Below are 56,490 nucleotides of genomic sequence, written 5' to 3' on the forward strand. Positions count from 1 at the left end.
ATATGCCAGATTTTTGCCATCTGAGGAGAGCAATGATGCCTGCGCAATTTTATCAACAACTTCGTCAGCAACTTGATGATGCACGTCAGGAAGGACTGTTTAAACAGGAGCGGATCATCACCTCTGCCCAGCAGACGGAGATCGCGGTTGGCGATAACCCGGCGGTGATTAACTTCTGTGCCAATAACTACTTAGGTTTAGCGAACCATCCGGCGCTGATTCAGGCGGCGAAAGAGGGGATGGATTCGCATGGTTTTGGTATGGCGTCGGTGCGCTTTATTTGCGGCACGCAGGATAGTCATAAGCAGCTGGAAAAGCGGCTGGCAGACTTTCTCGGCATGGAGGATGCCATTCTTTACTCCTCCTGTTTCGATGCCAATGGCGGTCTGTTTGAAACCCTGCTCGATGCGCAGGATGCCGTCATCTCTGATGCACTGAACCACGCTTCCATTATCGATGGCGTCCGGCTGTGCAAAGCGCAGCGTTACCGCTATGCCAATAACGATATGGCGCAGCTGCGCGCCTGCTTGCAGGAAGCGCGCGATAAAGGCGCGCGTCATATTCTGATCGCCACCGATGGGGTCTTCTCAATGGATGGGGTGATTGCGAATCTGCCCGCTATCTGCGATCTGGCCGACGAGTTCTCTGCGCTGGTGATGGTGGATGATTCCCATGCGGTGGGCTTTGTCGGGAACGCCGGACGCGGAACCCATGAATATTGCGACGTCATGGGCCGGGTCGACATCATTACCGGCACGCTGGGTAAAGCGCTGGGTGGCGCCTCCGGTGGCTACACCGCCGCAAAAGCAGAAGTGGTGGAGTGGCTGCGCCAGCGTTCCCGTCCCTATCTGTTCTCTAACTCGCTGGCCCCGGCCATTGTTGCCGCCTCGCTGCGGGTGCTGGATCTGCTCAGTGAAGGCGACGGGCTGCGTCAGCGTCTGTGGGACAACGCCCGTTACTTCCGGGAGCAGATGACGGCGGCGGGCTTTACGCTGGCGGGAGCCGATCACGCCATTATCCCGGTGATGCTGGGTGAAGCCAGCGTCGCCCAGGAGTTCGCCCGCCTGCTGCAACAGGAAGGCATCTACGTTACCGGCTTCTTCTATCCGGTGGTGCCAAAAGGTCAGGCACGCATTCGCACCCAAATCTCTGCGGCGCATAGCCAGCAACAGCTGGAACGTGCGGTGGCGGCCTTTACCCGTATCGGCAAACAACTGGGCGTTATCGCCTGAGGAGTCCGTCATGAAAGCACTCGCCAAACTGAAGAAGGAAACGGGCATCTGGATGGTGACCGATGCGCCGGTTCCGGAGCCGGGCCACAACGATTTGCTGATTAAGATTCGCAAAACCGCTATCTGCGGTACCGATGTCCATATCTACAACTGGGATGACTGGTCGCGCAAAACCATTCCGGTACCGATGATTGTCGGTCATGAATATGTGGGGGAAGTGGTTGCGATAGGACAGGAAGTGAAAGGCTTTACGATTGGCGATCGGGTCTCGGGCGAAGGGCATATCACCTGCGGACATTGCCGCAATTGCCGTGCCGGGCGAACCCATTTATGCCGTAACACAATGGGTGTAGGCGTTAACCGCCAGGGCTGCTTTGCGGAGTATCTGGTTATCCCGGCCTTCAATGCGTTCAAAATTCCCGACAACATTTCCGATGAGCTGGCGGCAATCTTTGATCCATTCGGCAACGCCGTGCATACCGCGCTATCGTTCGATCTGGTGGGTGAGGATGTGCTGATCTCCGGCGCGGGTCCTATCGGCATCATGGCCGCCGCGGTCTGTCGCCATGTCGGCGCACGCAACGTGGTGATCACGGACATCAATGAGTATCGTCTGGCACTGGCGCGCAAAATGGGCGTCACGCGCGCGGTCAATGTGGCGAATGAGGATCTGCGAGACGTGATGCACTCGCTGGGCATGACGGAGGGATTCGATGTCGGACTGGAGATGTCTGGTGCACCGCCTGCCTTCCGTTCATTGCTGGAGGTAATGAATCACGGAGGGCGGATTGCACTGCTGGGCATCCCGCCGGGTGAAATGGCGATCGACTGGAATCAGGTAATCTTCAAAGGGCTTTTTATCAAGGGCATTTATGGCCGGGAGATGTTTGAAACCTGGTATAAAATGGCGGCGCTGATCCAGTCCGGGCTTGATTTAACGCCGGTTATTACCCATCGCTATGGAATCGACGATTTCCAGCAGGGCTTTGATGAGATGCGTTCAGGACGATCGGGAAAGGTGATACTGAGCTGGGATTAAAACAACGGCCGCCAGGGCGGCCGCATGATTAGCTTTGTTTTTTCTCTTCATCGGTCAGGTAGCGCACTTTGCGCGTGTAGTCCTGGCCTTTAAAGTTCAGCGGCTGTTGCGGATCGGCGAGGTATTTTTGCCATTCCGACAGCGGAAAGCCGCCATGTGCGCCTACCACTTCAGGCGGGATCACCGCCGACTGACCGCCAATTTTCTTTGAGACCGGCCAGTTAGCCCATTCGCCCAGATTGACGGTTTTAATATCCAGCATGTCCAGCAACACCGCGAGCGGCAGCTGGTCAGTAGGCGGCTGGCTGTCGTTCATTAAATTCCAGGTATCATTAAACAGCGTCAGCCACAGCGGCGAAATGCGCTGCCAGACTTCACGGGTGGCAGCCAGGTAAGCCCCATTCACGTGATCCACCAGCCAGGGCCGGATACTGTGCGCGTAGTAGGCGGGAATCGCCTCTTCCGGCGCATCAGCCAGCTTGGCAATCATTTTCCCCTGACGAAAACTGGAATAGAGATGGCCGGGCTTCATCATGATCTCCGGCATCTTAAGCAGATTGAGGTCGGAATCGATCATCAGAATGCCGTCGCCTTTTGCCTGTAAGGGCGCCTGCAATTTAATCAAACGACTGCGATAGATCTGCTTGTAGCGATAGCTCTCTTCCCGATGCGGGACATCCAGCGTCGCCACGCGGGTTTTTACTGGCAGGCTGCCAAAGGCGTGAGCCGGCTGATCGCTGACAATTACGATCTCTTCAGCCTCTGTCGCAAAGCGCGCCGCAAAATCGGCACTGAGCAGGGCTTCTTCAATATAGTCCGCGCCGGTGCAGGGAATCACGACCGAGGTTACCGGTACAGTGCCCTGAACCTCTTTCTGCGAATAAGGCAGGTTATGGCTCGCTCTGATATGGCGATAACGGGGATTTAAAAAATTAAGCATGAGGTTTCTTTTTCACGACGCTTTGCAAAATATTCTCGACGCCGCTGATATAAGTTTCAATAGCGTACTGTTCACGTACGCGTTTCGCTGCCGCATTGATCAGGCGTTGACGTAAATCCGCATCCTGCCACAGTGCGGTCAGATGCTGGGTCAGTTGCACCACGTTGCCATAATCAAATAGCAGCCCGGTTTCGTCATGACTGATCAATTCGGCAGTGCCGACCACGCGGGATCCCACTACGGCGGTATTCACCAGCATCGCCTCCAGCACAACCCTTGGTAATCCCTCACTGCGTGAGGCAAGAATAAACGCATCAAAGGCGGTGAGGTAATCCAGCGCGTTGTTCTGAAAGCCCGTAAAGACCACATGCTGCTGGATGTTCTCTGCGGTAGCGAGTTGCAGCAGATGCTGAAGTTCCGGACCCGCTCCGACCACCACCATCTTCCAGTCGGCATCGGGATTAGCGCGTTTAAAACGGCCCAGCGCCTGCAGAATATGGTGATTAGATTTACGCAATATCAGCGAGCCGATCGTGCCAAACACAAAGGTCGAAGGGGAGAGTTTAAAGCGCTGGCGTACTTCAAGGCGGTCGGGCAGAGGCTGGTGGATGTCGATAGCGTTATTGACGGTAAAACAGCGTTCCGCGTCAACACCGTGGCTGCGCAGGGTGTTATTCACGCCCTGTGACACGGCAATGATCGCCTGGCAATCCTGATTGACCATGCTGACCAGCCGCGGTTCCAGTACCGGATCGATACGGCAGTGTTGCACTACCGCAACATCCAGGCTGCGCGCCGCCAGATAACCTTCCACATTGGTGCTGGGCTGGTTATTCATATAGAGCGTGTCAAACTTCCCCAGCTGCAGCAGTGAGTTGATTTTGCTGGCATTGGGCATAATGCGCCAGTGTGTATCAATCTGATCGATGGCGCGCTTCTTGAGCTTTTTATTAAAAAACAGCAGTGCCCGCGCGACTTCTTTAACAAACTTTGCCCAGCGTGGTTGCCTGATTTGCGGAATAAAAAAGACCGGGATAGCCAGCGCATTCAGCGTGGCCTCAATGGTTTCGTCGTTGCCACGGCTGTAGTTGTGATAGAAGCAGCAGGTGATATCAAACTTTTGACGATCAATACGCTTCAACAGCTCCAGCATACTGTTGGTGCCGCCGCCCCACTCTCTGCCGTTATCCAGCAGCAGGATTTTTTGTTTAATAATCGTCATCCCTATCACTGTTCCCGCACAGCACGTAATCGCCCGACCCAGGATTATAGTAATTTCTGCGTATAAATGAACGCTAAGCTGAACACTTAGCATTCATAGCAAATTCAGAACAGATTTTTTAGCGTGTTAAACAGCGGGCTGTTATTCACGCTTTCCGCTATTACCGCTAAGGCTCGGGTGGCAGGAACCGGCGCCAGCGGCTGTTTCGGTTTACACAGGTCTGCAGGCTGGAAGCGCGGTGTCACCGGTTTTGCCGGCGCCACAGGCGGCCGTGAGCCGCTGTGCAGTGATTCGTTCAGCAGCTGACTGGGACGAACCAGCGTAACGTCGGCTGGCAATGTGGGTAACATCTGCTGCAGCACCCGCACGGTGTTAGGGTGGGGATGACCAATGGCAATGGCGTAACCGTCGCGCTGCGCCAGTTTCACCGCCCGACTGAACTGCTGGCGGATGGCATTAATATCCTGGCTGTCATCCAGAAATACCCGGCGTTTTAATACCCTGACCTGGGTGCCCTGTGCGGCAGGAACAGCCTGACTGTTAGCGATGGTCATGCTATCCAGAAAGTAGAGATTGTAGTGGTTCAGCGCCTGCATCACTTTCTGCATGCCGGGCAGGCTGGAGGTCATCCTGCTGCCCATATGGTTGTTCAGACCTACGGCATAAGGCACGTTGTTAACCGCATTGCGCATGATGCGGGTAACTTCTTCGCTGCTCATCTCCGGCGTTAAGGTATCTTTTTCCAGCGGCTGCTTGCTCAGCGGCGCCATGGGCAGATGGATCAACACTTCGTGACCACTCTGGTGCGCTTTGGTGGCCATTTCACGGGCATGTGGCGCGTTGGGCAAAACCGCCACTGAAATGGCCTGCGGCATCTGCAGGACCTTGTTCTCTTCGGCAGGGCGATAGCCTACGTCATCGATGACAATGGCCAGTTTGCCCGCCTGCGCAGCGTAGCTGAACAGCAGGGCGCTCAACAGAACGGGGATTTTTCGAAGTTGCAGCAAAACCTATTTTCCTAACCACGGGAGTGGATTGACGGCCTGTCCCTGACGTCGGATTTCAAAATAGAGCGACGGGGTACCGCGGCCACCACTGGTGCCCACCAGTGCGATAGGCTGTCCTGCCTTCACCTGCGTACCCACGCTCACCAGCGCACTTTGGTTATAGCCATACAGGCTCATATCGCCTTTACCATGTTCCAGCACGACCACCAGGCCGTAGCCCTGTAACCAATCGGCCATCAGCACGCGGCCATCGGCGATAGCTTTCACCTCGGTACCTTCGCGCGCATCAATCACCAGTCCTTTCCAGCGCAGTTCACCCTGCAGCTGTTCACCAAAGCGATGTTCAATGCGTCCGCGTACCGGCCACAAGGCCTGCCCGCCCGCGCGACCGAGTCCACCGGTGCGCGCCACCAGTTCGCGTTCGCTCTGAGTCGGCTGATAGCTGGAGCCTTTGGCTTTCGCCTGCGCCTGACGCTGACGCACTTTTTCCGCCTCACGCGCTTCACGGGCGGCGCGCTCGCGCGCCTCGCGTTCCGCACGGGCGATCTTATCCTGCAGACGGCTTTCGTTCTGACGCATCTCGACCAGATCGGCCTGATCTTTTTCCAGCGCGCTTTCCAGTGTCGTCAGGGTTTTTTTCCGCGCTTCGCTCGCCTGTTGCAGCTTCTGCTGCTGGCCCTGCTGCTGCGCTAATAAGCCTTTCTGCTGCTGTTGCTTCTGCTCCAGCGTGGCGCGTTGCTGAGCCAAATCCTGACGCGTCTGTTGCAGCGATTCGATACTTTTCTGGCGCGCCGCATTCAGATAGCCGAAATAGGCCAGAATACGCTCGCTGCGCTGGCTTTCTTCACCGCCCATCAACAGCTGTACACCGTTGTGCTTACCCTGACGAAACGCCGCATCAAGCTGCTCTGAAAGCAGGTTTTCCTGTTGGGTTTGCTGTTTTTCAAGGCGGGCGATGGAGGTGGCAAGCTGTTTGATTTCGTCATTCAGGGCGTTGAGGCTATTGCGGGTGTCACGCAACTGACGGCTCGCCTGAGCGATGATTTTTTCCTGGCTCTGCAACTGATCCAGTAATTTGCTGCGCTGCAACTTTTGCGCTTTAACGCTTTTCTCTTTTTCAGCGATGTTTTGCTGAATAGATTGCAGCTGAGATTTGCTGTCTTCTGCACTAACGGCGGCGGCAGGCAATAACAGTGCCCCCGCACAAAGCAGGCTAAGGGAGAGGCTGGACAAGTGTGTGAACAACGGCAGGTTATCGCCGTTGGGACGGGTCCTTGTGTGCGAAACGGTTGTTTTTCCCTTCATAGGCCAATGATTATTCCACGATGAACCGCCGCTTACCAGTGCTCCCCACTGGCATTTGCTTTTCCAGTTATGTCCACTTTCACAATGACATGGATTAAGCCTTACGCCATTTTTGCTATTCAGCCACTTTTTTTGGAAAATGAAGCACAAATCGATACTCTGGCCGCATAGCATCTGTACATGCGAAGTGGCGCAGGTATACTCAGAACCCTTGTTTTAGCTTATTAGCCCGGTCTGGAGTCGTTACCCCTCATGCAAGAAATTATGCAGTTTGCAAGCAATCACCCCATCCTGAGTCTGGCATGGGTCGTTTTACTCGTTCTGGTGATTGTGACTACCGTTAAAGGAATGTTCTCTAAGGTAAAAACGATCAGCCGCGGTGAAGCAACCCGCCTGATTAATAAAGAGGACGCGGTAGTTGTAGACGTGCGTTCGCGCGACGATTTCCGCAGAGGCCATATTTCAGGTGCGCTGAATGTCGCAGCCGCTGAGATTAAAAAAGGCAACATTGACGAACTGGCAAAGCATAAAGCGCAGCCCATAATTGTGGTGTGTGCAACCGGACAAAGCGCGGGTGATTCTGCTGCGCATCTCAGCGCGGCCGGCTTTGAGCGGGTTTCAGTGCTGAAAGATGGTATCAGTGGCTGGAGCGGCGAAAATCTGCCGTTAGTTCGCGGCAAATAATCTTACAGAGGTGCTGATCATGGCAAATGTTGAAGTGTATACCAAGGCGACCTGTCCTTACTGCCATCGGGCGAAGGCGCTGTTAACGCAAAAAGGCGTATCGTTTCAGGAGATCCCCATTGATGGAGACATGGCGAAACGCGAAGAGATGATCAAGCGTAGCGGCCGCACCACCGTGCCTCAGATTTTTATTGATGCGCAGCACATTGGTGGCTGCGACGACTTATTCGCACTCGATAATCGCGAAGGTTTAGATCCCTTACTGCAGGCGTAATTTTACGCCGGACAATCTCATACATAGGATTTGGTCACATGTCAGAACATAACACCAACGAAATGCAATTCCAGATTCAGCGCGTATTCACCAAAGACATCTCTTTTGAAGCGCCAAATGCACCGCAGGTTTTCCAGAAAGAGTGGGAACCGGACGTTAAACTGGATCTGGACACTGCATCTTCTCAGCTGGCTGACGAAGTTTACGAAGTGGTACTTCGTGTGACTGTAACCGCCACCGTGGGCGAAGAGACCGCTTTCCTGTGTGAAGTTCAGCAGGCCGGTATTTTCACCATCAGCGGTATTGAAGGAACGCAGATGGCACACTGCCTGGGCGCATACTGCCCGAACATCCTGTTCCCGTACGCACGCGAATGCATTACCAGCCTGGTATCACGTGGTACCTTCCCGCAGCTGAACCTGGCACCGGTTAACTTTGATGCGCTGTTCATGAACTACCTGCAGCAGCAGCAAGGTGAAGAAGGTGCTGAACCACATCAGGATGCCTGATGACAACTCACGCTTCGATTAGCGTCATCGGTGCCGGTTCATACGGCACCGCTTTGGCGATTACGCTGGCCCGCAACGGCCATCCGGTGCTGTTGTGGGGACATAACCCGGCGCATCTGGCGCAGCTTCAGAGTGACCGTTGCAACACCGCTTTCCTGCCTGATGTCCCGTTCCCCGACCATCTTTCTCTTGAACCTGATCTGACCAAAGCTATTGCTGCCAGCCGCGATTTATTGATCGTGGTGCCGAGTCATGTGTTTGGCGAGGTGCTGCAGCAGATCAAGCCTCATCTGCGGTCAGACTCGCGTATTGTCTGGGCGACCAAAGGGCTGGAAAAAGAGACCGGCCGTCTGCTGCAGGATGTGGCGCGGGAAATTGTCGGCGATGACATTCCGCTGGCTGTAATCTCCGGACCGACCTTTGCGAAAGAGCTGGCAGCCGGATTACCGACGGCTATCGCGCTGGCCGCAACGGATGCGCAGTTTGCTGAGGATCTGCAGCAGAAGCTGCACTGCGGTAAGAGCTTCCGCGTTTATAACAACCCTGACTTCATCGGCGTACAGCTGGGCGGCGCGGTAAAAAACGTGATTGCTATCGGTGCCGGGATCTCTGACGGGATTGGTTTTGGCGCGAATGCACGTACCGCACTGATCACCCGTGGTCTGGCTGAAATGAGCCGGCTGGGCGCCGCGCTGGGTGCCGATCCCACCACCTTTATGGGGATGGCGGGTCTGGGCGATCTGGTGCTGACCTGTACCGATAATCAGTCACGTAACCGTCGTTTTGGCATGATGCTGGGCCAGGGCGAGGATGTAGATAGCGCGCAACGCATTATCGGACAAGTTGTAGAAGGCTACAGAAACACCAAAGAAGTCAAAGCATTGGCTGCCCGTTTTGGTGTGGAAATGCCGATCACCGAGCAGATTTATCAGGTGCTGTATTGCGAAAAACCGGCGAGAGATGCAGCATTGAGTCTGCTGGGACGAACAAGGAAGGACGAAAACAGCACTGGCTAACGCAGGACGCGTAGCATCATCACCTGCAGCGCCCATTCAGGCGCTTTTTTTATCGGGAGAAAACAGCAATGTCGTCTGATGAGTTAGAACTGGTCTGGAATAATATCAAAGCAGAAGCGCGCGCCCTGGCTGATTGTGAGCCGATGCTGGCCAGCTTCTTCCACGCGACATTGCTCAAGCATGAAAATCTCGGTAGTGCACTGAGTTATATGCTGGCCAACAAGCTGGCTAACCCGATTATGCCCGCCATCGCCATTCGTGAAATCGTTGAAGAAGCCTACCGTGAAGATCCGTCGATGATTATGTCAGCGGCGTACGATATTCAGGCGGTGCGTCAGCGTGACCCGGCAGTCGATAAATACTCCACGCCGCTGCTCTACCTCAAAGGTTTTCACGCCTTACAGGCCTACCGCATTGGTCACTGGCTGTGGAATGAAGGCCGGCGCGCGCTGGCGGTTTATCTGCAGAATGAAATTTCCGTCTCCTTTGCCGTCGATATTCATCCCGCCGCCAACATCGGCCACGGCATCATGCTCGACCATGCCACAGGCATTGTGATTGGTGAAACCGCCGTGGTTGAGAATGATGTCTCGATCCTGCAATCGGTTACGCTGGGCGGAACCGGCAAAACCAGCGGCGATCGTCACCCGAAAATCCGTGAAGGGGTGATGATTGGTGCCGGTGCGAAAGTCCTGGGCAATATTGAAGTTGGCAAGGGAGCCAAAATCGGTGCCGGATCCGTAGTGTTACAGCCCGTGCCGCCGCACACCACTGCAGCAGGCGTACCCGCGCGAATCGTTGGTAAGCCAGGCAGTGAAAAGCCGTCGATGGATATGGATCAGCACTTTAATGGCAGCCTGGCGGGTTTTCAGTTTGGCGACGGCATCTAGTCTTTAATCAGCGCGCCCGCATAATCAAGCTGGCGCCACGCTTCATAGACCACCACCGATACGGCGTTCGACAAATTCATACTGCGGCTTTCCGCTTTCATCGGGATACGGATTTTCTGCTGAGCCGGTAACGCCGCTAAGATCTCAGCCGGAAGTCCACGGCTCTCCGGGCCAAACAGCAGATAATCGCCAGCCTGATACGCTACGGCACTGTGTGCGGGCGTACCTTTGGTCGTCAGCGCAAACAGACGCTCAGGCGACTCTGAGGCGATAAACGCCTGATAGTCGGCGTGGAATTTAATGGCAGTAAATTCGTGGTAATCCAGCCCGGCGCGGCGTAAACGCTTGTCATCCCAGGCAAAACCAAGCGGCTGAATCAGATGAAGCTGAAAGCCAGTATTGGCACACAGGCGGATGATATTGCCGGTATTCGGCGGAATTTCTGGTTCAAACAAGACAATGTTAAGCATAAGGCCCCCGATGACAGGGGCCGAAGCATAACAAATTATTGACGAGCGGAGGAGTAGAGCGGCAACCAGAGGGTCAGACGCAGGCCGCCCAATGGGCTGTCATCCGCTTTAACCCAGCCGCGATGTTGCTGCACTGCCGTTTCAACAATCGCCAGGCCAAGACCGGTGCCGCCTGATTCGCGATCGCGTGCTTCATCGGTACGGTAGAACGGCCGGAAAATCTGTTCACGATCTTCCGGACTCACGCCAGGACCATCGTCATCAACGTGTACCGTGATGCCGGAAATATCGACGGAGAAGCTGACGCTGATATGGGTGTGTGAATAGCGCAGCGCATTGCGTACGATATTTTCCAGCGCACTCTCCAGCGCATGGGGGTTACCATAAAGCGGCCACGGGCCAGGCGGATAGGGAATATCCATCTTCTTGCCCATCTGCTCCGCTTCGAAGCGGGCATCTTCCAGCACCCCATTCCACAACTGATTCGCCTTCATCGCTTCGCTGACCAGCGCATTTTTATGCTGGGTGCGCGACAGCACCAGCAGATCGTTAATCATGCCATCAAGACGCTGTGCTTCCATCTCAATGCGGCCCAGCTCTTTGCCTTCACCCTGGCGCCGACGCAGCAGCGCGGTAGCCAGTTGCAGACGGGTGAGCGGGGTACGAAGTTCATGGCTGATATCCGACAACAGACGTTGCTGACCGGTCATCATCCGCTCCAGCGCACTGACCATCTGGTTAAAGCTGGAACCCGCCGCCAGAAACTCCTGTGGGCCCGATTCCAGTTCCGGATGCTGACGCAGGTTTCCGCTTGCGACTTCGTCGGCAGCATATTTCAGCTTACGTGCCGGACGAGCCAGGCTCCAGGCCAGCCAGAGCAGCAGTGGTGAGCTGATGAGCATGGTGACGATAAGCAGTAACAGGGGACGGTCAAACAGCAGATTCACGAAATCGAGCTGGGAACTGTTGGCGGGACGAATCATGTAAAGCTGGTAGTTATCTTCGCCATCCCGAACGGCGAAAGGCCCAACCAGCTCAACACGACCATATTTCTTCTTCTGCGGATGATCGGCATTGTCTGACTGGCCGATAAAATTGCGGATAACCTGCATTTCGTTATGTTGCGCGCCGATCACCCGACCTTCACTGGTGACTAACAGCAGCCGCTGACCCGGCGGTGCCCACTTTTCCACTGCCCGAAACAGACGACGCCACCACATCAGATCGTTAGGGGGATCCTGTGACAGCTCTGCTTCGACGTGTTGCTCAATCATGATTCCCTGCCGCTGTTCACTTTCCAGCAGCGAGGTCATCTGTCGTGAATCGAGCTTGGGCACCATTAGCACCAGCATCAACACCAGCGCCAGCGTCAACCAGAAGATGGCGAAGATACGGGTGGTCAGACTTCCAATCATGATGCCGAAACCATCAGATAGCCGCGGCCACGTAAAGTTTTGAACCAGGGATGACCGTCACGGCGTTCAGGCAGCTTGCGACGCAGATTGGAGATATGCATATCAATAGCGCGGTCAAAAGGCGTCAGGCGTTTGCCCAGCACTTCCTGACTCAGGTGCTCACGCGACACCACCTGGCCCAGATGCTGCGCCAGCAGATAGAGCAGGGTGAACTCCGTGCCGGTCAAATCCAGCGTCACATCATCAAAACTGGCCTCCTGACGGCCGGGATTGAGACGCAGGCAGTCCACTTCCAGCGTAGGCGAGCTATTGTCGTGTTGCTGCTGCTGTTCACTCCAGTTTGAGCGCCGCAGAATAGCGCGGATACGCGCCACCAGTTCACGATCGTTAAACGGCTTAGGCAGATAGTCATCTGCGCCCAGTTCGAGGCCCAGTACGCGATCCAGCTCGCTGCCGCGCGCCGTTAGCATGATGACGGGGGTTTGATGTTGCTGACGCAGTTCTTTCAGGGTGTCGATACCGTTTTTCTTCGGCATCATGACATCCAGTAAAAGCAGATCAATTGAGTTATCGAGCAGGTTCAGCGCTTGTTCACCATCGCTGGCTACCACCACTTCAAACCCTTCCATTTCTAACAGTTCTTTTAAAAGCGAAGTTAATTCGCGATCGTCATCTACCAACAGGATTTTATTCATTTTTGTAGCCCTCCGCAGGCAAAATACCGTGTTCCTGGCGCACCTATCCATCGCTTTACGTAGTTTTACACCCCCTGACGGATGTTTGCAGCTGTCGCCGTACACTGGCTCTCGTTGAATCGCAAAACGGAACGAACTGGAGTACACGATGCGCAAATTAACCGCCGTCGTCCTTGCCTCAGCGATGGCTCTGAGTGTCGCCAGCGCAGGTGCTAAAGATGCGACGACGATTGACGAGATGCATCATGGCGGATTGCCGACAGGCAGTATGACGCAAAATCCGCAAAGCCACATGTTCGATGGCATCGAGCTGACTGAAGAGCAACGTCAGCAGATGCGAGACCTGATGCAACAGGCCCGACATGAGCGCCCGGTTGTCCATATTGACGATATCGCAGCACTACATGAGTTAGTGACTGCAGACCAGTTTAACGAAGCGGCCATCCGCGAGAAGGCGGAAGTGATCGCCAGAGTTCAGGTTGAACAGCAGGTCGAGATGGCGCGCGTACAGAATCAAATGTTCCAGCTGCTAACGCCAGCCCAGCAGTCGGCGTTACAGCAGAATTACCAGCGGCGACTTAATGAGCTGCGACAGTTTTCGAATTTGCAGTCAGCGTCATCGCTGCAGGCAGTGAGTAGTACCAGCAGTAACCAGTAACATAGTATCCCTGTTTTCCTTGCCATAGACACATCCCTGTCTTCCCCCGCCATGATGGTGGGGGTTTTTTTTATCTTTTTTTCACTTTTTTTATTTTGACTGGAATCATCACCCCGCAATAAAACCCCTGTTTGATTAGCGCTTGTTGAGCTTTTATGGGTAAGCCTCACCGATTCCTTACTATTCAGGTCATGACTTAAATTTAAGCGTACCGGTAAGGGTTTTACCGCCTGTTAAATATTATAACTCACTGAAAGTGAATGAATTACAGGCAGGTATAGAAAGATTTAATTATATTTTTCAATGAGATAAATCCCCCGCGTTACGCTTGCCGGTTCAGGCGCACCCTCTACACTTAATCCTGTCACTGCAGGGAAGTTAAGTGTCTTTGCGAAGTCTCAGGGAGCAGCAACCACATTATGTAGTCCTGAATGAATCTATTAACGGAGTAAGTTATGGCAGAGCATCGTGGTGGTTCAGGTAATTTCGCAGATAATCCGCAAAAATCGTCTGAAGCCGGTAAGAAAGGCGGCCAGAGTAGCGGCGGCGGAAATTTCAAAAACGATCGTGAAAAAGCATCAGAAGCCGGGAAAAAAGGCGGCAAAAAGTAGTCGCCGCCTCTTTCTCAGCCCAGACCTGGGCCTGAATGTGGCCTGGTACTGATGTGTATGACACTTTGCCCCGTCCTCCCACAGAGGCCGGGGCTTGTTTTTTTGTACCTGTCGCGCCTTCCCAAAAAAGCCTGATCCGTTGATCGACCCGCTAAGCAGTGCCCGCTTCCCGATGTTAAACTTGAGCCATTCATTCATTTTGGTGCGCATCATCACTGATGCCGCACAGGGAACCTGGCATGCAACCCTCTTATGGCCGACTGGTAAAGCGTGCTGCGCTCGGCGCGACCATTCTTGCGTCTGTGCTGTTGCTCGTGAAAATTTTTGCCTGGTGGTACACCGGTTCGGTGAGTTTACTCGCTTCTCTGGTGGATTCACTGGTGGATATCGCCGCCTCGCTGACCAATCTGCTGGTGGTGCGTTATGCACTGCAGCCCGCTGACGAAGATCATACTTTCGGGCACGGCAAAGCGGAGTCGCTGGCAGCGCTGGCGCAAAGTATGTTTATTTCCGGGTCGGCGCTGTTTCTGTTTCTGACCGGCCTGCAGCATCTGGCGACGCCCAATGAGTTGCGGGCGCCCGGCGTCGGTATTGTAGTGACCGTGGTGGCGCTGAGCTCAACGCTGGTGCTGGTGGCCTTTCAGCGCTGGGTGGTTCGTAAAACCCGCAGCCAGGCGATCAGGGCTGACATGCTGCACTATCAGTCCGACGTCATCATGAATGGCGCTATTTTGGTTGCGCTGGTGCTGAGCAGCTATGGCTTTGCCCGGGCGGATGCCCTGTTTGCGCTGGGCATTGGTATTTTTATTCTCTACAGCGCACTGCGTATGGGCTACGAGGCGGTTCAGTCATTGCTGGATCGCGCGTTACCGGAAGAGGAACGGCAGCAAATCCTGACGCTTGCGACAAACTGGCCGCAGGTGCAGGGCGTTCACGATCTGCGAACCCGTCAGTCCGGGCCGACCAAATTTATTCAGCTGCATCTGGAACTGGAAGATCAGCTGCCACTGGTGCAGGCGCATCGGGTAGCCGATCAGGTTGAGAAGGCGTTACGCAAAGAATTTCCCGGCTCAGACGTAATTATCCATCAGGATCCCTGTTCTGTGGTACCGTTCGAGAGAGAGGATTCTTTAGGCTTTTAACTTAAATGAATCAAATCGATACGGCAGGAATGACGTAACGCTAACATTGCTGCAAAAAATAGTGAAAAGTTGTCTGACCTGAATCAATTCAGCAGCAAGCCTTTGATATACTATCTGCCATCACGTGTCGCGCGAGTCGTAAAATGAGCTTCAGCAGCGATCGACAGGCAGGATTAACCCTTAGTTTTGAACAATCCAGAGGTTGTCATGATCAAAAAAATTGGTGTATTAACCAGCGGCGGTGACGCCCCAGGCATGAACGCAGCTATTCGTGGCGTGGTGCGTTCCGCGCTGAGTGAAGGACTGGAAGTTTTTGGGATCTATGACGGTTACCTGGGATTGTACGAAGATCGCATGATCAATCTTGATCGCTACAGCGTTTCCGACATGATTAACCGCGGCGGCACTTTCCTGGGCTCAGCACGCTTCCCTGAATTCCGTAATGAAGATGTGCGTCAGGTTGCCATTGAGAACATGAAAAAGCGCGGCATTGATGCGCTGGTTGTTATTGGTGGTGACGGTTCCTACATGGGGGCTAAGCGCCTGACTGAAATGGGCTTCCCGTGCATTGGTCTGCCAGGCACCATCGATAACGACGTTGCCGGAACGGATTACACTATCGGTTATTTCACTGCGCTGGAAACCGTGGTTGAAGCGATTGACCGCCTGCGTGATACCTCTTCATCGCATCAGCGTATTTCGATTGTGGAAGTGATGGGTCGCTACTGTGGCGATCTGACACTGGCGGCCGCCATTGCGGGTGGCTGTGAGTTCATCGTGCTGCCTGAGTTCCCGTATACTCGTGAAGAGCTGGTAGCGGAAATCAAAGCGGGCATCGCCAAAGGTAAAAAGCACGCTATCGTGGCGATTACCGAGCACATCTGCGATATCGACGATCTGGCGCGTTTCATCGAAACAGAAACCAAGCGTGAAACCCGTTCTACCGTTCTGGGCCACATTCAGCGTGGCGGTGCACCTTGTGCGTATGACCGTATTCTGGCCTCACGCATGGGGGCCTACTCCATTGAACTGCTGATGCAGGGTTACGGCGGCCGTTGCGTGGGTATTCAGAACGAGAAGATGGTGCATCACGACATCGTCGACGCCATTGAAAATATGAAGCGTCCGTTCAAACGCGACTGGCTCGACACCGCGAAAAAACTCTATTAATTCCTCTTCGGGGTGTGCGACCTGGCGCGCCCCGGCACCCCGCCTCTATATTCCCCATGGTTATAACAGCTTATTTTTAATTCTTTTAGCTCTGTATTGGTTTATGTCACGCTTAGCCCATAACGACATTGGGAGAGTGCGTAATGAACAAGTGGAGTATCGGCGTTACCCTGTTGCTGGCCTCAACCAGCGTTCTGGCGAAAGACATTCAGCTGTTAAACGTTTCCTACGATCCAACGCGTGAGCTATACGAACAGTACAACAAAGCGTTCAGTGCGCACTACAAACAGGAAACCGGCGATAATGTCGTGGTCCGTCAGTCGCATGGCGGTTCCGGTAAGCAGGCGACCTCCGTGATTAACGGCATTCGGGCGGATGTGGTCACACTGGCGTTGCAATCGGATGTTGATGCCATTGCAGAACGCGGTCGTATTGATAAAAACTGGATTCAGCGTCTGCCGGACAACTCTGCGCCCTACACCTCGACCATTGTCTTCCTGGTTCGTAAAGATAACCCTAAAGGCATCCATGACTGGAGCGACCTGACGAAGCCAGGCGTATCTGTTATCACCCCTAACCCGAAAACGTCCGGCGGCGCACGCTGGAACTATCTGGCGGCCTGGGGCTGGGCGCTGGATCATAACAACGGCGATCAGGCTAAAGCGCTGGCTTACGTCAGAGCGCTGTTTAAAAACGTTGAAGTGCAGGATTCCGGCGCACGCGGCGCAACCAACACCTTCGTTGAGCGCGGGATTGGTGATGTGCTGATCGCCTGGGAAAACGAAGCCTATCTGGCGGTTAACAAGCTGGGCAAAGACAAGTTCGAGATTGTCACTCCGAGCGAATCGATTCTGGCGGAACCGACCGTGTCGGTGGTCGATAAAGTGGTAGATGAAAAGGGGACGCGTAAAGTCGCCGACGCTTATCTGAAATACCTCTACTCGCCAGAAGGCCAGACTATCGCTGCACAGAACTACTACCGTCCGCGTGATGCTGAAGTCGCGAAGAAATTCGCCAGCACCTTTGCGCCAGTGAAGCTGTTTACCATTCAGGACAAATTTGGTGGCTGGACACAGGCTCAGAAAGCCCACTTCGCCGATGGCGGCAGCTATGACCAGGTCATGAAACCGTAATGCGCTGCGGTCAGCGCATCCCTGTGCTGACCGCTTATCTCCCACAACCACGCCTTTTCTCCTTCTCCGCCCAGCCGCTGGGTTATCTGCCAGAATTCCCCGTGACATTTTTTTCTCGCCAGGCGAGGATGCAGGCTGCTAAGCCATTCAGGAAGCGTTGTTATGCCGACACATCGTCGTGCAACCCGCCTGGTTGCGGTTCTGCTGGTACTGGTCATTGCGGGGATGCTGGCTGCCGCACTGCATTTCAAAAAGAACAGTGATGCGTTGTGGCAGATCGTCAGCGAGAAATGTCTGCCTCACCAGCAGAGTGGTGGAGAACCTGCGCCCTGTCAGCGCGTCGATCAGCGGCATCGCTATGCCATGCTGAAAGATATGCACGGGCCGTTGCAGTATCTGCTGATCCCGCTCGACAGGATCACCGGCATCGAAAGCCCGCGGTTACTGCAATCCGCTACGCCCAACTACTTTGCCCTTGCCTGGGATGAGCGGACTCTGCTTGCGCAGCGACGGGGCTCACCTATTGACGATCGGGTCCTGTCACTGGCTATCAATTCACAGTATGGCCGCACGCAGAATCAGCTCCATATTCATATCTCCTGCCTGCGACCCGATGTGCGTCAGCAGCTTGATCAGCTGACGCCGCAGCTTAGCGGGCGGTGGCAGAGCATCACGCTGCGTAAGCACCGCTACTGGCTGCGTGCATTGACCCCGGACGAGCTGACCCGGCAGAGTGCGTTTATCCGACTGGCCGATGAGCGGCCAGAGGCACGCAGTGAGATGGGGAAATATGGGCTGGCACTGGCTGAATTAAGTGATGGACGACTGGTGCTGATGGCGATAGAGCGAAACTGGCTGCTGCTGAACAGCGGTTCGGCGGAGGAGGTACAGGATCACGCCTGTCAGCTGATAGCGCCCATAAAAAAGGCGGCTTAAGCCGCCTTTAATCGGTACGTTTACTGCTTAGGCGCTTTTTGCAGCCGCAGCAGCTTTAACGATCACAGCGAAAGCGTCCGCTTTCAGTGAGGCACCGCCAACCAGCGCGCCATCGATGTCAGGCTGGGTGAAGAGCTCAGCCGCATTTTTATCGTTAACTGAGCCGCCGTACTGGATGATGACCTGTTCTGCGATAGCCGCATCTTTCTTCGCGATATGGTCACGAATGAATTTGTGAACGGCCTGAGCCTGAGCAGGGGTGGCAGATTTGCCGGTACCGATGGCCCAGACTGGCTCATAAGCGATGACCGCATCTTTAAACGCTTCTGCGCCCTGACTTTCCAGAACGGCATCCAGCTGACGAGCGCAGACTTCTTCGGTTTTACCCGCTTCGTTTTCCGCTTCGGTTTCACCAATGCACAGCACCGGTACCAGGCCCACTGACTTCAGCACTGCGTATTTCTTCGCGATGAATTCGTCGCTCTCTTTGTGGTAAGTGCGGCGCTCTGAGTGACCGATAATGATATATTTCGCGCCGATATCTTTCAGCATCTCTGCGGAAACTTCACCGGTAAACGCACCAGACAGGTTAACGTCTACGTTCTGCGCACCCAGTGCGATGTGGCTACCGGAGATGGCGTGTTTTGCCTGCTCGAGATAGAGAGCTGGCGGTGCAATGGCGACGCCACAACCCTCAACGCCAGACAGTTCCTTGCGCAGACCAGCGATCAGTTCAGCTGTGATCTGCTTGCTGCCATTCAACTTCCAGTTACCCATAACCAGTGGATGTCGCATTCTATCCTCCGCATAAAGCGATACATGAAAAATCGCTGCCAGCTGGCAGCGTTGTCTGCCAGACAGTATAGAGATCAAATGTAGCGATGGCTTTGCTTTTCGTCATTTTCGGCCTCATCATCAGGGGCTGGCGAGCGCCAGTTTGACCGGCTCAATGGCGAAGGTCAGCCCCTTGTCGCCGTTGTCAGCCACCACAAAACGCAACGCGCCCTCGACCTGCGCAAAATAGGGTAAATCCTTACCTTGCTTCAGCAAACCCTCCAGCTTTTTACGTCCCTCATCGGCGCTCAGTCCCGGTACAAAGAAGCGCAACATGGCGGTCATGTAGGCCAGCGCTTTTTGCTGTGAGGCGTTCTGATCCGGACCTGGCAACGGTAGCCAGGTAATCTGCAGCGTCTTAATTTTGCCGGTACCGGGCTCCAGCGCGGTAGACGCATAGAGAGTTTCATTGATTTTGCTGGCGGCGCGCGTCAGGGTGCTTTTGTCACCCCGATTATCAATGGCGCGATATTCCGGCAGCATCAGCGCCCCGTTGGCCTGATTATACTTTTCGCGGAACTGGCCGATAGTCATATCAAAGGTGGGAGCGCCCGCCAGCAGATAGGGGGCGGTGGGCAACGCATCGGCCCGATCCTGCGGTGGCGGATCGGCGGCAAAGACCGGAACCGTCAGCGCAAACGATAACAGCAGTGCGCCAGGCAAATTCTTCATTTTGTCGATCCTAACCCGTAAACTCAGGCGCAAATTAAAACGGTTTTTATCCGCGAGGTCAAAACCGCAGCGGTTCTCTTCTCTCTGGATGATAATGCATGACGTTACAACAATGGTGTTTTTCCTGGCGCGGCCGGCTGGGACGACGTGATTTCTGGATCTGGCAGGCGGTCTGGTTGCTGACAACAACCCTGTTATTCGCGTTAGCGGCTAACGACTGGCTTGATACTCAGATGGCGGCCTTTGGCGTGGTCTGCCTGCTGTGGCCCGCCAGCGCGGTTATCGTTAAACGGTTGCACGATCGTAATCGCCGTGGCTACTGGGGATTTCTGGTGATTGTTGCCTGGCTGCTGGTGGCAGGGAACTGGAGCATGCTGGACGGCATACTGCCCTGGCTGTTGGGTCGCGCCATTCCGTTTGTGTTACTGGCTGGCCTGCTGCTCGATCTCGGTCTCTTTCGCGGTACCCCCGGCGCTAACCGGTTTGGTACCGCGACTCAGCCGGTGAGATACCGGCAAACGGCTCACCAGTAATGTTCGCTGGTGATATGGCCCGGCTTACGCTTCAGGTGCTTGCGCATCTCGCGCGTCTCTTTCAGTAATTGCTGGGTATCACGCACCATCTGCGGGTTGCCGCACAGCATCACATGGCTGCTGTCGGCATCCAGGCTTAACCCGGTGGCGCGCTCCAGCTCACCGTTTTCGATCAACGCCGGGACCCGGCCAGTCAGCGAACCGGCGATCTCTTCGCGACTCACCACCGTCTGGATGTGCAGCTTGCCTTGATAATGTTGTTGCAGCTGCTGCATCAGCGGCAAAAAGCTCAGATCGGCCGCATAGCGGGCAGCATGGACCAGCACGATGTTTTCAAAGCGATCCAGCCCTTCGCCCTGCTGTAGCATCGACAGGTAGGGGCCAATAGCGGTGCCGGTTGCCAGCATCCATAAGGTTTTGCATTCAGGGACTTCATCCAGCACAAAGAATCCTGCCGCTTCTTTGGTGACCATCACCTGATCGCCAGGCTGAAGTGCCTGCAGATGCGGACTCAGTTTGCCCTCTGGCACGGTGACCAGGTAAAACTCCAGCAGATCATCTTTCGGCGCATTGACGTAAGAGTAAGCGCGCTGTACCCGCTCACCGTCGATTTCCAGTGCCAGCTTGGCAAATTGCCCGGCGATAAAGGGATCGATGGGCGCTTTTACCCGGAGACTGAACAGCGCATCCGTCCAGTTTTTCACTTCCTTTACTTCAGCATTGACCCACTCAGCCATAATCACTCCCTGGTTGTTGATTATTCAGGCAGGTCACTATTTTCGCGGCTGCCCGGTGAGATTGCCAGCCTGCGCCGGGGCAAAGGCTCTAATCGACAAACTGTTACTTTGTCTTTACAGGCTGGCCCATAAACTTGACAGGCGCAAGCCGGGACCTTTTCGCTTACCTCTCGCTTTGTCATCTAATCCTGATATTTTGCCCGCCATAACAAGATGACTGGCGGGTGAACCGCTGTTTTAACCTCCTTTCACAGAAAGAAATTTTGCATAATCATGATGACTAAACTCGAAAATCGCCCGCTGCTGGTGATGCTCATTGTGCTGGTGGCAGTAGGGCAGATGGCACAGACTATCTACGTCCCGGCGATGTCGGTGATGGCGGATGCTCTGAATGTGCGGGATGGCGCGCTGCAGCGTGTGATGGCGGCCTATCTGATGACCTATGGCGGATCCCAGCTGGTCTATGGCCCGCTGTCAGACAGCATCGGTCGTCGTCCGGTGATCCTGGCGGGCATGATGATCTTTATGATCGGCGCAATTACGGCACTGATGGCGACGTCGCTCGATATGCTGGTGTTCGGCAGCGCTGTTCAGGGACTGGGCACCGGCGTAGCTGGCGTGATGGCCCGCACCATGCCGCGCGATCTCTACGAGGGGCACGCACTGCGCCGCGCTAACAGCCTGCTTAATATGGGCATTCTGGTCAGCCCGCTGCTGGCGCCAGTGATTGGTGCACTGCTGACGCAGCTCTTTGGCTGGCACGCCTGCTTTGCCTTTCTGCTGCTGCTTTGTCTGGCGGTAACCGTCTCAATGGCACGCTGGCTGCCGGAGACCCGACCGCAGAGTGCGGAAGTGACCCCTTTCTTTAAACGCTACGCCCGCCTGCTCAGCGACGCGAATTTCGTTCGCTACATTGTGCTGCTGATTGGCGCGCTGGCCGGGATTGCGGTATTTGAGTCGAGCTGTGGCGTTCTGCTGGGCGGCGTGCTCGGCCTGCATAGCCTGACCGTCAGCATCCTGTTCATCCTGCCGATTCCGGCAGCATTTTTTGGTGCCTGGTTTGCCGGTCGCGAGCAGGGTTCATGGCACAGTCTGATGTGGTGGGGCGTAAATAGCTGCCTGCTGGCGGGCATCCTGATGTGGATCCCGGCATGGTTCGGCGTGATGAATATCTGGACGCTGCTGGTTCCGGCTGCGCTGTTCTTCTTTGGGGCTGGCATGCTGTTCCCGCTGGCGACTTCAGGCGCGATGGAGCCTTATGCCTGGCTGGCGGGTAGCGCGGGCGCGCTGATTGGCGGGATGCAGAATCTGGGATCGGGCCTGGTGGCGTGGCTGTCAGCCATGATGCCGCAGCGCGATCAGTTCAGCCTTGGCATGCTGATGTTCTTCACGGCGCTGGTGATGCTGCTCTGCTGGTTGCCGCTCTCACGTCAGCCGGAGCGCGGCAACCAGCCGGTTACAGGATAAAGGGATGGAGCGCCGGATCTTTACGGTCGAGATAGTGAATCGACTGAATACGGCGGATGGTGCGTGATTTACCGCGAATCAGCAGGGTCTCGCTGGTGGCGATATTGCCCTGACGCGTAATGCCTTTCAGTAGTTCGCCACTGGTAATGCCGGTGGCGGCAAACACCACGTTGTCATTGCGTGCCATCTCATTCAGCATCAGCTTTTTGCCCGCTTCAATCCCCATCTCTGCGCAGCGCTGCAGCTCCTGCTCACCCAGCAGACGGTTTTCAGCGCTGTCGCCTTTCACGTGGTGACGCGCCAGTAACCGGCCCTGCATATCCCCATCCAGCGCGCGGATCACCGCCGCAGAGACCACTCCTTCCGGTGCGCCGCCGATGCCATACATCACATCCACTTCGCTGTCCGGCATGCAGGTCAGAATGGAGGCGGCGACATCGCCATCCGGGAAGGTAAACACCCGCACGCCCAGTTGCTGCAACTGACTGATCACTGCGTCATGACGCGGCTTTGCCAGAATCGATACGGTTAGCTGTGATAGCGGCTTATTCATCGCGATGGCGATATTAAGCAGGTTGGTCTCCAGCGGCAGGTCGAGATCGATCTCTCCACGCGCTGCGGGGCCAACAATCAGTTTTTCCATGTACATGTCGGGTGCGTGCAGAAAGCTGCCCTTATCGCCTACAGCCATCACCGCCAGCGCATTAGCCTGGCCAAGCGCCGTCATGCGGGTGCCTTCAATCGGATCGACCGCAATGTCGACCGCATCGCCGCGGCCGGTACCGACTTTTTCACCGATATAGAGCATCGGAGCTTCGTCGATTTCGCCTTCACCGATCACAATCTGACCGTCGATTTCAATGGAGTTCAGGACATGACGCATGGCATGGACAGCCGCGCCGTCAGCCGCATTTTTGTCGCCGCGTCCTAACCAGTGATAGCCTGCCAGGGCGGCAGCTTCGGTTACGCGGGAAAATTCAATGGCAAGTTCTCGTTTCATGGCATCTACCTGACAAAAAACAGGCAGGCAGTGTAACACAGCGGGGGAGTGGAGCGGGGAAAAGGCCCGCGACAGCAACGGTCGCGGGCATTGATATTACTCTTGTTCTTCCCACGCCTGGGCGCGGGCTACAGCTTTTTTCCAGCCAGCATAACGGAAGTTACGCTCGGTGGTTTCCAGGCTTGGACGGAATTCACGCTCAATAACCGCTTTAGAGCGGACTTCATCCAGATCCTGCCAGAAGCCGACGGCCAGACCTGCCAGATAAGCAGAACCCAGCGCGGTGACTTCACGCACTTCCGGACGCTCAACACGAGTGCCGAGGATGTCAGACTGAAACTGCATCAGGAAGTTGTTGGAAACCGCGCCACCATCGACACGCAGCGCCTGCAGGCGGGTGTTGGCATCGTTCTGCATCGCTTCCAGCACGTCGCGCGTCTGATAAGCGATAGACTCCAGCGTCGCACGGATGATGTGGTTAGCATTAGCACCACGGGTCAGGCCGAAGATAGCACCACGGGCATACGGGTCCCAGTAAGGGGCGCCCAGACCGGTGAAAGCAGGCACCATGTAAACGCCGTTGGTGTCTTTCACTTTCATCGCAAAGTATTCAGAGTCAGCAGCTTCACTGATCAGCTTCATCTCATCGCGCAGCCACTGAATAGAGGCGCCACCGATAAACACAGCCCCTTCCAGTGCATAGTTCACTTCACCGCGCGGGCCACAGGCGATAGTGGTCAGCAGGCCGTGCGTTGAAGTTACCGCTTCAGTACCGGTGTTCATCAGCATAAAGCAGCCGGTGCCGTAGGTGTTTTTCGCCATGCCAGGCTGAACACAGAGCTGGCCATACAGCGCAGCCTGCTGGTCACCGGCAATACCGGCGATTGGAATACGTGTACCGCCTTTACCGCCGATGTTGGTCTGACCATAGACTTCAGAAGAGGACTTCACTTCTGGCAGCATTTCACGCGGGATATCCAGGATATCCAGCATACGCTGATCCCACTCCAGCTTATGGATGTTAAACATCATGGTACGGGAGGCGTTGGTATAGTCGGTGATATGCACGCGGCCCTGGGTCATTTTCCAGACCAGCCAGGTATCGACGGTACCAAACAGCAGCTCGCCACGTTTTGCTCGCTCACGAGAGCCTTCAACGTGATCCAGGATCCACTTCACTTTGGTTCCGGAGAAGTAAGGGTTAATCACCAGACCGGTGGTGTGCTGGATATACTCTTCCAGACCCTCTTTCTTCAGTTTGTGACAGTAGTCGGCGGTGCGGGGATCCTGCCAGACGATGGCGTTGTAGATCGGCTTACCGGTCTCTTTTTCCCAGACGATAGCGGTTTCGCGCTGGTTGGTGATACCGATTGCCGCAATCTCATCAGAGCGGATGTCGGCATGGGCCAGCACTTCAACCAGCGTTGAGCTTTGTGAAGCCCAGATATCCATTGGATCATGTTCAACCCAGCCCGCTTTCGGGTAGATCTGGGTGAATTCGCGCTGCGATACCGCGACGATATTAGAGTCGTGGTCGAGAACGACGGCGCGGGAGCTGGTTGTGCCCTGATCGAGCGCGACAATATATTTTTTATCTGTGGTAGTCATAAATTCTGTCCTGATGATAAAAGGTGAAACTTACGCTTTACGCTGCTGAGCGCGTGCAACCGGTTTGTCTGCTGGAACGCTTGCAGGTTCCTGGGCGGTACCTGGCAGGTAGCGACCAATCAGTGTGCGATAACCTACTGCACCCAGGCAGGCACCGACCAGCGGGCCAAAAATCGGCACGAGGAAGTAAGGGATGTCACGACCACCGGTAAAGGCAACGTTACCCCAGCCTGCCAGCCATGCGAAGATCTTCGGTCCGAAATCACGAGCCGGGTTAAGGGCGAAGCCGGTCAGAGGACCCATGGAGCCACCGATAACCGCAACCAGCAGGCCAATCAGCAGTGGAGCCAGTGGGCCACGTGGAATGCCGTTGCCGTCATCCGTCAGACCCATAATGACCGCCATTAATACTGCAGTGATGACCATCTCAACCAGGAAGGCCTGGCCGACACCGATATGTGGATTAGGGTAGGTTGAGAAGATGCCTGCCAGGTCGAGACTTTCAACCGTGCCGCGCACCATCTGGTGGCTCTGCTCATAATCAAAAAACAGGCTGTAGTAGAGACCGTATACCAGCGCCGCGGCACAGAAGGCACCGGCAATCTGCGATACGATATAAGGCAGAACTTTACGTCCTTCAAAATTAGCAAACAGGCAGAGTGCAACGGTGATTGCCGGGTTCAGGTGCGCGCCCGAAATGCCTGCGGTAAGGTAGGCGGCCATGGAAACGCCAAGACCCCAGATGATGCAGATTTCCCACTGACCGAAGGCGGCACCGGCGAGTTTCAGTGCAGCCACACAGCCTGCGCCAAAGAAAATAATCAAGCCTGTCCCCAGAAATTCGGCAATACACTGACCTTTGAGCGTGTTAGTTGTCTGACTCATAATAGTGGTTCCTGAAGCGAGGTTAAATTTTATCAGTTTTTGTTCTCATTCCATGAGGCACCCAGCTTTAATGTAGGGCTGGTGTGAATTTATCGTTAACGAACATAAACGAGAAATAGCGAAATCGTTTTTTGTGTACTGCGTCATAAAAATGCGCGTTTTCGCGTATTCTGGCTTTCCTTAGCCAATATTCGCGCCTGATGACGGGGATAACGCACCCGTACCAGAAAGCCGTCGCAGTCAGCGCAGCGTAAATTCAGGGATTGGCTGAAAAGTGTTACAGACTACGCCCGCAGCGGCCGCGTTGCTGGACTTGCGGGGTGAGGCTACATACAATCGGGACAACGTTGCTGGCTTAAGCTGGCATCATCAACGCCTTGCAGGAATTTAGGAGAGGTCAGAAAGATGTCATTTGAAGTGTTTGAGAAACTGGAAGCGAAAGTACAGCAGGCGATTGATACCATCACCCTGTTGCAGATGGAAATCGAAGAGCTGAAAGAGCAGAACAACTCACTGCGTAACGATGCGCAACAAGTCGCGGGCAACCACGATGCGCTGATGCGTGAAAATCAGCACCTGAAAGAAGAGCAACACGTGTGGCAGGAACGTCTGCGTGCATTGCTGGGAAAAATGGAAGAGGTTTGAAGCCTCAGCTGATGTGAAAAACGGGTGCTCAGGCACCCGTTTTCATGTCTGGCCTATTCGAGGTCCAGCGCATCCTCTGACAGAATGATACCGGTGTTGTCGGCATAGAGATGGTCGCCGGAGAAGAAGGTGACGCCGCCGAAATTAACGCGCACATCGCTTTCGCCAATTCCTTCACCCGCAGCGCCTGCCGGAATCGCGGCAATTGCCTGAATGCCAATCTCCAGCTCTTCCAGCTCATCAACCTGGCGTACCGAACCGTAAATCACCAGACCTTCCCACTCGTTGGTTGCCGCCAGACGTGCCAGCTGCGCATCCACCAGTGCACGGCGCACTGAGCCGCCGCCATCAATCACCAGTACCCGACCCCGGCCATTCTCTTCCAGCAGATCGTAAAGTAAGCCGTTGTCTTCAAAGCATTTCACTGTGGTAATCTGACCACCGAATGAAGTGCGCCCACCAAAATTTGAAAAAAGCGGTTCAACAACATTCACTTCTTCATGGTAGATATCGCAGAGTTCAGATGTATCGTATTTCATAAGGGTTTCGTCTGTTTGCCACAGGAAGGGTAAGTATATCGCTATATGCAGATTGTTGGCAAAATCATCAGTATGAAAAAAGCATCGTTCGATCAAGAACATGCATAAAAAAGCCCAGCCGGGTTGGCTGGGCTTCTGAAAAGCGCTGAATCAGTGGATCAGAGAATGAAGCGGCTAAGGTCTTCGTCAGCCACCAGTTCATCCAGATGTTTACCGACATAATCAGCATCGATGGTAACGGATTCACCATGACGATCGCTGGCGTCATACGAAATATCTTCCATCAGACGCTCCAGCACAGTATGCAGACGGCGCGCACCGATGTTTTCGGTGGTTTCGTTGACCTGCCATGCGGCTTCAGCGATCCGGCGAATACCCTCTTCGGTGAACTCAATGTTCACGCCCTCGGTATTCATCAGGGCTTTGTACTGCACGGTAATCGAGGCATTCGGCTCGGTCAGGATGCGCTGGAAATCGTTCACGGTCAGCGCCTGCAGCTCAACACGGATGGGCAGACGACCCTGCAGTTCCGGGATCAGATCGGATGGGCTGGCAACCTGGAACGCGCCTGAGGCGATAAACAGAATGTGGTCTGTTTTCACCATACCATGCTTGGTGGAGACGGTGCAGCCTTCCACCAGCGGCAGCAGGTCGCGCTGAACGCCTTCGCGTGAGACATCCGGGCCGCCAGCATTCTGGCCGCCGCGCTTACAGATTTTGTCGATCTCATCGATAAACACGATACCGTGCTGCTCAACGGCATCAATCGCGTCCTGCTTAAGCTCTTCCGGGTTAACCAGTTTGGCCGCTTCTTCTTCGATCAGCAGCTTCATCGCGTCTTTGATCTTCAGCTTGCGGGCTTTCTGCTTCTGGCCGCCGAGATTCTGGAACATTGACTGCAGCTGGCTGGTCATCTCTTCCATGCCCGGAGGGGCCATGATTTCGACGCCAGGGCTGCTGGCGGCCAGGTCGATCTCAATCTCTTTATCGTCCAGCTGGCCTTCGCGCAGCTTCTTGCGGAACGACTGGCGTGCTGCAGAGGGTTCAGCGCTCTGCTCTGACTGGCCCCAGTTGTTTTTTGCTGGTGGAATCAGCACATCAAGAATGCGCTCTTCCGCCATCTCTTCGGCACGATATTTGTTCTTTTCAATCGCCTGACTGCGCACCATCTTAATGGCCGAATCGGTCAGGTCACGAATGATAGAGTCCACTTCCTTACCGACATAACCGACTTCGGTAAATTTGGTCGCCTCTACTTTGATAAACGGCGCATTGGCCAGCTTAGCCAGACGACGCGCGATCTCGGTTTTACCGACACCGGTCGGACCGATCATCAGGATATTTTTAGGGGTCACTTCATGGCGCAGCTCTTCGTCGAGCTGCATGCGGCGCCAGCGGTTACGCAGTGCAATAGCCACGGCGCGCTTAGCGCTCTCCTGGCCGATGATAAAGCGGTTCAGTTCGCTGACGATTTCGCGAGGAGTCATCTCAGACATATTTATACCCTTACGACTTAGACGTTAATTCTTCGAAATTAACGTTGTGGTTAGTGTAGATGCAGATATCACCCGCGATATTCAGCGACTTTTCGACGATGTCGCGTGCGCCCATCTCGGTATTTTCCAGCAGCGCACGTGCCGCTGCCTGGGCGAAAGGCCCACCGGAGCCGATGGCGATCAGATCGTTTTCAGGCTGGATGACGTCACCGTTACCGCTGATGATCAGTGAAGCTGATTCATCTGCGACGGCCAGTAAGGCTTCAAGGCGACGCAGCATACGGTCAGTACGCCAGTCTTTAGCGAGTTCCACCGCAGCTTTCACCAGATGGCCCTGATGCATTTCCAGTTTACGTTCGAAAAGTTCAAACAGGGTGAAGGCGTCTGCGGTGCCGCCAGCAAATCCGGCAATCACTTTATCGTTGTATAAACGACGCACTTTTTTAACGTTGCCTTTCATCACGGTATTGCCGAGCGTAGCCTGGCCATCACCGCCAATCACTACCTGGCCGTTGCGTCGTACACTTACTATTGTTGTCACGGGCAGACCCCTTGTTGCAGTCGGAAAAGGACTCCGCGCACCGGGCGCGGAGTATCATGCAACAGATATGGGGCGGGTTTGACGGGTTTCAACCCCCGACGGAGAGCGGAATACAGCTGGAGTGTCCGGAACTGCGCAGGCGCTTCAGGGTGCTGTCAGCGGAGGCGCGGTCTTTATAAGGACCGATAACCACACGATTCCAGCCGCCACCGGTAGTGATACGGCTTTCAAATCCTTCAAAGGCTAATCCTGCGCGCACCGATTCGGCCTGGTCAGTACCCTTAAACGAACCACACTGCACCATCCAGCGCTGCGAAGAGGCTTTCTCCGCCGGTTTCGCTTTCGCGGTCTCCTGCGGTTTTGGCTGCACTTCCGGTTCACGCGTAACAGGTGCTGGCTGCGTCTGGCGCTGTACGTTTTGCTGCTGCTGCTGCTGCTGCTGCTGACGTTGCTGTTGTTGTAATTGCTGCTGTTGCTGGCGCTGTTGTTGTTGCTGCAACTGCTGCTGGCGTTGCTGTTGCTGCTGAGCCTGCAACTGCTGACGTTGCTGCTGAACCTGTTGCTGCTGCTGTTGTTGCTGAACCTGCTGCTGCTGACGCTGCAGTTGTTGCAACTGCTGCTGATGCTGCAGTGTCTGCTGACGTTGCGCCGGCGTCTGTTCGTTCCACGGCACTTCGTTGAGCTGCGTCGGCTGCTGACGCATATCCGCCTGCATCTGCTCCAGCAACTGGCGCTGCTCGTCGGTCAGCTGTGTCTGCGACTTCACTTCGCCACCCGAAGAGGGTTCGATAGGTGTCGGCACAGTGACCTGACGGTTCTCCAGCTCTTTAATATATTTCCAGCGCTCTTCTGGCTTCGGCGGCAGGCCATTGCCGTTGGCTTTATGATCCGTAATGACCGGCACGTCCTCTTTTTTGTGATGCGCCAGGAACCATAAACCACCGGCAAAGGTCACCAACACTGCGACCGCCAGTACAATCATCAATTTAGATGTTCCCGAACCGCCTTTGCTCTTCTTGCCACGGCTGGGGCTTTTTTTGCGACGCGTCCCTGTTGAACGCCCGCGGCCTACGTAATCTTTTTGTGCCACTCTCGTTCTTATACCCTTCAAAAATAGTGCCAGATGGGCGAAATGATGATTTTTACGCGCCCGGCAAGGAGTCCGCCATGTTACTTAAGGGTCGGAACTTTGACCAGCAGTGTTCGCCTTAAGAATCTACTGAAAAAATCAGACAAATACGCTTATTTTTCACGCTTTTTTGCTCGCGCCGTGCTGCCACGAATGGTTAAACCGGCATCCAGCAGCCGCGATCCGCTGATGACCCGTTTGCCATTTAACTCATCCAGCAGCAGAAGCATCGCTTCCCGGCCTATCTGGTAACGTGGCTGCGTGACCGTGGTCAGCGGCGGCTCGCAGTAACGTGATAGCTCAATGTCATCGAATCCGACCACAGAGAGGTCCTCCGGTATCCGCAGTCCGCAGCGCCGGGCCTGATTCATCGCCCCAAGTGCCATAATATCGCTGTGGCAGAAGAGCGCGCGCGGCGGTTGCGGCAGGGTCATCAGCTGATTCATGGCGGCAACGCCCGCTTCAAATGTGAAGTCACCGCGCACAATATAGGTAGGATCGACCGTCAGCCCGCTGCGACGCATCGCCTGGACATACCCCTGCAAACGATACTGGCAGAGCGGCATCTCTTCCGGCCCGGCGATACAGGCGATATGTGTGTGACCCAACTGCAGTAAATGATTTACCGCTTCAAATGCGGCGGTCAGGTTATCGATGTGGACAGTGGGCAGTGACATTTCCGGCGCAAACTCATTCGCCATTACCATAGGCGGCAAGTTGCGTTGCTCATCAATGCTGGCATCAAAAGGCAACTTTGAGCCGAGCAGCACCATGCCATCGATCTGTCGCGTCACCATCAGGTTGAGAAAAGTTCTCTCCTGCTGATTCTGATGCGCGCAGTCACCAATCAGCACCAGATAGCCCTCTTCGGCTGCCGTAACTTCAACGCCTCGGATGATTTCACTAAAGAAGGGATCGCAGATGTCAGGGACAATGACCAGGATGGTACGCGTCTCATTACGACGGGCGTTGCGCGTGGGGCCATGTGCCGCGTAGCCGACGGCGGCAACCGCCTGCTCGACTTTCTGGCGGGTGGCCGCAGAAACCTTCTCCGGATTCATCAGCGCACGCGATACGGTGGCGGTTGAGACGCCCGCATGTTCCGCAACATCTTTCATCGTGGCGGCGGGCGGTTGTTGATTCTGCTCCAACACATGCTCCTGACGCGTTATGGCGCGTTCAATTCTGTTTCTGCCTGACCTGAAGGCAAACCGGGCAACATTGTTAACGATTGCCCGGCTGGTTGTTACTTAATTTGCATAAAAATTGTGACTTATGCGACATTTTTCGATCTGGCTCGCAGTGTCAGCTTAAATCAGCTCTCGGTAGGGTCGATATCCAGCGTCCATTTCACTTTGCGCGCCGCGGGCAGTGTTGAAACCAGCGGCAACGAACTGCTCAGCAACTGTTGCAGACGCTGCCGGGAAGGATGCTGCAGCAGCAGTTGCCAGCGCCAGCGTCCACTGCGTTTTGGCTGCAGTGCAGGCAACGGACCCATAAACCACATCGCCTTATCGTTCAACGGGCTTGCCTCCAGCAAATTACGGAGTTGTTGCAGGAATTCCGCCGCCTGCTGGTTATCCATATCTTCAGCGCGGAACAGCGCATGGCGGCTCCAGGGCGGCAGATGGACTGCCTGTCGCTCCAGTAAGGCCTGCTGGGCGAACGCCGAATAGCCCTGGTGCAACAGCGTCTGCAGCAGCGGATGTTCCGGATGGTGAGTCTGCAGCAACACCTCGCCCTGTTTGCCGGCACGGCCAGCACGACCGGCGACCTGGGTGTAGAGCTGAGCGAAGCGTTCCGCCGCACGAAAATCGGCTGAGAACAGCGCACCATCGACATCCAGCAGCGACACCAGCGTAACATCGGGGAAGTGGTGGCCTTTGGCCAGCATCTGGGTGCCGACAAGGATTCGTGCGCCGCCGCGATGAACGTCAGCCAGATGCTGCTCCAGCGCACCTTTGCGGCTGGTGGTATCACGATCGATTCGCGACACCGGCACGCCAGGGAAAAGTGTGCCGAGCTGCTGCTCCAGTTGCTCAGTCCCGACGCCTACCGGTAGCAAATGGGTTGAACCACACTGCGGGCATTGGTTAGGCAGCGGACGCTGGCTGTCGCAATGGTGGCAGCGTAGCTGGCGATGGTGCTGATGCAGCGTGTAATAGCGGTCACAGCGGGTACACTCAGCAATCCAGCCGCAATCATGACAGAGCAGGGCGGGCGAAAAGCCGCGGCGGTTAAGAAACAGCAGCACCTGATTATCGGCCTGCAGATGCTGGCGCATTTTACCAATCAGGCCAGGTGCCAGACCGCCGATCAACTGCACGCCTTTTAAGTCGATAAGCTGTTGCAGTGCCGGTCTGGCATTGCCGGCGCGTTTTGTCAGGTCGAGCTGGCGATACTTGCCGCTGCGGACATTGTGCAGCGTCTCCAGAGCAGGGGTCGCCGATCCCATAACAATCGGGATATCCTCTTCATGTGCGCGGAAGACGGCCAGATCGCGCGCCTGATAGCGCCAGCCTTCCTGCTGTTTATAGGAGCTGTCATGCTCTTCATCGATAATAATTACGCCAGGACGGGCCAGTGGCGTAAACAGCGCCGATCGGGTGCCAATCACAATCGCCGTTTCGCCGCGCCGCGCACGTAACCAGACCGCCAGCCGCTCACTGTCATTTAATGCGGAGTGCAGCACATCAATGGGCGCATCAAAACGTTCGCGAAAACGGGCGATAGTTTGCGGGGTCAGGCCAATCTCCGGTACCAGCACCAGCGCCTGTTTACCGCGTGCCAGCACATTTTCCAGCACGCTGAGGTAAACCTCGGTTTTGCCTGAACCCGTGATGCCCGCCAGCAGCCAGGCTGCATAATGTTCATCATCTGCCCGAATCGCACCTACGGCCATCGCCTGATCGGTATTCAGCCGCAGACGTTCGCCTTTTACGGCATAAGTGGTACGCCAGTCGTGCATCTGCGGCTGATGCTCATGCAGTTCGCATAACCCTTTAGCGCGCAGCGCCTGCAGCGTCGCATCCGTGAGGTCATGTTCACTGACCTGATGACGATAGAGCGGTTGCTGACGCAGTGCAGCCAGCGCCTGCTGCTGTTTCGGTGCCCGCTTTAAACTTTCTGGCGCAGTCGCCCGACCCTGCTCGGTGATTTCCCAGCGCCATAAGGGATTGTCCTGCGCCGCTTTGCCCTGACGCAGCAGTACCGGAATAGCGTGACTCAGTACCTCTCCCTGCGGCGAATGATAATAGCTGGCGGCCCAGTTAAGGATGCGCCACAGCGATGCTGGATAGAGGGATTCACTATCCAGTACCTCGATCACGCGCTTGAGTTGTGCTTCCGGCAGATCGCTGCTGTCACGAAAGGCGACCACAATCCCGATCATCCTGCGATTGCCAAAGGGCACACTCACGCGACCACCAATGACCGGCTGCGCGCCCTGTGGCGGCAGATAATCAAACAGGCGGGGCAAGGGGACGGGCAGGGCGACCTGGACTACGGGCATAACTCTCTCTTTCCGGCTCAATGATCAGGGAAGCTAGTGTACACGCTGACCCTGATGGCGGGTATCTCAGCAGATATTTGCAGCAATCGAAACTTACCTGTATAATATGCCGCCTTCGGTGAGAAATATCTGGCCGGAGTACACCCTATAATGTTCAATCGCGTGTGGTGCTGTGCAGGTTAAAGCCTGGCACGGAGAGCGACACGGCCTTCAATGAGGTTTCCCATGAAACAAGGTATTCACCCGAAATACGAAGCAGTTACTATCAAATGTACCTGCGGCAACGAGATCCACACCCGTTCAACACTGACTCACGAACTGAACCTGGACGTTTGTGGCAAATGCCACCCGTTCTATACCGGTAAGCAGCGTGAAGTGGCAACTGGTGGCCGTGTTGACCGCTTTAACAAGCGTTTCAGCGTGCCAGGCGCTAAAAAATAAGATTAAAAGGCACCTGAACCTGCGGGTTCGGCGGCAAGAAAAAACCCAGCTTCGGCTGGGTTTTTTTATGGCTGAAAGATCAATACTCCCAGGTATCCGGATCGACACCCATCTGGCGCATGATTGCTTTTGCTTCTTCCGGAATCTCATCACTACGCTCTTTGCGCAGGTCGACGTCATCCGGCAGCGGTTGGCCCGTAAAGGCATGTAAAAAGGCTTCGCAAAGCAGCTCGCTGTTGGTGGCGTGACGCAGGTTGTTCACCTGACGACGGGTACGCTCATCCGTTAAAATCTTCAGCACGCTCAATGGGATTGATACTGTGATCTTCTTGACCTGCTCGCTCTTCTTACCGTGCTCAGCGTACGGGCTGATATATTCGCCGTTCCATTCAGCCATGGGTTACCTTAATTAATAAACGTTAAATGTTAGGAAATCAGCGGATTATGCCTGATTTTTTCCTGCCTGACCCCTGATATGGCGGGTTTTCTTCGCTCACTGCCTCTGTCTGACAGAGGGGAACGCCAGGCGATGACGCATAATTTTAGCGGTTATTGCGGTTTTGCTCAATCTATACGCAAAGACATTTAGATGTCCAGATGTATTGACGTCTAATTAGAGGGTGATATCCTGTGGCCTACATTTTATTCACTCTTCAGGAACAATTCGCTCATGACGCGTAAACCGGCAACCATCGCAGTGCGCAGCGGTTTGAATGATGACGAGCAATATGGCTGCGTTGTCCCGCCAATCCACCTCTCTACCACCTATAACTTCCTGGATTTCAATGAGCCTCGTGCGCATGACTACTCCCGTCGTGGCAACCCCACTCGTGATGTCGTACAGCGTACGCTGGCAGAACTGGAAGGGGGAGCGGGCGCGGTATTAACCAATACCGGGATGTCGGCGATTCACCTGGTCACGACGGTGTTTCTGAAGCCTGGCGATCTGCTGGTCGCGCCACATGACTGTTATGGCGGCAGCTATCGGCTGTTTGACAGCCTGAGCAAGCGCGGCGCCTATCGGGTGAAATTTGTCGATCAGGGTGATCCGGCAGCGCTGCAGGCCGCTCTGGATGAAAACCCAAAACTGGTGCTGATTGAAAGCCCCAGCAATCCGCTGTTGCGCGTGGTAGATATCAGCGCAATTTGCGCCGCTGCGCGTGCTGCGGGTGCCATCAGCGTGGTGGACAATACCTTTATGAGTCCGGCGCTGCAGAATCCTCTGGCGCTGGGTGCGGACCTGGTGATCCACTCCTGTACCAAATACCTCAATGGCCACTCCGATGTCGTGGCGGGCGCGGTCATCGCCAAAGATCCGCAACTCGCTACCGACCTGGCCTGGTGGGCAAATAACATTGGTGTGACAGGAGCAGCGTTTGACAGTTATCTGCTGCTGCGCGGAATCCGTACGCTTTCACCGCGGATTGCAGCCGCACAACGCAACGCACTCGCGATTGTAGAGTATCTGAAGCAGCAGAAACTGGTGAAAAAGTTGTATCATCCTTCGCTGCCGGAAAACGCCGGACACGAACATGCAGTACGTCAGCAGCGCGGCTTTGGCGCCATGCTGAGTTTCGAGGTCGACGGTGATGAGGCGCTGCTGCGTCGCTTCCTGAAAGCACTGCAGCTATTTACGCTGGCGGAATCGCTGGGCGGAGTAGAGAGTCTGATCTCCCATACCGCCACCATGACGCACGCGGGGATGTCGGCAGAAGCACGCGCGGCAGCGGGCATTTCCGATACGCTGCTGCGGGTTTCTGTCGGTATTGAAGATCACGAAGATTTAATTGCCGATCTGGATAATGCATTCCGGGTCGCAGCCGAGGGTTAAGCATGACGATTTCAGCAGGCGCGGGAACGCCGAACATCAGGCAGTTGCATAAGTTTGGCGGCAGCAGCCTGGCCGATGCGCGCTGCTATCAGCGCGTTGCCGGTATTATGGCGGACTACAGCCAGCCGGGCGACCTGATGGTGGTCTCTGCGGCAGGCTCAACCACCAACCAGCTGATTAGCTGGCTGAAGCTGAGCCAGAGCGATCGGCTCTCTGCGCATCAGGTGCAACAGGCCTTACGGCGCTACCAGAGCGAACTGATCAGTGCGCTGCTGCCTGCTGAGGTCGCAGAACCTTTAATCACCGCGTTTATCCGTGATCTGGAAAAGCTGGCCGCACTGCTGGATGCACCGATCACCGATGCGGTCTATGCCGAAGTGGTCGGTCACGGTGAGGTCTGGTCGGCACGCCTGATGTCAGCGGTACTGAGCCAGCGTGACCTTCAGGCCTGCTGGCTGGATGCGCGTGAGTTTCTGCGCGCTGAACGTGCCGCACAACCGCAGGTAGATGAAGGGAAGTCCTGGCCACTGCTACAGACTTTACTGGCGCAGCATCCGCATAAGCGCATCGTGGTGACCGGATTTATCAGCCGCAACGACGCCGGTGAAACCGTCCTGCTTGGCCGTAACGGTTCCGACTATTCTGCCACGCAGATTGGCGCACTGGCGGGTGTCGGGCGGGTGACCATCTGGAGCGATGTGGCGGGTGTCTACAGTGCCGATCCCCGTAAAGTCTCTGATGCCTGTCTGCTGCCGCTGTTAAGGCTGGATGAAGCCAGCGAGCTGGCGCGCCTGGCTGCACCGGTTCTCCACACCCGTACTCTGCAGCCGGTTTCAGGCAGCGATATCGACCTGCAACTGCGCTGCAGTTATCAGCCGGAGCAGGGCTCAACCCGCATTGAGCGCGTGCTGGCCTCCGGGACGGGCGCGCGTATCGTCACCAGCCATGATGATGTTTGCCTGATTGAGATTCAGCTGCCAGAGCAGCATGACTTCGCCATCCTGCACAAAGAGATAGACCTGCTGCTGAAGCGCGCGCAGCTGCGTCCGCTGGCGTTTGGCGTTCATCCCGATCGTCAACTGCTGCAGCTCTGTTACACCGCCGAAGTGGTAAACAGCGCCTTTACGCTGCTACAGGATGCCGGTTTACCGGGCCATCTGCAGCTGCGCGACGGCCTGGCGCTGGTGGCGCTGGTTGGCGCAGGCGTTACGCGCAATCCGCTGCATACCCATCGCTTCTGGCAGCAGTTAAAGGATCAGCCAATTGAGTTCATCTGGCAGTCAGAAGAGCACATCAGCGTGGTCGCAGTGCTGCGCGTCGGCCCGACTCAGCATCTGATTCAGGGATTGCATCAGTCGCTGTTCCGGGCAGAAAAGCGCATCGGTCTGATGCTGTTTGGCAAAGGCAATATCGGTTCACGCTGGCTGGAGCTGTTTGCCCGCGATCAGGAAACGCTGTCAGCGCGTACCGGCTTTGAATTTGTGCTGGCGGGCGTCGCGGACAGCCGTCGCAGCCTGCTGAGCTATGAAGGGCTGGAAGCCAGCCGGGCACTCGCCTTCTTTGATGATGAAGCGGTAGAGCGCGATGAAGAGTCGCTGTTCCTGTGGATGCGTGCTCACCCGTTTGATGACCTGGTGGTGCTGGATGTCACTGCCAGCACACCGCTGGCGCAGCAGTATCTCGACTTCGCCAGTCACGGTTTTCACGTTATCAGCGCCAATAAGGTCGCGGGAGCGTCTGACAGTCAGACCTGGCGCCAGATCCGCGATGCCTTTACCAAAACCGGGCGTCACTGGCTCTATAACGCCACCGTTGGCGCAGGTCTGCCGATCAACTACACGGTGCGCGATCTGCGCGACAGCGGCGATACCATCCTGGCGATCAGCGGGATCTTCTCCGGCACGCTGTCGTGGCTGTTCCTGCAGTTTGATGGCACGGTGCCCTTTACCGAGCTGGTGGATCAGGCCTGGCAGCAGGGTTTAACCGAGCCCGACCCGCGCGCCGATCTCTCGGGTCAGGATGTGATGCGCAAGCTGGTTATCCTGGCGCGTGAGGCAGGCTACAACATCGAGCCGGATCAGGTGCGGGTGGAATCGCTGGTGCCCAGTAACTGTCAGCAGGGATCTGTCGACCACTTCTTTGAAAATGGCGAAGAGCTGAATGAGCAGATGCTGCAACGGCTCGAAGCCGCGCAGGAGATGGACCTGGTGCTGCGTTACGTTGCCCGGTTTGATGCTAACGGCAAGGCGCGCGTAGGTGTTGAAGCGGTGCGTCCGGAACATCCGCTGGCCTCACTGCTGCCGTGCGACAACGTCTTTGCGATTGAGAGCCGCTGGTACCGCGATAATCCGCTGGTGATTCGCGGACCGGGCGCAGGCCGGGATGTCACCGCAGGCGCTATCCAGTCAGATATTAATCGCCTCGCACAACTGCTGTAACTCCTCCTCCTCAGGCGCTTCGGCGCCTGTTTTCAATGCGTTATCGCTCCCCTGTTGAATCGCCTTCATGTTGATTGAAAATTGATCACGACTGTTGACCATTTTTAAGTTGACGGCACAGTCAGATTACGTCATTTTGAACATCTGGACGTCTAAACGTGTAGATGTTCGCAGGCCGATTGTTAATCGATGAGGGTGCAGGATGAGTTTCTTTCATGCCAATCAGCGCGAAGCGCTAAACCAGAGCCTGGCTGAGCTGAACGGGCAAATTAATGTTTCATTTGAGTTCTTCCCGCCTCGTACCAGCGACATGGAAGAGACCCTGTGGACCTCTATCGATCGCCTGAGCAGTCTGAAACCGAAATTCGTTTCTGTGACCTACGGTGCGAACTCAGGTGAGCGTGATCGCACCCATAGCATTATCAAAGGCATCAAAGATCGCACCGGTCTGGAAGCCGCACCCCATCTGACCTGTGTCGATGCCACGCGCGATGAACTGCGCACCATCGCTCAGGATTACTGGAACAACGGCATCCGTCACATTGTGGCGCTGCGCGGCGATCTGCCTCCTGGTAGCGGTAAGCCAGAAATGTACGGCAGCGATCTGGTTTCGCTGCTGAAAGAGGTGGGTGATTTTGATATTTCGGTTGCGGCCTATCCGGAAGTCCATCCCGAAGCGAAAAGCGCCCAGGCCGATCTGATTAACCTGAAGCGAAAAATCGATGCAGGTGCCAACCGGGCTATTACCCAGTTTTTCTTCGACGTTGAAAGTTATCTGCGTTTCCGCGATCGCTGTGTCGCGACCGGCATTGACGTGGAAATTGTGCCGGGCATTCTGCCGGTCTCTAACTTTAAACAGCTGCAACGCTTTGCCACGCTGACCAATGTGCGTGTGCCGGGCTGGATGAGCGCGATGTTCGCCGGTCTGGATGATGATCCGGAAACGCGGAAAATGGTGGGAGCCAATATCGCGATGGATATGGTGAAAATCCTGTCACGCGAAGGGGTGAAGGATTTCCATTTCTACACGCTGAACCGTGCCGAAATGAGTTACGCCATTTGTCACACCCTGGGCGTGCGTCCTGCTGCTGCTGCGGCTTAACCGCTCTGCTTCAGCCAATAAAAAAGTCGGGAGAGTCCCGACTTTTTTTGTTTTTACTGCAGGGCGGCGCTGGCGATCGTCAGCACCTCACCACCATTAACCGGTATTGCGCATGCCTGCCGCGACACCGGCAATGGTCACCATCAGCGCCTGCTCAACGCGGGCATCCGGTTCATCGCCATTCGCTTCCCGCGCGCGCGAACGATGCAGTAGTTCGGCCTGGAGTACGTTGAGCGGATCGGTATAGACGTTACGCAGTGCAATTGACTCGGCAATCCACGGCTGATCGGCCATCAGGTGTGAGTCATTGGCAATGGTCAGTACCGCTTTGATATCCGCATCAAGCTGATCGCGCAGCTGTTTGCCCAGCGGCCAGAGTGATTTCTCGACCAGACGCTGATCGTAATATTCCGCCAGCCACAGGTCCGCTTTTGAGAATACCATCTCCAGCATACCCAGACGGGTAGAGAAGAATGGCCAGTCGCGGCACATCGCTTCCAGCTGATCCTGATGACCGGCGGCCATCGCCTGTTGCAGGGCCGCACCGGCACCCAGCCACGCAGGCAGCATCAGACGGTTCTGCGTCCAGGCGAAAATCCATGGAATCGCACGCAGCGACTCTACGCCGCCGGTAGGTCGGCGCTTGGCGGGACGTGAGCCCAGCGGTAATTTACCCAGCTCCTGCTCCGGCGTCGCTGAGCGGAAATAGGGCACGAAGTCAGCATTTTCACGCACATAACCGCGATACATCGCACAGGAGTCGGCGGAGAGCTGATCCATAATGTCGCGCCATTCGCGTTTTGGCTCCGGCGGCGGCATCAGGTTCGCTTCCAGAATTGCGCCGGTGTAGAGCGACAGGCTGGCGATGGTGACGGCGGGTAAACCATATTTAAAGCGGATCATCTCGCCCTGTTCGGTCACGCGCAGACCGCCGCGCAGGCTGCCTGGTGGTTGCGACAGCAGCGCTGCATGGGCGGGTGCGCCGCCACGGCCAATGCTGCCGCCGCGTCCGTGGAACAGCGTCAGTGAAATCCCGGCCTTCTCACAAGTTTTAATCAGGGCATCCTGTGCCTGATATTGCGCCCAGCTGGCGGCCATCACACCGGCGTCTTTCGCCGAGTCAGAATAGCCAATCATCACCATCTGTTTGCCCTGAATTAAGCCGCGATACCAGTCGATGCTCAGCAGCTGGCTCATTACGTCATTGGCATTATTCAGGTCATCAAGCGTTTCAAACAGCGGTGCAACCGGCATGGCATAGCCGATGCCTGCTTCTTTCAGCAGCAGATGCACGGCCAGCACGTCAGAAGGGGTTTTCGCCATGGAAATAACATAGGCGGCGATAGAACCCTGTGGCGCTTCAGCCGCGACGCGACAGGTCTCCAGCACTTCACGCGTTTCATCGCTGGGCTCCCAGCTGCGAGGCAGCAGCGGACGCTTGGAGTTCAGTTCACGGATCAGGAAGGCCTGCTTGTCCGCTTCGGACCAGCTTTCATAATCGCCGAGGCCCAGATAGCGGGTCACTTCAGCAATCGCTTCGGTGTGACGGGTACTCTCCTGACGCAGATCGATACGCACCAGCGGCACGCCGAAACATTTCACGCGGCGCAGCGTATCAAGCAACTGACCGTTGGCGATAATGCCCATGCCGCACTTTTGCAGTGACTGATAGATGGTAAACAGCGGATCCCACAGCTGATCGTTGGAGACCAGCAGATCGGCCGGGCGCGGCAGACGTTCACCTTTCAGGCGGCGTTCCAGGAATGACTGGGTAGTCATTAACTGGCTGCGCAGGCGTTTCAGGATCATACGATAAGGTTCAAGTGCTTCCGGATCGCCGCTGAGTTCCCGGATCTCTTCAGTGCACTCTGACATCGACAACTCAGAGATCAGTACGCCGATATCGCGCAGGAACAGGTCAGTGGCTTTCCAGCGACTCAGCTGCATAACGTGGCGGGTAATCGCCGCCGTAACGTTAGGGTTACCGTCGCGGTCGCCACCCATCCATGAGGTGAACTGAACCGGCACGAAATCGACCGGCAGCTTAATGCCGAACGCCTCTTCTACCTGCTCGTTCAGCTCACGCAGGAAAGCGGGTACGCCTTCCCACAGGCTGTTTTCCACCACGGCAAAGCCCCATTTGGCTTCGTCGATAGGGGTCGGACGATATTTGCGGATCTCATCGGTGTGCCACGCCTGTGCCACCAGCTGACGCAGACGGCGCATAATCTGGTTACGTTCGTAGTCGGAGACGTCGCTGTGATCGAGCTGTTTCAGGCAGCTGTTAACTTCGACCAGCTTGTGAATCAGCGTACGGCGGGTGATTTCAGTCGGGTGAGCCGTCAGTACCAGTTCCAGCGACAGCGACTCAATGGCCGCAAGGATGTCACTTTCGCTGATATCTTTCTGCTGCTTCAGGGTATCAAAGGTCTTTTTCAGCAGTTCGGGATGGTTCTCACCCTCGCCACTTTGCGAGATGGTCTGATACTGCTCAGCCACGTTGGTGAGGTTCAGAAACTGGCTAAAAGCGCGTGCAACCGGCAGAAGCTCCTCATTGGAGAGGTTCTGCAGCGTATTGAGCAGTTCTTTACGATGAGTGTCATTTCCTGCACGGGATGACTTGGAGAGCTTACGGATGGTTTCCACCTGGTCGAGGATGTTCTCTCCCAGTGCATCCTTAATCGTATCCCCGAGCAGTTTGCCGAGCATACTGACATTACTTCGCATTGCGGAATATTGTTCGTTCATTGGACCCTGACACCCTTATCGTCTTGAAAAACTTCTACACCCGACCTTTCAGGCAGCAGAAAAATCAGCAACGCCATGTTCCCCCTAATCTACAGGGAACCGGCTCCGTTGCCGCCTGTCCACATTCTGAAACGCTCTGGATAATTACCCGGTGGGCATAACATCGTCTTTTATCTAGCCACGTAATGTTGCGTTCGTCAAATGCGTTAAAGTGTGCTGAAGATGTGGCTAAATAACGGAAATTCGTAGAATTTATCGGGAACAAAGCGGGATAAGTTATTCTTATTGCTAAATCCCGCAGAATGAAGGGACATTTTACTGTTAATGCAGTGAAATGCCCCATTTGCTGTTAATCAGTGGCAAAAATGCTGCACAACCTGACTGATAAGCGCCCTTGTCGGCTTAATAAATGCAGTATCAATAAATTCGTCTGGCTGATGTGCCTGCTCAATCGACCCCGGGCCCAGTACCAGCGTTGGGCAGAGCTGCTGAATAAAAGGCGCTTCGGTGCAGTAGTTCACCACCTCAGTGGGTATACCCAGCAATTTCTCGACCACACTAACCAGTTCATGATCTGCCGGACACTCGTAGCCAGGAATCGGCGGATGCAACTCGGCAACCGTGACACGGCCCGGCCAGCGCGCACTGACCGGTGCCAGCGCCTCGTTCAGTAGCCCATCGAGATCGTTCAGCGACAGACCCGGCAGCGGACGGATATCCATATGCAGTTCACAGCAGGCGCAGATACGGTTAGCGGCGTCACCGCCATGAATATGGCCGAAGTTCATGGTGGGATAGGGGATGGCAAAGCCGTCATGGTGATAACGCTGCTGCAGCGTATTGCGCAGTTGCATCAGATGGGTGATCGACTCATGCATCAGTTCAATGGCGTTAACGCCACGTGCGGGATCGCTGGAGTGGCCCGATTTTCCCTCGATACGGATCACATTCGACAGGTGACCTTTGTGCGCACGCACCGGTTTAAGCGATGTTGGTTCACCGATGATGGCGCAGTCGGGACGCAGCTGCGTCGATTCAGAAAAATATTTGGCGCCAGCCATGGTGGTCTCTTCATCGGCCGTAGCGAGGATATAGAGCGGCTTGCTCAGCGTGCTGACATCCACATCGCGCAGCGTATCGAGAATAAAGGCGAAGAAGCCTTTCATGTCTGCCGTGCCCAGGCCATAGAGCTTGTTGTCGTGCTCGGTCAGGGTAAAAGGATCGCGTGTCCAGCGGCCATCGTCAAAAGGAACGGTATCGGTATGACCTGCTAGCAGCAGGCCGCCCGCACCGCTTCCGGTACGCGCCAGCATATTAAATTTATTGCGGGTGCCGGGCACTGGCTGTACTTCAACGCTGAAGCCGAGGTCGCGGAACCAGCCGGCCAGCAAATTGATTAAAGTTTCATTACTCTGATCCAGTGCGGCATCGGTTGCGCTGATCGACGGTGTGGCGATTAACTGGCGGTACAGTTCAATAAAAGGCGGTAATTTTGTCTTCACTGTTGGCGGTCCTTGGGTTAGGATGTATCCATATTCATGCAGTAATAGTGAATAAAAATACATTAACGTCCTCTGCAAGGGAACCTTAAATCACTGCAGATGACAGGGCGGGTAACGGGGCAAGGCCGCGACCCGGAACGTGCGACTGTAAAAAGGGTTACAGCCTGATGTTGAATACGCTGATCGTTGGTGCCAGTGGTTATGCTGGTACAGAGCTTGCCACCTTCCTGAATCGCCATCCACATATCAACATAACCGCTTTGGCGGTTTCGGCGCAAAGCCCTGATGCCGGCAAGCGCCTCTCCGATCTCCATCCGCAGCTGAAAGGTGTGGTGGATTTGCCGCTGCAGCCGCTGAGCAGCGCGGCCGAGTGGGCAGACAAGGTGGATGTGGTGTTCCTGGCGACGGCCCACGAAGTCAGCCACGATCTGGCGCCGGAATTTCTCAAGGCTGGCTGTGTGGTGTTCGACCTGTCGGGTGCGTTCCGCGTGAATGACGCTGATTTTTATACCCGCTTTTATGGCTTCACCCATCAGCATAGCGACTGGCTGGACAAAGCCGTTTACGGCCTTGCCGAATATCAGCATGAGAAAATCCAGCAGGCGCAGCTGGTGGCTGTGCCAGGTTGTTACCCGACCGCTGCGCAGCTGGCGCTGAAGCCCCTGGTGGATGCCGGACTGTTAAACGAGGCGCAGTGGCCGGTAATCAACGCCACCAGCGGCGTGAGCGGTGCCGGACGTAAAGCCAATGTCGGCACCAGCTTCTGCGAAGTGAGCCTGCAGCCTTACGGCCTGTTCAATCATCGTCATCACCCGGAAATCGTCGCGCACCTTGGTACGCCGGTGATCTTCACTCCGCATCTGGGTAACTTCCCGCGCGGTATCCTGGCGACGATTACCTGCCGTCTGAAAGCGGGTGTCAGCCGTGAAGATATCGCCGCAGTTTTCCATCGCGCCTATGACAACAAGCCACTGGTGCGGCTCTACGAACAGGGCGTACCGGCGCTGAAAGCCGTTGTAGGTCTGCCTTACTGCGATATCGGTTTTGAAGTGCAGGGCGAGCATCTGATTGTCGTGGCAGCCGAAGATAATCTGCTGAAAGGCGCGGCATCGCAGGCGGTACAGTGCCTGAACATCCGGTTCGGCTTCCCTGAAACGCAGTCACTGATTTAACGGACAAATATACCATGACCAATCCATTGATTATCAAGCTGGGCGGTGTGTTGTTAGACAGCGAAGAAGCGCTGGCCCGCCTGTTTGAAGCGCTGCTGACCTACCGCAGCGCCCATCAGCGTCCGCTGATTATTGTCCACGGCGGCGGTTGCCTGGTGGATGAACTGATGAAAAAGCTGGCGCTGCCGGTGAAGAAGAAAAATGGCCTGCGTGTCACGCCAGCCGATCAGATCGACATTATTACCGGTGCGCTGGCGGGAACCGCGAATAAAACGCTGCTGGCCTGGGCAAAAAAATCGGGCATTAACGCGGTAGGCCTCTGCTTGGGCGATGCGGGCATCGTGAATGTCACACCGTTTGATGAAGAACTCGGCCACGTTGGCCACGCAATGCCGGGCGATCCGGCATTACTGAACACCCTGCTGGCGGCCGGTTATATGCCGGTGGTGAGCTCAATTGGTATAACTGACAGCGGCGACCTGATGAACGTCAACGCTGACCAGGCGGCGACCGCACTGGCCTCGACGCTGGGCGCTGATCTGGTCCTGTTGTCAGACGTCAGTGGTATTCTCGACGGCAAAGGTCAGCGCATCGAAGAGATGACCGCCGACAAAGCTGAGCAGCTGATTACCCAGGGCATTATTACCGACGGCATGATTGTGAAAGTGCACGCTGCGCTTGATGCAGCGCGTACCCTGGGCCGCCCGGTGGATATTGCCAGCTGGCGTCACGCTGAGCGGCTGCCTGACCTGTTTAACGGCGTGTCGATTGGCACCCGGATTCTCGCTTAACGACTCTGATTCAAGGATTACGAAATGCAAACGCAAAACATCAAAAAAATCGTTCTGGCTTACTCCGGTGGTCTTGATACTTCGGCCATCATTCCATGGCTGAAAGAGAACTACGGCGGCTGTGAAGTCGTCGCTTTTGTCGCAGATATCGGTCAAGAGCGCGGCGATCTGGAAGGTGTAGAGAAGAAAGCCCTGCAGTCCGGCGCATCTGAATGCCACGTGGTTGACCTGCGTGAAGAGTTCATCAGCGACTATGTCTATCCGGTGCTGCAGACTGGCGCCCTCTATGAAGGCACTTATCTGCTGGGCACTTCAATGGCGCGTCCTATCATCGCTAAAGCACAGGTTGAGCTGGCGCTGAAAGTGGGTGCGGATGCGCTGTGTCACGGCGCTACCGGTAAAGGGAATGACCAGGTGCGTTTCGAAACCACCTACACCGCGCTGGCACCGCAGCTGAAAGTGGTGGCTCCGTGGCGTGAATGGAACCTGCGTTCACGTGAAGCGCTGCTGGACTACCTGAAAGAGCGCAACATTCCGACCACCGCGTCACTGGAGAAAATCTACAGCCGCGACGAAAACGCCTGGCACATCTCCACCGAAGGTGGCGTGCTGGAAAGCCCGGCCAATGCACCGAATAAAGATTGCTGGGTCTGGACTGTCGATCCGCTGGAAGCGCCTGACCAGCCTGAAGAAGTGACCGTGACCGTGGAAAAAGGTCGGGTCGTGGCGGTTAACGGTGAAAAACTGAGTCCGTTCCAGTGCCTGGAAAAACTTAACGTGCTGGGCGCAAAACATGGCGTCGGCCGTATCGATATCGTTGAAAACCGTCTGGTAGGGATTAAATCGCGCGGCTGCTACGAAACCCCTGGCGGCACCATCATGGTCAATGCGCTGCGTGCGGTTGAGCAGCTGGTGCTGGATCGCGATAGCTTCAAATGGCGTGAGCAGCTCGGCCACGAGATGTCCTATGTGGTTTATGACGGCCGCTGGTTCGCCCCGCTGCGTAAGTCGATTCAGGCCGCTGCCGAATCGCTGGCGGAAGAGGTTAACGGTGAAGTGGTACTGCAGCTCTACAAAGGCCAGGCGACAGCCACCCAGAAGCGTTCCGCGAACAGCCTCTACTCGGAAGAGTTCGCCACCTTTGGTGAAGATGAAGTGTACGATCACCGTCATGCGGGCGGCTTTATCCGTCTGTTCTCGCTCTCTTCGCGTATCCGCGCCCTGAACGAGCAGAAGAAGTAATTTTCAGGCGAGGTGCGCCTCGCCTCACAGTTTCATTTCAGGGGCGGCATTTATGCCGCCCCTTGTTTAACGATTCAGAGGAGTTTTCACATGGCACTTTGGGGTGGACGGTTTACTCAGGCAGCGGATCAACGTTTTAAACAGTTCAATGACTCGCTGCGCTTCGATTACCGCCTGGCAGAGCAGGACATTATTGGCTCTGTTGCCTGGTCCAAAGCGCTGGTGACGGTAAATGTCCTGACTCAGGATGAGCAGCAGCAGCTGGAAGCGGCCCTGAATACGTTACTGGATGAAGTCCGTGAGGATCCTGAGCAGATTCTGCAGAGCGACGCCGAAGATATCCACAGCTGGGTTGAAGGCCAGCTGATCGACAAGGTGGGCGCGCTGGGCAAAAAACTGCACACCGGACGTAGCCGTAACGATCAGGTCGCGACCGATCTTAAGCTGTGGTGCAAGGTGCAGATTGAGGCGCTGCTGGGTGCCACCCGTGATCTGCAGCAGGCGCTGGTGGTCACCGCTGAAGCCAATCAGGATGCGGTGATGCCGGGCTACACGCATCTGCAGCGTGCGCAGCCGGTGACGTTTGCGCACTGGTGCCTGGCCTACGTTGAAATGCTGGCGCGTGACGAGAGCCGTCTGCAGGATACGCTGAAGCGGCTCGATGTCAGCCCGCTGGGCTGTGGCGCACTGGCCGGTACCGCGTATGAGATCGATCGTCAGCAGCTGGCAGGCTGGCTGGGCTTTGCTTCTGCCACGCGCAACAGTCTGGATACCGTATCAGACCGCGATCACGTGCTGGAGCTGCTTTCTGACGCTGCCATCGGCATGGTGCATCTGTCGCGCTTCGCCGAAGATATGATCTTCTTCAACACCGGTGAAGCGGGCTTTATCGAACTGTCAGATAAAGTGACCTCCGGCTCATCGCTGATGCCGCAGAAGAAAAACCCGGATGCGCTGGAGCTGATTCGCGGCAAGTGTGGCCGGGTGCAGGGCGCGCTGACCGGCATGATGATGACGCTGAAAGGTCTGCCGCTGGCATACAACAAAGATATGCAGGAAGACAAAGAGGGGCTGTTTGACGCGCTCGACACCTGGCTCGACTGTCTGCATATGTCAGTTCTGGTGCTGGATGGCCTGCAGGTTAAACGTCCGCGCTGCCAGGAAGCGGCTGAACAGGGTTACGCAAACTCCACTGAACTGGCTGACTATCTGGTCGCCAAAGGCGTGCCGTTCCGTGAAGCTCACCATATCGTTGGCGAAGTGGTGGTTGCCGCTATCGGTCAGGGTGTGGCGCTGGAAGCGCTGTCGCTGGCACAGCTGCAGGAGTTCAGTGCGGTGATTGGCGAGGATGTCTATCCGATTCTGGCGCTGCAGTCCTGTCTGGATAAGCGTAATGCACAGGGCGGCGTCTCGCCACAGCAGGTTGCGCGTGCCATCGGTGACGCAAAGCAGCGTCTGGCGTAATTAACAGGCAAAAAAAAGCGGGCACATTAAATGCCCGCCAACCTCTAGCTTCAGAATTACTCATTTTTATAGGCACATCATCAAAGCGCCTGCTCTCCCGGCCGACGCTCAGATTCTCTTACGCTGACAGCAAATATTGCTGCAGATCCTCACTGCCGCCAATGTGACGACCTCCCATGAAGATCTGCGGTACCGTCGCCCGGCCTGAAACGGCGCGCAGACTCACGGTTGTTGCATCCTGTCCCAGCACGATCTCTTCGTACTGAATACCATGATCCATCAGCATCTGTTTTGCCTGGGTGCAGAAGGTGCAGCCAGGTTTAGTGAAGATTGAGACCGACTCCTGAGCTTTACACTCGGGCGCCAGATAGCGCAGCATGGTGTCGGCATCAGAGACCTCAAATGGGTCGCCCGGCTTGTTGGGCTCAACAAACATTTTCTCTACCACGCCGTTACGCACCAGCATCGAGTAGCGCCATGAACGTGGGCCAAAGCCGAGATCGGCTTTCTCAACCAGCATCTCCATGCCGCGGGTAAACTCGCCGTTGCCATCAGGGATAAAGGTAATGTTGTCTGCACGCTGTTCTGCTTTCCAGGCGTTCATCACAAACGTGTCATTCACCGAGACGCACAGAATGCTGTCCACACCCTGCTGGGCAAACAGACCCGCTAATTCGTTGTAACGCGGCAGATGGCTGGAGGAGCAGGTCGGTGTGAATGCGCCCGGCAGTGAAAAAACGATGACCGTTTTGTCTTTAAACAGCGCTTCAGTGGTGACATCGACCCAGCGATCGCCCTGACGTGTGTGAAAAGTCACTGACGGAATAGCTTTACCTTCCTGACTTGCAAACATTTTTTTCTCCTGACATACCGCGTTCCATTTGATGTGCGCATTATTCCCAACCACCCTTGATAGGGCCAATCGTTCATTGCTATTCTATCTATCGCCACGGTCTATCGTGGCTTGGAGGGTAATAATGAATATTCGTGATCTTGAATATCTGGTTTCGCTTGCTGAACACCGTCATTTCCGCCGTGCTGCGGATGCGTGTCATGTCAGTCAGCCGACGTTAAGCGGGCAGATCCGTAAGCTGGAAGATGAGCTGGGTGTGATGCTGCTGGAGCGCACCAGCCGTAAAGTGCTGTTCACCCAGGCAGGTTTGCTGCTGGTGGATCAGGCGCGTACGGTGCTGCGTGAAGTGAAAGTGCTGAAAGAGATGGCCAGTCAGCAAGGGGAAGCGATGTCAGGTCCGCTACATATCGGCCTCATCCCGACTACCGCGCCCTACTTATTGCCACAGATTATCCCGACGCTGCACCAGACATTCCCGAAACTGGAGATGTATCTGCACGAAGCGCAGACGCAGCAACTGCTGGCACAGCTCGATAGCGGCAAGCTGGACTGCGCGATTATCGCGCTGGTCAAAGAGAGCCAGGCCTTTATCGAAGTGCCGTTGTTTGATGAGCCGATGAAGCTGGCAGTCTATGCCGATCATCCCTGGTGCGATCGCGACCGGGTGCCTATGTCCGATCTGGCAGGCGAGAAATTGCTTATGCTGGAAGATGGGCACTGTCTGCGTGACCAGGCGATGGGGTTCTGCTTTGAGGCGGGCGCCGATGAAGATACCCATTTCCGTGCGACCAGTCTTGAGACGCTGCGCAATATGGTGGCGGCAGGCAGCGGGATTACGCTGTTACCGGCGCTGGCAGTCCCACCGGAGCGTATCCGAGATGGCGTCTGCTATCTCACCTGCTACAAACCGGTGCCACAGCGTACAATTGCGCTGGTCTATCGTCCGGGTTCACCTCTGCGCAGCCGTTATGAACAGCTGGCAGAGGCGATTAAAACCCACATGCAGCACTATTTCGACGCCGCGTTAAAACAGGCGGTTTAAGCCGTTTAACGCCGCAACGCGATAGGCTTCGGCCATGGTCGGATAGTTAAAGGTGGTATTCACGAAGTACTCAATCGTGTTGCCACCGTTTTTCTGCTCCATGATCGCCTGACCGATATGAATAATCTCGGCGGCACGTTCACCAAAGCAGTGAATTCCCAGAATCTCTTTGGTTTCCCGATGGAACAGAATCTTCAGGCTGCCAACGTTCATGCCAACGATCTGCGCTCGCGCCAGATGTTTGAACTGCGCGCGGCCTACTTCGTAAGGCACCTTCATTGCCGTCAGCTGCTGCTCGGTTTTACCCACGGAGCTGATTTCCGGAATGGTGTAAATCCCGGTTGGGATATCTTCAATCAGGTGCGCTGACGCTTCCCCTTTGATAATCGCCTGAGCGGCAATACGGCCCTGATCGTAGGCGGCTGAGGCCAGGCTTGGATAGCCAATCACGTCACCAACGGCATAAATGTGCGGCTGAGCCGTCTGATACATGCTGTTCACTTTCAGCAGGCCACGACCATCCGCTTCCAGACCCACATTTTCCAGCGACAGCGAATCGGTGTTGCCGGTACGGCCGTTGGCGTAAAGCAAGCAGTCGGCTTTTACTTTCTTACCCGACTTCAGATGCATGATGACGCCATCTTCCACCCCTTCGATCTTCTCAAACTCTTCGTTGTGACGAATCACCACGCCGCTGTTCCAGAAGTGGTAAGAGAGAGAGTCAGACATCTCCTGATCAAGAAACGCCAGCAGGCGATCGCGGGTGTTAATCAGGTCAACTTTGACGTTCAGTCCACGGAAAATCGACGCATATTCACAGCCAATCACGCCCGCGCCATAAATTATGACGTGGCCTGGTTCGTGGTGCAGATTGAGAATAGAGTCGGAGTCATAAACGCGTGGATGGGTAAAGTCGACATTGTCAGGATGGTAAGGTCGTGAACCACAGGCGATAACAAACTTCTCTGCCGTCAGCGTCTCACGCGTGCCATCCGGTTGCTCAATCTCAATGGTATTGGCATCAACGAAATGCGCATCGCCCTGATAAAGTTCACAACGGTTACGCTCGTAGAAGCCCTGACGCATGGCTGTCTGCTGGCTGATCACGTTTTCAGTGTGATTGAGAATGTCGGCAAAAGAGGAGCGAAGCAGTCGGGTATGATCGCTGTAGAGCGGATTTTGGTTGAATTCAATAATGCGACTGACGGCGTGGCGAAGGGCTTTAGAAGGGATGGTGCCCCAGTGCGTACAACCGCCGCCGATGTTGTGGTAGCGTTCGATCACGGCGATGCGCGCTCCCTGTTTTACCAGCCCCATCGCCGCCCCTTCACCGCCGGGCCCTGAGCCAATCACAATGGCATCGTAATCGTAAGACTTTTGCATACCGATACGTCCTATTATTTATACATTTTTACAACGAGATTCTAACATCTCGTCGCGCACTTCTGAATTCTATCAGCGATTTTCATCACATTTTGACAAAGAGTGAGGTTCACAGGCGGTGACAAAGATTGCCAATCTGTACGCTGAAAATTTTGTTATAGTGCCTGCTTAACACCGCTAAAGGCAGAGAGAATGGGCGTCAGAGCGCAACAAAAAGAACGTACACGACGTACACTGATTGAAGCCGCCTTCAGTCAGCTCAGCGCCGAGCGCAGTTTTGCCAGTCTGAGTTTGCGGGAGGTTGCCCGTGAAGCAGGGATTGCACCTACCTCCTTTTATCGTCATTTCAAGGATGTTGATGAGCTTGGCCTGACGATGGTAGATGAAAGTGGGCTGATGTTGCGACAGCTGATGCGCCAGGCGCGCCAGCGTATTGCCAAAGGCGGCAGCATCATTAAAACGTCGGTGTCGACCTTTATGGAGTTTATCGGCAACAATCCCAACGCTTTCCGCCTGTTACTGCGTGAACGTTCCGGCACCTCTGCCGCTTTTCGTGCCGCCGTGGCGCGTGAAATTCAGCACTTTATCGCTGAACTGGCCGATTATCTTGAGGTCGAAAATCGCATGCCGCGCAGTTTTACCGAAGCGCAGGCTGAAGCGATGGTGACCATTGTTTTCAGCGCCGGTGCAGAAGCACTGGATGTTGATGCTGAGCAGCGACGTAAGCTTGAGGATCGGCTGGTGTTACAGCTGCGTATGATCGCCAAAGGCGCTTATTACTGGTACCGCCGGGAGCAAGAGCGACTGGCGGCCACCCTGGAAAAACCCGAAGAGCAATGAGTAAGGATCAGTCCATGACCCACCCAGGTACTCGCGATAAAAGCACACTGGTACTGGCTTTTATTACCGGCTTAGCAATTAACGGCTCGTTTTCTGTGCTGTTCAGCGCCTTTGTTCCATTTTCGATTTTTCCGCTGATTGCGCTGGGTCTGGCAGCCTGGTGTCTGCATCAGCGTTACCTCAACACCAATATGCCGGACGGCATGCCAGGACTGGCAGCGGCGTTTTTCCTGTTGGGGATTCTGGTTTATAGCGCGCTGGTGCGGGCAGAATACCCGGATATTGGCTCCAACTTCGTTCCCACCGTTCTGATGGTAGCGCTGGTGTTCTGGATTGCGACGCGTTTTAAGCGCAAGCGTAATCAGTAGTGATAAAAAAAACGGGAACCTCAGGGTTCCCGTTTTTGTTTACGCTTTACGTGTCAGCAGGACACCGCATTCCATATGGTGGGTATAGGGGAACTGATCAAACAGCGCCAGCCGCGTCACATCGTGCGTTTCCGCCAGCGTCTGCAGATTGTCGCTGAGGGTCTGCGGATTGCAGGAGATATAAAGGATGCGCGGATACGCCTGCACCATTTTCACCGTCTCTTCATCCAGTCCGCTGCGCGGCGGATCGACAAAAATCGTCTCGCATTCGTAGCTGGTCAGGTCAATTCCTTCCAGACGATTAAAGCTGCGCACGCCATTCATCGCCTGGGTAAACTCTTCCGCCGCCATACGAATGATCTGCACGTTATCAATCTGGTTCACGGCAATATTGTATTGTGCTGACGCAACAGAGGGCTTGGCGATCTCAGTCGCCAGAACGCGGCGGAAATTGCGTGCCAGCGCCAGCGAGAAGTTGCCATTACCGCAGTAGAGTTCCAGCAGGTCGCCCTGTGAATCCTGCGTCACATCCAGCGCCCACTCCAGCATCTGAATATTCATCGCCGCATTAGGCTGGGTAAAACTGTTTTCGACCTGACGATAGATAATCTCGCGACCCGCTACCGACAGACACTCATCAACGTAGTCGCGATCCAGACAGATTTTGGTTTTGGTGGCGCGTCCAATCAGCTGCACATCCAGCCCTTCCGCGCGAAGCTGGTCACGCAGCGCCACGGCTGCCTGCTGCCACTCATCATCCAGTTTGCGGTGATAGAGCAGCGAAATCACAATCTGATTGCTCAGGGTCGACAGATAGTCGATCTGGAACAGTTTATGACGCAGGGTACGGTTATCACGGATCGCGGCGATCATCTTTGGCATCAGCTGATTGATCAGCTGGCTGGCCGCCGGGAACTGATCAACACGGATCCGCTCGCGTGTCTGCTGATCAAAGATGATGTGATAGATATCATCGCCGTCGTGCCACAGGCGGAATTCGGCGCGCATCCGATAGTGGCTGACCGGTGAACGGAACACCTCCACGTCGGGCGCAGCAAACGGTGTCATCATCGTCTCTAAACGACTGACTTTTTCCGCCAGCTGTGCGTCATAGTCTTCAATGGGGAGATGTTCGGGTGTCATGAGCAATCCTGATTAATAGCTTACCAGCGGGCGATTGTAGGCATTCACTTGCTGATGTCCAGTCCCGCAGCGAGAAGATGTTTGGCAGTCTGGACTTCCGTATCTCCACTCCGTAGACTGCAGACGCCGGCCTCAAGCCCGAGTTAATAGGGAATCCAGTGTGAATCTGGAGCTGACGCGCAGCGGTAAGGAATGTCGTGATGAGTGCAATTGCAGACACTGTCCTGTGGGATGGGAAGTCATCATCACTTATGGTTCCCAGCCCGAAGACCTGCCGGTGTAACGTCGCTACTCGTACAATCATCGCGTGCTATTGATTGTCGGCCTGCGGCATCCTGCTTCGTCTTATGGATGCGATAAAAATGACAAAAAAAACTGCTTCGCTGTTCGCTCTGAGCGCAACGGCGATTTCTCTCTGGGCGCAATACGGTTTTGCTCAGGGGAATGATGATACGCAAATAGTCACCGCCAACCGTTTTGCTGAACCTGTTTCAGGTGTGCTGGCACCCACCACCGTTGTCACACATGATGAGATTGATCGCTGGCAGGCCAAAAGCCTGACGGATGTGATGCGCCGCCTGCCGGGTGTCGATGTCGCGCAAAGTGGCGGGTTAGGGCAGCAGAGTTCGCTGTTTATTCGGGGCACCGAATCGAGACATGTACTGATCCTGATTGATGGTATCCGGCTTAATCAGGCGGGCATCACCGGTTCGTCTGACCTCAGCCAGATCCCGCTGTCACTGGTGCAGCGCATCGAATATATTCGCGGTGCGCGTTCTGCAGTCTACGGTTCCGATGCGATTGGCGGCGTGGTGAATATCATTACGGGCCGATCGCAACCCGGCACCACGCTGACGGCGGGCGTCGGGTCCAACGGCTATCAATCCTACGACGGCTCAACCCAGCAGATGCTGGGCGATGCGACAAAGCTCACCCTGGCAGGCAACTACACCTATACCAAAGGGTATGATGTGGTGGCGGGTTATCCCAATGACTTTAGCCCGGCGCAGCACGATCGCGACGGCTTCATGAGCAAAACCCTGTATGGCAACCTTGAGCATCAGTTCAGCGATGAGCTCAGTGGTTTTGTGCGCGGCTACGGGTTTGATAACCGCACCGCCTACGACGGTTCATATACCTACGATAATAATTTCAATATTATTGGGCTGGCGGATACCCGCCAGCTCTACAGCCAGACCTGGGACACCGGGTTACGCTTCAATCGTGACTTCTACTCTACCCAGCTCATCGCCAGTTATGGCCATACCAAAGACATCAACTACGATCCGCGCAATGGTCGCTACGGTGCCGCGTCCACCTTTGATGATGTCACCCAGTACAATCTGCAGTGGGGCAACACCGTGCAGGTGGGGCAGGGGGCGATCAGCGCGGGTGTCGACTGGCAGAAAGAGACGACCGAGCCGGGCACGAACTATTTGTCAGATGGCTATGAGCAGCGTAATACCGGTCTCTACCTGACCGGCCAGCAGCAGTTTGGCAGCGTCACCCTTGAAGGTGCGGTACGCGGTGACGACAACAATCAGTTTGGCTGGCATAACACCTGGCAGACGGCGGCCTCATGGGAGTTTATCTCCGGCTACCGCGCGTTCGCCTCTTATGGCACCGCTTTTAAAGCACCTAATCTGTCGCAGGTTTACAGCCCGTTTTATGGCAATCGCGACCTCGATCCTGAAAAAAGTAAGCAGTGGGAAGGCGGTTTTGAAGGGCTGAGCGGACCGGTGAACTGGCGTGTGTCGGGCTATCGCAACGACATCGATAATCTGATTGATAATGATCCGGCGACTTTCCGTTACTACAACATTAAGCAGGCTCGCATTAAAGGCGTTGAAGCGACCGCAGGATTCGACACCGGGCCGCTGGCGCATCAGCTCTCTTATGATTATGTCGACGCGCGGGATGGCAGCACCGATCAGCCGCTCGTACGCCGGGCTAAGCAGCAGGTGAAATACCAGCTCGACTGGACGCTGTATGAGTTTGACTGGTCAGTCACCTACCATTATCTGGGTGACCGTTATGATACGGACTTTAACAGCTCTCCCAGCCGTCGCGTGAAGTTAGGGGGCGTCAGCCTGTGGGATCTCGCCGTCTCATATCCTGTCACTTCACAACTCACGGTTCGTGGTAGAATTGCCAACCTGTTCGATAAAGATTACGAGACAGTGTA

54 protein-coding genes and 1 riboswitch (2 of these 55 cut by a window edge) are annotated in these 56,490 nt (G+C 55.4%); of the genes, 29 read left to right on the forward strand and 25 right to left on the reverse strand.

What is annotated here, in order from left to right:
* Positions 1-35: 35 nt before the first annotated feature.
* Together HFD95_RS19360 and tdh are read left to right on the forward strand one after the other, a co-directional pair.
* On the forward strand, positions 36-1,232 hold the full coding sequence (locus HFD95_RS19360; RefSeq protein ID WP_045139519.1) for a glycine C-acetyltransferase: 1,197 nt from the start codon (positions 36-38) through the stop codon (positions 1,230-1,232).
* Between the two features lie 10 nt (positions 1,233-1,242).
* On the forward strand, positions 1,243-2,271 hold the full coding sequence (tdh, locus tag HFD95_RS19365) for an L-threonine 3-dehydrogenase (RefSeq protein WP_031591867.1): 1,029 nt from the start codon (positions 1,243-1,245) through the stop codon (positions 2,269-2,271).
* Between the two features lie 28 nt (positions 2,272-2,299).
* Here tdh and HFD95_RS19370 read toward each other — a convergent pair whose 3' ends face one another.
* The 4 genes from HFD95_RS19370 to envC form a co-directional block, all read right to left on the reverse strand.
* Complete coding sequence (locus tag HFD95_RS19370; RefSeq protein ID WP_045139507.1) at positions 2,300-3,211, reverse strand: hypothetical protein; 912 nt, start codon at positions 3,209-3,211, stop codon at positions 2,300-2,302.
* On the reverse strand, positions 3,204-4,433 hold the full coding sequence (locus HFD95_RS19375) for a glycosyltransferase (protein WP_010258244.1): 1,230 nt from the start codon (positions 4,431-4,433) through the stop codon (positions 3,204-3,206). Before HFD95_RS19375 ends, HFD95_RS19370 begins: the two co-directional genes overlap by 8 nt.
* Positions 4,434-4,537: 104 nt before the next feature.
* Positions 4,538-5,440, reverse strand: coding sequence for a divergent polysaccharide deacetylase family protein (locus HFD95_RS19380; RefSeq protein WP_045139508.1), 903 nt, complete (start codon positions 5,438-5,440; stop codon positions 4,538-4,540).
* Between the two features lie 3 nt (positions 5,441-5,443).
* Positions 5,444-6,745, reverse strand: a complete 1,302-nt coding sequence (gene envC, locus HFD95_RS19385; protein ID WP_029519509.1) for a murein hydrolase activator EnvC — start codon at positions 6,743-6,745, stop codon at positions 5,444-5,446.
* A gap of 252 nt (positions 6,746-6,997) precedes the next feature.
* Between envC and HFD95_RS19390 the strand changes: the two genes are divergently transcribed.
* The 5 genes from HFD95_RS19390 to cysE all read left to right on the forward strand — a co-directional run bounded on the left by HFD95_RS19390 (position 6,998) and on the right by cysE (position 10,118).
* Positions 6,998-7,429: a rhodanese-like domain-containing protein gene (locus HFD95_RS19390; RefSeq protein WP_010258234.1), complete on the forward strand. Its 432-nt coding sequence runs from the start codon at positions 6,998-7,000 to the stop codon at positions 7,427-7,429.
* 19 nt (positions 7,430-7,448) lie between these two features.
* Complete coding sequence (grxC, locus tag HFD95_RS19395; RefSeq protein WP_010258231.1) at positions 7,449-7,703, forward strand: glutaredoxin 3; 255 nt, start codon at positions 7,449-7,451, stop codon at positions 7,701-7,703.
* Positions 7,704-7,741: 38 nt separating this feature from the next.
* The gene (secB, locus tag HFD95_RS19400) at positions 7,742-8,212 is read left to right on the forward strand and encodes a protein-export chaperone SecB (protein ID WP_010258229.1); all 471 of its coding nucleotides are present in this window, start codon (positions 7,742-7,744) and stop codon (positions 8,210-8,212) included.
* Positions 8,212-9,228 carry an NAD(P)H-dependent glycerol-3-phosphate dehydrogenase gene (gene gpsA, locus HFD95_RS19405; RefSeq protein WP_010258227.1) on the forward strand — a complete coding sequence of 339 codons (1,017 nt, stop codon included), beginning with the start codon at positions 8,212-8,214 and terminating at the stop codon, positions 9,226-9,228. The genes secB and gpsA overlap by 1 nt, the downstream gene beginning before the upstream one ends.
* Positions 9,229-9,296: 68 nt before the next feature.
* Positions 9,297-10,118 (forward strand): serine O-acetyltransferase, encoded by an 822-nt coding sequence (cysE, locus tag HFD95_RS19410; protein ID WP_010258225.1) that lies wholly within the window; start codon positions 9,297-9,299, stop codon positions 10,116-10,118.
* Here cysE and trmL read toward each other — a convergent pair.
* The 3 genes from trmL to cpxR are packed head-to-tail and all read right to left on the reverse strand — an operon-like array spanning position 10,115 to position 12,698.
* Positions 10,115-10,588 (reverse strand): tRNA (uridine(34)/cytosine(34)/5-carboxymethylaminomethyluridine(34)-2'-O)-methyltransferase TrmL, encoded by a 474-nt coding sequence (trmL, locus tag HFD95_RS19415; protein ID WP_010258223.1) that lies wholly within the window; start codon positions 10,586-10,588, stop codon positions 10,115-10,117. The two genes, cysE and trmL, sit on opposite strands and share 4 nt — an antisense overlap.
* 35 nt (positions 10,589-10,623) lie before the next feature.
* Entirely contained in the window at positions 10,624-12,003 is a 1,380-nt protein-coding gene (cpxA, locus tag HFD95_RS19420) for an envelope stress sensor histidine kinase CpxA (RefSeq protein ID WP_010258221.1), read from the reverse strand.
* Positions 12,000-12,698, reverse strand: coding sequence for an envelope stress response regulator transcription factor CpxR (cpxR, locus tag HFD95_RS19425; protein ID WP_009088062.1), 699 nt, complete (start codon positions 12,696-12,698; stop codon positions 12,000-12,002). The genes cpxA and cpxR overlap by 4 nt, the downstream gene beginning before the upstream one ends.
* Before the next feature lie 148 nt (positions 12,699-12,846).
* Here cpxR and cpxP point away from each other — a divergent pair, with 148 nt between their 5' ends.
* The 6 genes from cpxP to HFD95_RS19455 all read left to right on the forward strand — a co-directional run bounded on the left by cpxP (position 12,847) and on the right by HFD95_RS19455 (position 18,348).
* Positions 12,847-13,356: a cell-envelope stress modulator CpxP gene (cpxP, locus tag HFD95_RS19430; RefSeq protein WP_010258214.1), complete on the forward strand. Its 510-nt coding sequence runs from the start codon at positions 12,847-12,849 to the stop codon at positions 13,354-13,356.
* Positions 13,357-13,811: 455 nt separating this feature from the next.
* Positions 13,812-13,967: a KGG domain-containing protein gene (locus HFD95_RS19435; RefSeq protein ID WP_167430625.1), complete on the forward strand. Its 156-nt coding sequence runs from the start codon at positions 13,812-13,814 to the stop codon at positions 13,965-13,967.
* 239 nt (positions 13,968-14,206) lie between these two features.
* Positions 14,207-15,109: a CDF family cation-efflux transporter FieF gene (fieF, locus tag HFD95_RS19440; RefSeq protein ID WP_010258208.1), complete on the forward strand. Its 903-nt coding sequence runs from the start codon at positions 14,207-14,209 to the stop codon at positions 15,107-15,109.
* A 207-nt stretch (positions 15,110-15,316) separates the two neighbouring features.
* Positions 15,317-16,279: a 6-phosphofructokinase gene (gene pfkA, locus HFD95_RS19445; protein WP_003851263.1), complete on the forward strand. Its 963-nt coding sequence runs from the start codon at positions 15,317-15,319 to the stop codon at positions 16,277-16,279.
* Positions 16,280-16,422: 143 nt separating this feature from the next.
* A complete protein-coding gene (locus tag HFD95_RS19450) occupies positions 16,423-17,412 on the forward strand; it encodes a sulfate ABC transporter substrate-binding protein (protein ID WP_010258203.1) in 990 nt (329 codons plus the stop codon).
* Positions 17,413-17,574: 162 nt separating this feature from the next.
* On the forward strand, positions 17,575-18,348 hold the full coding sequence (locus tag HFD95_RS19455; RefSeq protein ID WP_010672077.1) for a CDP-diacylglycerol diphosphatase: 774 nt from the start codon (positions 17,575-17,577) through the stop codon (positions 18,346-18,348).
* Positions 18,349-18,375: 27 nt separating this feature from the next.
* On the opposite strand, the gene tpiA is transcribed toward HFD95_RS19455, so the two are convergent.
* Together tpiA and HFD95_RS19465 are read right to left on the reverse strand one after the other, a co-directional pair.
* Complete coding sequence (gene tpiA / locus HFD95_RS19460) at positions 18,376-19,143, reverse strand: triose-phosphate isomerase (RefSeq protein WP_033759211.1); 768 nt, start codon at positions 19,141-19,143, stop codon at positions 18,376-18,378.
* A gap of 120 nt (positions 19,144-19,263) precedes the next feature.
* Positions 19,264-19,854 (reverse strand): DUF1454 family protein, encoded by a 591-nt coding sequence (locus HFD95_RS19465; RefSeq protein WP_033773144.1) that lies wholly within the window; start codon positions 19,852-19,854, stop codon positions 19,264-19,266.
* Between the two features lie 98 nt (positions 19,855-19,952).
* Between HFD95_RS19465 and HFD95_RS19470 the strand changes: the two genes are divergently transcribed.
* Positions 19,953-20,387: a DUF805 domain-containing protein gene (locus HFD95_RS19470; RefSeq protein WP_010258192.1), complete on the forward strand. Its 435-nt coding sequence runs from the start codon at positions 19,953-19,955 to the stop codon at positions 20,385-20,387.
* Here the strand turns inward: HFD95_RS19470 and fpr are convergent.
* The gene (fpr, locus tag HFD95_RS19475) at positions 20,378-21,124 is read right to left on the reverse strand and encodes a ferredoxin--NADP(+) reductase (RefSeq protein ID WP_033773140.1); all 747 of its coding nucleotides are present in this window, start codon (positions 21,122-21,124) and stop codon (positions 20,378-20,380) included. The genes HFD95_RS19470 and fpr overlap by 10 nt on opposite strands.
* Before the next feature lie 273 nt (positions 21,125-21,397).
* Here fpr and emrD point away from each other — a divergent pair, with 273 nt between their 5' ends.
* The gene (gene emrD / locus HFD95_RS19480; protein ID WP_305848888.1) at positions 21,398-22,591 is read left to right on the forward strand and encodes a multidrug efflux MFS transporter EmrD; all 1,194 of its coding nucleotides are present in this window, start codon (positions 21,398-21,400) and stop codon (positions 22,589-22,591) included.
* Here emrD and glpX read toward each other — a convergent pair.
* The 3 genes from glpX to HFD95_RS19495 form a co-directional block, all read right to left on the reverse strand.
* Complete coding sequence (gene glpX / locus HFD95_RS19485) at positions 22,581-23,591, reverse strand: class II fructose-bisphosphatase (RefSeq protein WP_167430626.1); 1,011 nt, start codon at positions 23,589-23,591, stop codon at positions 22,581-22,583. The genes emrD and glpX overlap by 11 nt on opposite strands.
* A gap of 96 nt (positions 23,592-23,687) precedes the next feature.
* Positions 23,688-25,199: a glycerol kinase GlpK gene (gene glpK, locus HFD95_RS19490; protein ID WP_010672072.1), complete on the reverse strand. Its 1,512-nt coding sequence runs from the start codon at positions 25,197-25,199 to the stop codon at positions 23,688-23,690.
* A 30-nt stretch (positions 25,200-25,229) separates the two neighbouring features.
* A complete protein-coding gene (locus HFD95_RS19495) occupies positions 25,230-26,084 on the reverse strand; it encodes an MIP/aquaporin family protein (protein WP_010258182.1) in 855 nt (284 codons plus the stop codon).
* Between the two features lie 405 nt (positions 26,085-26,489).
* Between HFD95_RS19495 and zapB the strand changes: the two genes are divergently transcribed.
* Positions 26,490-26,729: a cell division protein ZapB gene (gene zapB / locus HFD95_RS19500; RefSeq protein WP_003851242.1), complete on the forward strand. Its 240-nt coding sequence runs from the start codon at positions 26,490-26,492 to the stop codon at positions 26,727-26,729.
* Positions 26,730-26,782: 53 nt separating this feature from the next.
* Here the strand turns inward: zapB and rraA are convergent, their stop codons facing one another.
* The 6 genes from rraA to priA all read right to left on the reverse strand — a co-directional run bounded on the left by rraA (position 26,783) and on the right by priA (position 33,945).
* Complete coding sequence (rraA, locus tag HFD95_RS19505) at positions 26,783-27,268, reverse strand: ribonuclease E activity regulator RraA (RefSeq protein WP_009088032.1); 486 nt, start codon at positions 27,266-27,268, stop codon at positions 26,783-26,785.
* 158 nt (positions 27,269-27,426) lie between these two features.
* Positions 27,427-28,764, reverse strand: coding sequence for an HslU--HslV peptidase ATPase subunit (hslU, locus tag HFD95_RS19510; RefSeq protein ID WP_089415163.1), 1,338 nt, complete (start codon positions 28,762-28,764; stop codon positions 27,427-27,429).
* Between the two features lie 10 nt (positions 28,765-28,774).
* Positions 28,775-29,305, reverse strand: a complete 531-nt coding sequence (gene hslV / locus HFD95_RS19515) for an ATP-dependent protease subunit HslV (RefSeq protein WP_010258174.1) — start codon at positions 29,303-29,305, stop codon at positions 28,775-28,777.
* A gap of 88 nt (positions 29,306-29,393) precedes the next feature.
* On the reverse strand, positions 29,394-30,395 hold the full coding sequence (gene ftsN, locus HFD95_RS19520) for a cell division protein FtsN (protein ID WP_045139512.1): 1,002 nt from the start codon (positions 30,393-30,395) through the stop codon (positions 29,394-29,396).
* A gap of 152 nt (positions 30,396-30,547) precedes the next feature.
* On the reverse strand, positions 30,548-31,585 hold the full coding sequence (gene cytR, locus HFD95_RS19525; RefSeq protein ID WP_010672069.1) for a DNA-binding transcriptional regulator CytR: 1,038 nt from the start codon (positions 31,583-31,585) through the stop codon (positions 30,548-30,550).
* A 164-nt stretch (positions 31,586-31,749) separates the two neighbouring features.
* Positions 31,750-33,945: a primosomal protein N' gene (priA, locus tag HFD95_RS19530; protein WP_010672068.1), complete on the reverse strand. Its 2,196-nt coding sequence runs from the start codon at positions 33,943-33,945 to the stop codon at positions 31,750-31,752.
* 225 nt (positions 33,946-34,170) lie between these two features.
* On the opposite strand from priA, the gene rpmE reads away from it, so the two are divergent.
* A complete protein-coding gene (gene rpmE / locus HFD95_RS19535) occupies positions 34,171-34,386 on the forward strand; it encodes a 50S ribosomal protein L31 (RefSeq protein WP_003851227.1) in 216 nt (71 codons plus the stop codon).
* A 79-nt stretch (positions 34,387-34,465) separates the two neighbouring features.
* Here the strand turns inward: rpmE and metJ are convergent, their stop codons facing one another.
* On the reverse strand, positions 34,466-34,783 hold the full coding sequence (gene metJ / locus HFD95_RS19540; RefSeq protein WP_009088019.1) for a met regulon transcriptional regulator MetJ: 318 nt from the start codon (positions 34,781-34,783) through the stop codon (positions 34,466-34,468).
* 273 nt (positions 34,784-35,056) lie between these two features.
* On the opposite strand from metJ, the gene metB reads away from it, so the two are divergent.
* The 3 genes from metB to metF all read left to right on the forward strand — a co-directional run bounded on the left by metB (position 35,057) and on the right by metF (position 39,757).
* Positions 35,057-36,217: a cystathionine gamma-synthase gene (metB, locus tag HFD95_RS19545; protein ID WP_010672067.1), complete on the forward strand. Its 1,161-nt coding sequence runs from the start codon at positions 35,057-35,059 to the stop codon at positions 36,215-36,217.
* A 2-nt stretch (positions 36,218-36,219) separates the two neighbouring features.
* Positions 36,220-38,655: a bifunctional aspartate kinase/homoserine dehydrogenase II gene (locus HFD95_RS19550; RefSeq protein ID WP_010258152.1), complete on the forward strand. Its 2,436-nt coding sequence runs from the start codon at positions 36,220-36,222 to the stop codon at positions 38,653-38,655.
* A gap of 202 nt (positions 38,656-38,857) precedes the next feature.
* Entirely contained in the window at positions 38,858-39,757 is a 900-nt protein-coding gene (gene metF / locus HFD95_RS19555) for a methylenetetrahydrofolate reductase (protein ID WP_010258148.1), read from the forward strand.
* Positions 39,758-39,853: 96 nt separating this feature from the next.
* Here metF and ppc read toward each other — a convergent pair whose 3' ends face one another.
* On the reverse strand, positions 39,854-42,505 hold the full coding sequence (gene ppc / locus HFD95_RS19560; protein ID WP_022624923.1) for a phosphoenolpyruvate carboxylase: 2,652 nt from the start codon (positions 42,503-42,505) through the stop codon (positions 39,854-39,856).
* 353 nt (positions 42,506-42,858) lie between these two features.
* Positions 42,859-44,007, reverse strand: a complete 1,149-nt coding sequence (argE, locus tag HFD95_RS19565) for an acetylornithine deacetylase (protein WP_033786464.1) — start codon at positions 44,005-44,007, stop codon at positions 42,859-42,861.
* A 167-nt stretch (positions 44,008-44,174) separates the two neighbouring features.
* On the opposite strand from argE, the gene argC reads away from it, so the two are divergent.
* From argC to argH, 4 genes are all read left to right on the forward strand, one after another.
* Complete coding sequence (gene argC, locus HFD95_RS19570) at positions 44,175-45,179, forward strand: N-acetyl-gamma-glutamyl-phosphate reductase (protein ID WP_033773135.1); 1,005 nt, start codon at positions 44,175-44,177, stop codon at positions 45,177-45,179.
* 14 nt (positions 45,180-45,193) lie between these two features.
* Positions 45,194-45,970, forward strand: coding sequence for an acetylglutamate kinase (argB, locus tag HFD95_RS19575; protein ID WP_010258140.1), 777 nt, complete (start codon positions 45,194-45,196; stop codon positions 45,968-45,970).
* Positions 45,971-45,994: 24 nt separating this feature from the next.
* On the forward strand, positions 45,995-47,212 hold the full coding sequence (locus tag HFD95_RS19580) for an argininosuccinate synthase (protein ID WP_022624925.1): 1,218 nt from the start codon (positions 45,995-45,997) through the stop codon (positions 47,210-47,212).
* Between the two features lie 90 nt (positions 47,213-47,302).
* Positions 47,303-48,676: an argininosuccinate lyase gene (gene argH, locus HFD95_RS19585; protein WP_083070712.1), complete on the forward strand. Its 1,374-nt coding sequence runs from the start codon at positions 47,303-47,305 to the stop codon at positions 48,674-48,676.
* A 118-nt stretch (positions 48,677-48,794) separates the two neighbouring features.
* Here the strand turns inward: argH and HFD95_RS19590 are convergent, their stop codons facing one another.
* Positions 48,795-49,529 carry a glutathione peroxidase gene (locus HFD95_RS19590; protein ID WP_010672060.1) on the reverse strand — a complete coding sequence of 245 codons (735 nt, stop codon included), beginning with the start codon at positions 49,527-49,529 and terminating at the stop codon, positions 48,795-48,797.
* A 124-nt stretch (positions 49,530-49,653) separates the two neighbouring features.
* On the opposite strand from HFD95_RS19590, the gene oxyR reads away from it, so the two are divergent.
* Entirely contained in the window at positions 49,654-50,571 is a 918-nt protein-coding gene (oxyR, locus tag HFD95_RS19595; protein WP_010258132.1) for a DNA-binding transcriptional regulator OxyR, read from the forward strand.
* Here oxyR and sthA read toward each other — a convergent pair.
* Positions 50,554-51,954 carry a Si-specific NAD(P)(+) transhydrogenase gene (gene sthA / locus HFD95_RS19600; RefSeq protein ID WP_010258130.1) on the reverse strand — a complete coding sequence of 467 codons (1,401 nt, stop codon included), beginning with the start codon at positions 51,952-51,954 and terminating at the stop codon, positions 50,554-50,556. The two genes, oxyR and sthA, sit on opposite strands and share 18 nt — an antisense overlap.
* A gap of 192 nt (positions 51,955-52,146) precedes the next feature.
* Between sthA and fabR the strand changes: the two genes are divergently transcribed.
* Both fabR and HFD95_RS19610 read left to right on the forward strand, forming a co-directional pair.
* Entirely contained in the window at positions 52,147-52,794 is a 648-nt protein-coding gene (fabR, locus tag HFD95_RS19605) for an HTH-type transcriptional repressor FabR (protein WP_010258128.1), read from the forward strand.
* Between the two features lie 14 nt (positions 52,795-52,808).
* Positions 52,809-53,162, forward strand: a complete 354-nt coding sequence (locus HFD95_RS19610) for a YijD family membrane protein (protein ID WP_010258126.1) — start codon at positions 52,809-52,811, stop codon at positions 53,160-53,162.
* A gap of 39 nt (positions 53,163-53,201) precedes the next feature.
* Here HFD95_RS19610 and trmA read toward each other — a convergent pair whose 3' ends face one another.
* Positions 53,202-54,305 (reverse strand): tRNA (uridine(54)-C5)-methyltransferase TrmA, encoded by a 1,104-nt coding sequence (gene trmA, locus HFD95_RS19615; RefSeq protein WP_167430627.1) that lies wholly within the window; start codon positions 54,303-54,305, stop codon positions 53,202-53,204.
* A 110-nt stretch (positions 54,306-54,415) separates the two neighbouring features.
* A riboswitch (cobalamin riboswitch) is annotated at positions 54,416-54,599 on the forward strand.
* Positions 54,600-54,667: 68 nt separating this feature from the next.
* Between trmA and btuB the strand changes: the two genes are divergently transcribed.
* Positions 54,668-56,490 carry the 5' portion of a TonB-dependent vitamin B12 receptor BtuB gene (gene btuB / locus HFD95_RS19620; RefSeq protein ID WP_167430628.1) on the forward strand. The gene runs 55 nt beyond the window's last position, so the window shows 1,823 of its 1,878 coding nt (coding positions 1-1,823); its start codon is at positions 54,668-54,670; the stop codon falls past the right edge of the window.
* Position 56,490: a 1-nt sliver of a glutamate racemase gene (murI, locus tag HFD95_RS19625; RefSeq protein WP_033759179.1), read on the forward strand. 851 nt of this gene lie beyond the right edge of the window; only 1 of the gene's 852 nt is visible here; its start codon straddles the right edge of the window (only 1 of its three bases is visible, at position 56,490); its stop codon lies beyond the right edge, outside the window. The genes btuB and murI overlap by 56 nt, the downstream gene beginning before the upstream one ends.

This window comes from Pantoea sp. EKM10T, assembly GCF_011800685.1.
Taxonomy (GTDB): domain Bacteria; phylum Pseudomonadota; class Gammaproteobacteria; order Enterobacterales; family Enterobacteriaceae; genus Pantoea; species Pantoea agglomerans.

What these genes read in the sequence shown, in the direction of transcription:
- HFD95_RS19360 (WP_045139519.1), top strand. Translation starts at nt 36, where the DNA reads ATGCCTGCGCAATTTTATCAACAACTTCGTCAGCAACTTGATGATGCA.
- tdh (WP_031591867.1), top strand. Translation starts at nt 1,243, where the DNA reads ATGAAAGCACTCGCCAAACTGAAGAAGGAAACGGGCATCTGGATGGTG.
- HFD95_RS19370 (WP_045139507.1), bottom strand. Translation starts at nt 3,211, where the DNA reads ATGCTTAATTTTTTAAATCCCCGTTATCGCCATATCAGAGCGAGCCAT.
- HFD95_RS19375 (WP_010258244.1), bottom strand. Translation starts at nt 4,433, where the DNA reads ATGACGATTATTAAACAAAAAATCCTGCTGCTGGATAACGGCAGAGAG.
- envC (WP_029519509.1), bottom strand. Translation starts at nt 6,745, where the DNA reads ATGAAGGGAAAAACAACCGTTTCGCACACAAGGACCCGTCCCAACGGC.
- HFD95_RS19390 (WP_010258234.1), top strand. Translation starts at nt 6,998, where the DNA reads ATGCAAGAAATTATGCAGTTTGCAAGCAATCACCCCATCCTGAGTCTG.
- grxC (WP_010258231.1), top strand. Translation starts at nt 7,449, where the DNA reads ATGGCAAATGTTGAAGTGTATACCAAGGCGACCTGTCCTTACTGCCAT.
- secB (WP_010258229.1), top strand. Translation starts at nt 7,742, where the DNA reads ATGTCAGAACATAACACCAACGAAATGCAATTCCAGATTCAGCGCGTA.
- gpsA (WP_010258227.1), top strand. Translation starts at nt 8,212, where the DNA reads ATGACAACTCACGCTTCGATTAGCGTCATCGGTGCCGGTTCATACGGC.
- cysE (WP_010258225.1), top strand. Translation starts at nt 9,297, where the DNA reads ATGTCGTCTGATGAGTTAGAACTGGTCTGGAATAATATCAAAGCAGAA.
- trmL (WP_010258223.1), bottom strand. Translation starts at nt 10,588, where the DNA reads ATGCTTAACATTGTCTTGTTTGAACCAGAAATTCCGCCGAATACCGGC.
- cpxA (WP_010258221.1), bottom strand. Translation starts at nt 12,003, where the DNA reads ATGATTGGAAGTCTGACCACCCGTATCTTCGCCATCTTCTGGTTGACG.
- cpxR (WP_009088062.1), bottom strand. Translation starts at nt 12,698, where the DNA reads ATGAATAAAATCCTGTTGGTAGATGACGATCGCGAATTAACTTCGCTT.
- cpxP (WP_010258214.1), top strand. Translation starts at nt 12,847, where the DNA reads ATGCGCAAATTAACCGCCGTCGTCCTTGCCTCAGCGATGGCTCTGAGT.
- HFD95_RS19435 (WP_167430625.1), top strand. Translation starts at nt 13,812, where the DNA reads ATGGCAGAGCATCGTGGTGGTTCAGGTAATTTCGCAGATAATCCGCAA.
- fieF (WP_010258208.1), top strand. Translation starts at nt 14,207, where the DNA reads ATGCAACCCTCTTATGGCCGACTGGTAAAGCGTGCTGCGCTCGGCGCG.
- pfkA (WP_003851263.1), top strand. Translation starts at nt 15,317, where the DNA reads ATGATCAAAAAAATTGGTGTATTAACCAGCGGCGGTGACGCCCCAGGC.
- HFD95_RS19450 (WP_010258203.1), top strand. Translation starts at nt 16,423, where the DNA reads ATGAACAAGTGGAGTATCGGCGTTACCCTGTTGCTGGCCTCAACCAGC.
- HFD95_RS19455 (WP_010672077.1), top strand. Translation starts at nt 17,575, where the DNA reads ATGCCGACACATCGTCGTGCAACCCGCCTGGTTGCGGTTCTGCTGGTA.
- tpiA (WP_033759211.1), bottom strand. Translation starts at nt 19,143, where the DNA reads ATGCGACATCCACTGGTTATGGGTAACTGGAAGTTGAATGGCAGCAAG.
- HFD95_RS19465 (WP_033773144.1), bottom strand. Translation starts at nt 19,854, where the DNA reads ATGAAGAATTTGCCTGGCGCACTGCTGTTATCGTTTGCGCTGACGGTT.
- HFD95_RS19470 (WP_010258192.1), top strand. Translation starts at nt 19,953, where the DNA reads ATGACGTTACAACAATGGTGTTTTTCCTGGCGCGGCCGGCTGGGACGA.
- fpr (WP_033773140.1), bottom strand. Translation starts at nt 21,124, where the DNA reads ATGGCTGAGTGGGTCAATGCTGAAGTAAAGGAAGTGAAAAACTGGACG.
- emrD (WP_305848888.1), top strand. Translation starts at nt 21,398, where the DNA reads ATGATGACTAAACTCGAAAATCGCCCGCTGCTGGTGATGCTCATTGTG.
- glpX (WP_167430626.1), bottom strand. Translation starts at nt 23,591, where the DNA reads ATGAAACGAGAACTTGCCATTGAATTTTCCCGCGTAACCGAAGCTGCC.
- glpK (WP_010672072.1), bottom strand. Translation starts at nt 25,199, where the DNA reads ATGACTACCACAGATAAAAAATATATTGTCGCGCTCGATCAGGGCACA.
- HFD95_RS19495 (WP_010258182.1), bottom strand. Translation starts at nt 26,084, where the DNA reads ATGAGTCAGACAACTAACACGCTCAAAGGTCAGTGTATTGCCGAATTT.
- zapB (WP_003851242.1), top strand. Translation starts at nt 26,490, where the DNA reads ATGTCATTTGAAGTGTTTGAGAAACTGGAAGCGAAAGTACAGCAGGCG.
- rraA (WP_009088032.1), bottom strand. Translation starts at nt 27,268, where the DNA reads ATGAAATACGATACATCTGAACTCTGCGATATCTACCATGAAGAAGTG.
- hslU (WP_089415163.1), bottom strand. Translation starts at nt 28,764, where the DNA reads ATGTCTGAGATGACTCCTCGCGAAATCGTCAGCGAACTGAACCGCTTT.
- priA (WP_010672068.1), bottom strand. Translation starts at nt 33,945, where the DNA reads ATGCCCGTAGTCCAGGTCGCCCTGCCCGTCCCCTTGCCCCGCCTGTTT.
- rpmE (WP_003851227.1), top strand. Translation starts at nt 34,171, where the DNA reads ATGAAACAAGGTATTCACCCGAAATACGAAGCAGTTACTATCAAATGT.
- metJ (WP_009088019.1), bottom strand. Translation starts at nt 34,783, where the DNA reads ATGGCTGAATGGAACGGCGAATATATCAGCCCGTACGCTGAGCACGGT.
- metB (WP_010672067.1), top strand. Translation starts at nt 35,057, where the DNA reads ATGACGCGTAAACCGGCAACCATCGCAGTGCGCAGCGGTTTGAATGAT.
- HFD95_RS19550 (WP_010258152.1), top strand. Translation starts at nt 36,220, where the DNA reads ATGACGATTTCAGCAGGCGCGGGAACGCCGAACATCAGGCAGTTGCAT.
- metF (WP_010258148.1), top strand. Translation starts at nt 38,858, where the DNA reads ATGAGTTTCTTTCATGCCAATCAGCGCGAAGCGCTAAACCAGAGCCTG.
- ppc (WP_022624923.1), bottom strand. Translation starts at nt 42,505, where the DNA reads ATGAACGAACAATATTCCGCAATGCGAAGTAATGTCAGTATGCTCGGC.
- argC (WP_033773135.1), top strand. Translation starts at nt 44,175, where the DNA reads ATGTTGAATACGCTGATCGTTGGTGCCAGTGGTTATGCTGGTACAGAG.
- argB (WP_010258140.1), top strand. Translation starts at nt 45,194, where the DNA reads ATGACCAATCCATTGATTATCAAGCTGGGCGGTGTGTTGTTAGACAGC.
- HFD95_RS19580 (WP_022624925.1), top strand. Translation starts at nt 45,995, where the DNA reads ATGCAAACGCAAAACATCAAAAAAATCGTTCTGGCTTACTCCGGTGGT.
- argH (WP_083070712.1), top strand. Translation starts at nt 47,303, where the DNA reads ATGGCACTTTGGGGTGGACGGTTTACTCAGGCAGCGGATCAACGTTTT.
- HFD95_RS19590 (WP_010672060.1), bottom strand. Translation starts at nt 49,529, where the DNA reads ATGTTTGCAAGTCAGGAAGGTAAAGCTATTCCGTCAGTGACTTTTCAC.
- oxyR (WP_010258132.1), top strand. Translation starts at nt 49,654, where the DNA reads ATGAATATTCGTGATCTTGAATATCTGGTTTCGCTTGCTGAACACCGT.
- sthA (WP_010258130.1), bottom strand. Translation starts at nt 51,954, where the DNA reads ATGCAAAAGTCTTACGATTACGATGCCATTGTGATTGGCTCAGGGCCC.
- fabR (WP_010258128.1), top strand. Translation starts at nt 52,147, where the DNA reads ATGGGCGTCAGAGCGCAACAAAAAGAACGTACACGACGTACACTGATT.
- HFD95_RS19610 (WP_010258126.1), top strand. Translation starts at nt 52,809, where the DNA reads ATGACCCACCCAGGTACTCGCGATAAAAGCACACTGGTACTGGCTTTT.
- trmA (WP_167430627.1), bottom strand. Translation starts at nt 54,305, where the DNA reads ATGACACCCGAACATCTCCCCATTGAAGACTATGACGCACAGCTGGCG.